Source organism: Marinihelvus fidelis (assembly GCF_008725655.1).
In the GTDB taxonomy this organism is placed as follows: Bacteria; Pseudomonadota; Gammaproteobacteria; order Xanthomonadales; family SZUA-36; genus Marinihelvus; species Marinihelvus fidelis.
The window spans coordinates 288,009-345,679 of record NZ_VYXP01000002.1; the positions used below are offsets into that span (position 1 = coordinate 288,009).

Genomic DNA, 57,671 nt, shown 5'->3' on the forward strand with positions numbered 1-57,671 from the left:
TGGCCACGGCCCTGATCTCGATACCCAGTGGCTCGAGCGAGCCCGGCAGCCGTCTGCGCGCCCACAGCAGCGCCACGCTGGCCGCGAGCAGGCCGGCAATGCCAGTTACGATGTCTGCCACGGCGCCATCGGTCGAAGGCGGCAGGACCAGCGCTGCGCAAAATGCCCCCGCCAGGCCAGCCAGCAATGGCAGGGCAAACAGCTGTGCGGTCATGGCCAGGAAACGGTGCTCCGGGATACACAGCCACACCGGGTCGCCCGCTCTCGCGGTCACCGTGTTAGCCAGGCTGAGTTCAACCGGCTCACAACGTAACAGGCGCCCGAAAAGACCGGCACCGCAGCCCTTTCCGGCATCGCAGGCGGTGCAACCTGACTGCCCACCAACGCGGACGATGGCCCGGTCATCGACCACGGCCACCACCCTGCCCTGCTGTTCGATCATGGCAACTCGGGCAGTTCGGAAAAGGCCTTGCCGATGCGCTTGACGGTCAGCGGCGGCACTTCGCCGATGGCGGTCACCATGCGGCCGTCGACGACTTCCGTCCAGGCGTTGGTGGTGCCCATGCGGCTCAGCCCGCCCGCGTCGGCGCGCTCGCCAGCACCGGATTCGATGTACACGGACACCGCGGCCAGGCCGTCACTGTAGACCCAGTGGGTCAGCTCGCCGCCACCGGCGCCGGGTTCACTGGCCCGTGCCACCAGCTGGTAGCCCGGCGGCAGGCCCATCGGCGCCAGCGGGGTGTCGATGACCGGCCCCGGTTTCGGTGCCGGGGACATGGGGTCACGCTGACCCAGCTCGATGAACTCTTTCTCTGCAGTACCGGATTTCAACTCGGCCACATCAACCTGGTCGCCAGTACGCAACTCGGTAAACACCAGCTTGGCCAGCAGTTTGTGCTTGGGGTTGAACAACACCCAGCGCAGCAACAGGCCGGAGTCTTCATCCAGCCACAGGTCGTAGCCATTGCGGTACTGGTCCTGCGGCACGATGCGCACCTGCTGCCCTACCCGGCCGGCGACACGGTCCTTCTTGCCCAGTTCGAAACGGTAATGCCGCTGCACCTTCCGGAAGGCCTCGACGTCGAACTCGGGGAACACGGAACCTGTGGCCAGTGCGGCCTTCATGCCCGGGTCTTCCTCACCCAGCGCGCAACGCACGCCATTGCCGTCACGGATCACCTCGCGGTGTGGGCCGGAAATCGACACCATGCGCTCGTGCACTTCACCATCGGTGTTGACATGGGTGATCCGCATCGTATCGACGTCTTCGTCGCGGACATAGACAAACGTGCCCTGGTAGCTCATCTCGCGCATGGCGGTGGCCATGCGTTCAAGCCATACCCGGGCCTCGTCACTGGTGTCCGGACCGGCATGCGCGGGCGCTACGGACAGCGCCAGCAGCATGACCAGCAGGAACCTCATGGTCATCAGGGAATTCAGTTCTGCGGGGTCTGCGAATCGACCGCGCCGGTGACCGGCGTGTCGGCGGCGTCTTCACCGGCCGCACCGTCTTCGGCCTGGTCAGCCTGCGCGGTCGACGCGGTGACCATGGGCACGTAGGAGACGAACCCCTGGCGCCCGACCGTGCCGGCGGCCCGGTTATGGCGCAGAAGGTAGCCATTCAGGCGCTGGCGTGCTTCAGCCTGGCCGTTGAACGAGGCCGGCTGCGACTCCGGCATGACGCCGAGCGGGTTGGGGCTGGCAAACGGCTGCGCGGGCTCGGTGGCCGGCGTGGTGCCCGGCGTGACGCCATTGACCGTCAGCAACACGGCCATGACCGCAACCGATGCCGCGATGGCGAACCCGGACGCCGGCTTCAGCCATGTCGGTACGCGCCTGGCCGGGGCCTGTTCGGCAGCCGCCTCGGCCGCCATTTCAGCATCGACCCGGTCCAGGTCGACGGTCAACCGGCACAGGGCCAGTTCGCCGCCCTGGCGCCGCATGCAGTCGCGGATCAGGTGATACCGCTCCCACGTTGTGCTCATTTCCGGATCCGACCCCATCCTGCGGGCGACGAACTTCGCGGTGTCCTGCGACATTTCGCCATCCATCAGGCTGGAAAGGTGTTCCAAGGTGTCCTTGTTCATAAACTGTCTGCCTACCCGTGCCTATTGGGTGATTAAAATCTATTGTGCCCCGGTGCTATTGACCATGAACCAGGGGCTTAAGTTTCTCGTCGATCGCTTCGCGTGCCCGGAAAATGCGTGAACGGACGGTGCCGATCGGGCATTCCATGGTCGTGGCGATCTCGTCATAACTCATGCCTTCGATTTCCCGCAGGATGATCGCGGTCCGCAGATCCTCCGGCAGTTCGGCGATGGCGTCATAGACGGTGCGCTCGATTTCCTCGCGCATCAGCTCGTTTTCGGGTGTACCCCGTTCCTTGAGCCGGCTGTCCATGTCGTACTGTTCCGCGTCGTTGGCGTCGATATCGCTGGCCGGCGGACGGCGGTTGCGCGCCACCAGCCAGTTCTTCGCCGTGTTGATGGCGATACGGTACAGCCAGGTATAGAACGCACTGTCACCACGGAACTTGCCAATGGCGCGGTAAGCCTTGATGAAGGCCTCCTGCGCCACGTCCTGCGCTTCCGCACCATCCGACACGTAACGCGAAACAAGGCTGACGATCCGGTGCTGGTACTTGCGGATCAGCAGGTCGAAGGCGGTCTTGTCGCCCTTCTGCACCCGCTCGACCAGCAGCTGGTCCACCTGGGCCTCGCCAAGCTTCTGCTCGTCGCCATTGTCCTGCTCGCCATCATTGGCGCGCGCCTTGTCGCTCATCTGCACTCCCCCGGAGCGACCCGTATCCCCGGCCCCAAAAGGCCCGGGCGTTGCCGTCCGTACGCTTTGCGAGGATATCATGCGGCTCCCCCACTCGTTATTCGTTGCATTCGCGTTACCTTCCAGGAATCGCTGCTTTGCTCTGACCGGGCGTGTGGCCGCAAGTTCCCGAATCGGGCGACCTCGTTTCCCACCCGGTCGATGCCTGTACGCCCATGTCCGGCAAATGCGATAATGCGCGGCTTTCCGAATTAACGAACACGCTGGGGGTTCAGCATGGATTTTCTCCGCTCTCTGGGTATCAACGACGACAACCCGGGTGCCTGCTTCGGCAACACCGAATATTCTTCCACCACCGACGCCGGGCAGGTTGAAAGCATCAACCCGTCTACCGGCGAAGTGATTGGCCGGGTCTGGTCCGCGTCCGAAGCCGACTACGAAAAGGTCATGGCAAAAGCCGTTGAAGTGGCCGCCGAGTGGCGCACCGTCCCGGCCCCGCAGCGCGGTGAAGCCATCCGCCTTTGCACCGAGGCCCTGCGCCAGCACAAGGATGCCCTGGGCAGCCTGGTCAGCCTGGAGATGGGAAAGATCAAGGCCGAGGGCGACGGCGAAGTGCAGGAGATGATCGATATCGGCGATTTCGCCGTCGGCCAGTCGCGCATGCTCTACGGCAACACCATGCATTCGGAGCGCCCACTGCACCGCATGTACGAGCAGTGGCATCCGCTGGGCGTGGTCGGCGTGATCTCCGCGTTCAACTTTCCGGTGGCCGTATGGGCCTGGAACTCTTTCCTGGCGGCCATCTGCGGCAACGCCACCGTGTGGAAGCCGTCGCCGAAGGGTGCGCTGTGCTGCGTGGCGGTGCAGAACATCTGCAACACGGCGCTTGAGGACGGTGGCTTCCCGCCGATCTTCCTGAGCTTTATCGAGGACGGCAATGCACTGGCCGAACGCTTCGTCGACGACCGCCGCGTCGCCCTGATGTCGTTCACGGGCTCCACCGCGGTGGGCCGCCAGGTGGGTGAGCGCGTTGCCGCGCGCATGGGCAAGAGCCTGCTGGAACTGGGCGGCAACAATGCCCTGATCCTGGACGCCTCGGCCGACCTGAAGATGGCCATCCCCGGCATTGTCTTTGGCGCCGTCGGCACGGCCGGCCAGCGTTGCACCACCACGCGCCGCCTGTTCGTGCACGACTCCATTTTTGACGAAGTGAAGTCCATCCTGGCCGACGCCTATGGCCAGGTGCGCATTGGCAACCCGTTGGACGCGTCCACGCTGATGGGCCCGCTCACCGACGCCGCCAGCGTCGCCCGCTACGAGGCCGCCGTGGCCGCGGCCGTCGAGGCCGGTGGCGAGGTACTGTTCGGTGGCAAGGCCATCGACGGCCCAGGCTTCTTCGTCGAGCCGGCCCTGATCGTGGCGCAGAACGACTGGGACATCGTCCAGGACGAGACCTTCGCGCCGATCCTGTACGTGATTCCGTTCAGCGACCTGGACGACGCCATCGGCATGCAGAATGACGTCAAACAGGGCCTGTCCTCGGCCATCTTCACCAACGACATCCGCAACGCCGAGCGTTTCCTGGCGGCGACGGGTTCGGACTGCGGGATCGCCAACGTCAACATCGGCACCTCCGGCGCCGAGATCGGCGGCGCCTTCGGCGGTGAAAAAGAAACCGGCGGCGGCCGCGAATCCGGCTCCGACGCCTGGAAGGCCTACATGCGCCGGCAGACGAACACCATCAACTGGGGTTCTGAGTTGCCGCTGGCACAGGGGATCAAGTTCGACCTGTAGGCGGTAGGCGTGAGGAGGAAGGCGGAAGGAGTGGAGATGTCGTGTTTGGTGTGATTCGCAAGGCGTTGTTTCAGCTGCCGGCTGAGAAGGCGCATGAACTGGCGCTGGAAGGGCTGGCGAAGAGTCATGCGCTGGGCGCGGCGAAAAGGATGTATCCGCGTGTCGACGCGCCGCTGCGGGTCATGGGGCTGGAGTTCGCCAACGGCGCCGGCCTGGCAGCCGGCATGGACAAGAACGGCGACTATATCGACGCGCTGGGCGACCTGGGTTTCGGCTTTATCGAGGTCGGCACCGTGACGCCGCGGCCGCAGCCGGGCAACCCCAAACCGCGCATCTTCCGCCTTGAAAAGGCCGGGGCGATGATCAATCGCCTCGGCTTCAACAACAAGGGCGTCGATCACCTCGTCGGCCAGGTAACCAAACGAACTTTCGATGGCGTGCTGGGCATCAACATCGGCAAGAATTTCGATACGCCGAACGAGAAGGCGGTCGACGACTACCTGGCCTGCTTCAACGCCGTCTATCCGCACGCCGACTACATCACGGTGAACATCTCCTCGCCCAACACGCGCGGCCTGCGCGACCTGCAGGGCGAAGAGGCGCTGAACCAGCTGCTGCGCACGCTGGCCAACCGCCGCCGTGACCTGGCCGGCGACCATGGCCGGCGCGTGCCGATTGCCGTGAAAGTGGCGCCGGACCTGGACAGCGAGGCCGTCACCGCCATCGCCGCGGCCGTGTCGCGACACCAGATGGACGCGGTGATCGCCACCAACACCACCATCAGCCGTGACGGCGTGCAGGGCCTGAAACACGCCGAGGAAACCGGCGGCCTGTCCGGTCGCCCGCTGCTGGAGTCGTCCACCGCAATCCTGGCCGCGCTGCGGGACGCCCTGCCCCGTGACATCGCGCTGATCGGCGTCGGTGGAATCGCCAGTGGCCGCGACGCCGCCATGAAGATCAGGGCCGGCGCCGACCTGGTGCAGTTCTACACGGGCTTCGTCTACCGCGGCCCCACCCTGGTGGCGGAAGCCGCGCGGGGCGTGAAGGCCGCGCGCGGGAACGCATGAGGCTGAAGCCCTTCAACACCCTGGGCGTCGATGCCCGGGCCGAGCACCTCATCACCCTTTCACGGCCGCAGGACCTGGCTGACACTGAATTCGACCCAGCGCGCGACCTGGTACTCGGCGAAGGCAGCAATGTGCTGCTCGCGGGTGACGTACCCGGCACGGTCATCCTGAACCGGCTTAGCGGGCGAAGAATCCTTGATGACGACGGCGATAGCGTGGTTGTCGAGGCTGCCGGCGGTGAGCGCTGGCACGACCTGGTGCGCTGGACCCTGGACCAGGGCCTAAGTGGGCTGGAAAACCTGTCACTGATCCCCGGCCTGGCCGGTGCGGCCCCGATGCAGAATATCGGCGCCTATGGCGTCGAACTGGCCGACCACCTGGTCAGCCTGGACGCCTGGGACTGGCGTACGGGCTCGATGCGTACGTTCAGCGTCACCGATTGCCGCTTCGGGTACCGTGACAGCCACTTCAAGACCGGCGAGCCCGATCGCTACCTGGTTACGGCCATACGGCTGCGGTTATCCCGGCCGTTCACACCGCGACTGGATTATCCCGGCCTGGCCACCGCGCTGGCCGAAGCCGGCATCGACAAGCCCACGGCCCGGGATGTCAGCGACGCGGTCTCCCGCGTCCGGCAAAGCAAGCTGCCCGACCCCGCCGTTATCGGCAATGCCGGCAGCTTCTTCCGCAACCCGGTCATCGAGGACGGCCTGGCCGACGACCTGCGCGGCCGTTTTGCCGGGCTGCCGGTCTATCCCGCCGCTGACGGCCAGGCCAAGCTGAGCGCCGGCTGGATGATCGAGCATTGCGGCTGGAAAGGCTTCCGCGACGGCGACGCCGGCATCTCGGAGCAGCATGCCCTGGTGCTGGTCAACCACGGCAGCGCCACCGGGCGGCAGCTGGTCGACCTGGCCTGGCGGGTACGCGACAGTGTCGCGGAAACCTTCGGCGTGACCCTTGAAAACGAACCCCGGGTGATCGAATTCCCGGGCCATGAACACTGAAACCGCAAAGACGGAGATTAATGTGCACATCACCAGAACCCCCTTGTTCATTGCCCTCGCCGCCCTGGCGCTGAGCGCCTGCAGCAAAAGCGAAGACGCCACCACCACGACAGCCGCGCCTGTTGAGCCGGCCGCCGTGGAAGCCATAGAGCCTGCGCCTGTCAGTGCCGAAACCACGGCCGATGTCGCCGCGGCTGCGATCAGTGGCGACAGCCTGATGACCAGTATCGGCGCGCTGGCCTCCGATGAATTCGGTGGTCGCGCACCAATGTCCGAGGGCGAACGCCTGACCCTGGATTTCCTCGAAGCCGAGTTCAAGGCGCTGGGGCTGGAGCCGATGTTCGGTGACAGCTACCGCCAGCCAGTGCCGCTGGTCTCCATCGAGGCCGACAGCGACACCGCGCTGACCATCACCGCCGCCGACGGCAACACCACCGTGTACGCCTACGGCGCCGATGCCGTTTTCGGCACCTCGCGCGTGGTCGAGGAAACCGGCCTGGACGCCAGCGAGCTGGTGTGGGCGGGCTACGGCATCGTCGCGCCGGAATACGACTGGAACGACTACGAGGGCCTGGATGTGGCCGGCAAGACCGTCGTGGTGCTGGTCAATGACCCGGGCTACGCCACCGGCAACCCGGACCTGTTCAACGGCAACAAGATGACCTACTACGGCCGCTGGACCTACAAGTATGAAGAGGCTGCGCGCCAGGGTGCGGCGGGCGCAATCATCGTTCACCAGACCGAGCCGGCCTCCTATGGCTGGAACGTGGTCGAGGGCAGCTGGACCGGCCCGCAGTTCCACCTGGCCAGCGCCGACGGCAACGCAGGCAACCTGGCCCTGGAAGGCTGGGTCCGGCATGAAGTCGCGCAGGAAATTTTTACTGCCGCCGGCAAGGACCTGGCCGCGATGACCGCCGCGGCAGCCGAATCGTCCGTGACGCTGGAGCCGCTTGGGGTGACCGCCACCGCACCCATTCGCAACACGCTGGAACATGCCGAATCATTCAATATCGGTGCGGTGATCCCCGGTGCCGAACGCCCCGACGAGATGTTCATCTACATGGGCCACTGGGACCACCTGGGCGTCATGCCGCATGAAGACGGCGCCGAGGGTGATTTCATCTACAACGGCGCCGAAGACAACGCCAGCGGCACCGCGGCGCTGATCGAAGTGGCTCGCGCGTTCAAGGCGCTGCCGACCGCGCCCGAGCGCACTGTCGGTTTCCTGGCCGTCACCGCGGAAGAATCCGGCCTGCTGGGTTCAAAGGCCTACGCCGCCAACCCGGCCTGGCCGATGAACAAGACCGTCGCCGGCATCAACATGGACGTGCTGAATTTCGCCGGCCTGGTGAACGACATCGAGGTGGTCGGTTTCGGCGGCTCGGAGATGGAGGACATCCTGGCCACCGAGGCGAAGCACTACGGGCGCACGCTGACCCCCGAGGCGACGCCGGAGGCCGGTTACTACTACCGCTCCGACCACTTTAACTTCGCCAAGAAGGGTGTGCCGATCCTGTACGCCAAGGGCGGCACGGTGGCCCGTGACGGCGACAGCCAGGCCATTGCCGATTACAAGGCGGCGTACCGCGCCGAGCGTTACCACGGCGTCGCCGACGAAATCATCGATGACTGGGATATCGACGCGGCGGTCGAGGACATGCGGCTGTTCTTCCGCATCGGCCTGAACGTGGCCGACAGCGACCAGTGGCCGGCCTGGAATGAAGGCAACGAGTTCAAGGCCATTCGCGACGCCTCGCTGGCCGAGTAAGCGCCGAATCCTGACGATCACATCGTACCCGCCGGGGCCATCGTGCCCCGGCGGTCATTTCCGGCGAAGCCCGCCGGACACCCCCTACTCGTTGACCACCCCGTGCGGCACATGGCCGGACGCCACGTGCGGCCGCGCCGACTCGATATGGGTGAGCTGGTCATCGAAGAAGATATCCGCGCCGAAAGCAGCCAGGAACGGCCCCTTGGACTTGCCACCCAAAAACAACGCCTCGTCGATACGGATGCCCCATTCACGCAGCGTCAGGATGACGCGCTTGTGCGCCGGCGCCGAGCGTGCCGTGACCAGCGCGGTGCGGATCGGGTTGTCTTCAATGGGGTACGCCGACTGGATCTCGTGCAGCACCTGCAACATGCGTTTGAACGGCCCGCCGTTCAGCGGCCGGCCGGCGGCCTCGCGCTCGCTTTTTGAGAATGCTTCCAGCCCCTCGGCCTGGTAGATGCGCTCGGCCTCGTCGCTGAACACCACGGCGTCACCATCGAAAGCGATACGCAGCTGCCCATTCTGGCGGCCCGAGGCCGCGCCCGGCAAGACCATCGCCGCGGCGAAACCGGCCGCGAGCACATTGCGCACGTCATCGACATGGGTCGACAGGAACAGGTCTGCGCCCAGAGCCTTCATGTAGCGGTCCGGCGGCTCGCCATTCGTGAACACCGCGCGCTCGACGTGCAACCCGTGATGCTCGATGGTGTTGAAGATGCGCAGGCCGGTATCGGCGCTGTTGCGCGAGGCCAGGATGACTTCGACGCCGGGGTGCTCGACGCCATCGTCGTTCAGGGCCAGCAGCTTCTTGACCAGAGGGAACGCCACACCGGGCGAAAGAACCTCGTCCTCGCGGTCGAGCTGGTAGCGCTGGTAGGCCTGCAGGCCCTCTGCCTCGAAGACCTCGTGGCTACGCTCCAGGTCAAACAGCGCGCGCGAGGAGATCGCCACCACCAGGGGCCGCGGGTGCAGGTTTTGTACCTTTTCGTCGTTCATGGCATTACTTTAACCGAGCTGATTCTCAAAAGCTGATAGAGTCGAAATCATGCCCCCCAGTCGCCTCGTGGCAATCTCCATACTGGCCATGCTCGCCTTCGCCGGCAACTCCCTGCTCTGCCGCGTGGCGCTGGCAGGCGGAGCCATCGATGCGGCGACCTTCACGCTGGTCAGGCTGGCTTCGGGGGCGGCATTCCTGGCCGTGCTCGTATTTCCAGGGCGGATACGGGCGGGGCTGGGCGGCGACTGGATATCAGCCGCCACTTTGTTCATCTATGCAGCGGGATTCTCGTTTGCCTATCTCGAACTGGCGGCCGCCATGGGGGCGCTGATCCTTTTCGGGGCTGTGCAGTTAACGATGATCGGTTACGGGCTATGGGTCGGTGAACGGGCCAATGGATACCAGGTAATTGGCGTCCTGCTCGCGGCCGGTGGCCTGGTATGGCTGTTGCTGCCGGGAGCACAGGCGCCTTCATTGCCGGGCGCAATGTTAATGCTGGCCGCCGGTCTCGCCTGGGGCATCTACTCACTGCGCGGACGCGGTGCTCGCAACCCCACCCGGGACACCGCCGGAAACTTCATCCGCGCCACGCTGATCGCGGCCCCTTTGGGCCTGGTCATGATCCGTGATTTCGACGTCGATGCAACCGGCATCGGCTACGCCATCGCATCAGGCGCCCTGGCCTCCGGGCTGGGTTACGCCATCTGGTACATGGCCCTGCCCCACCTGAGAGCCATGTCAGCGGCCATCATGCAACTGTCGGTACCGGTACTGACCGCTGCCGGTGGCGTACTCCTGCTCGGCGAAGCCGTTTCGACCCGCCTGGTCCTGGCCTCAGTGGCGATACTGGGCGGAGTGGCGCTGTTCCTGGTCAGCAAGCGCAAAGCAGCACCGAAGGTACCGTGAGCGCCTAGAGAAACTGCTCGTTCAGGATTCGCTCTTCCAGCGAATGGTCCGGGTCGAACAGCAGGCGCAATGAGGTATCGCGTTCTTCGTGGATATCGACCCGCGCGATATCCCTGACCTCGAAGGCGTCCGCCGTGGCGCTGACGGGCCGCTTCTCCGGGTTCAATACCTCGAAACTCACCTGCGCCGATGCCGGCAGCACGGCGCCACGCCAGCGGCGCGGCCGGAACGGGCTGATGGGCGTCAGCGCCAGCGCCTCGGTGCCCAGCGGCAGGATCGGGCCGCGTACGGAAAAGTTGTAGGCCGTACTGCCGGCCGTGGTCGACAGCAGGATACCGTCGCTGACCAGCTGCTCGACCTTGACGGCGCCATTGACCAGCACACGCAGGTGCGCGGCCTGGTTGGACTGGCGCAGCAGCGAGACCTCGTTGATGGCCAGCGCTTCGTGGATTTCGCCTGTAGTGGTTTCCGCGCGCATCTTCAGCGGGTACAGGGACACTTCCTGGGCCGCGCAGAGCCGCTCGCTTAATCCATCCTTCTCGAACCGGTTCATCAGGAAGCCGACGTTGCCGGTCTTCATGCCGTAGACCGGCAGGTCCGTCTCGATCATCCGGTGCAGGGTGTGCAGCATGAACCCATCGCCACCCAGTGCGACGATGACATCGGCCTCGGCCAGCGGCGCCTGGCCGTAACGTTCGACCAGGGCCTCGACGGCGGGGTCATCCCGCCGCCCGGGGCTGGCGACAAAGTGGATGCTGCGCCGCCCCATCAACTGTCGGCCGTGGTCAGTAGCTGGTCCAGCGAATGCACGGCAACGGAAACGGTGGCGTAATCCATGTCCGGCAGTTTACGCATATCGGCCATCATGTCCACGACCCGGTCGACCGGGCCCGCGTGCGCGGCCTTCCAGTCCGCCAGCGGGTCATCGGCCTTGCCGTGGGTGCGAATGACGATCTCGGCCAGTTCGCGGTGGTGCTCGAAAAGCTCGTCACGCAGGTTTCCACGCGCCTGGGCCTGCCACTGGCTGGTGACCACCAGGCGTTCGACCTGGACACGCAGCCAGCGCAGCGACAGGTCGTCACCCAGCCCCCGGTAGACATCGGCGACCACGCCGACTTCCACGCCAAGGCGTACCGAGGTTTCAACCACGTCAAGGATTGGCGGCAGGAACGGCAGCATGGCGATACGGCGGCTGAAGCGCCTGGCGAACCCTGCTTCGATAAAGCGGGCCTCGTCGGCCTCGAAACGCGCGCGCTCATCGTCGTGCAGCGAGCGCAACAACGCTTTCTGCATGGTTTCGAAGCCTGGCCGCAACCGCTCGATCACGGCCTCGATGTCATCGGCACCGCCCTTGCGATTGGCCACCCAGCGGGTGACCTGGCGCAGCTGCTGCCACATCACCAGCAGGGCATCGAGCTGTACGGTTGCCGCGACCTTGTTGTCGGCCGATTCCACCCGCAGCCAGAAGTCGCGCGCATCCAGCAACTCGCGGGCCACCGTGTACGCGCGCGCCACTTCCGGCGACGAGGCGCCGGTATCGTCGCGCATGCGCAGCACGAACGACACGCCCATGCGATTGACCAGGCTGTTGGTCACCTGGGTGGCGACGATTTCCCGCTTCAGCCGATGGGTCAGCATCAGGTCGCCATACGGCTCGCGCAGCGGCTCGGGGAAGTAGCGCGGCAGTTCGGCCGACAGGAACGGGTCTTCCGGCACATCGGAATCCAGCAACTCCTGGTACAGGCGGATCTTGGCGTAGGAGAGCAGCACCGAGAGCTCCGGCCGCAACAGGCCCTCGCCGCGCTGGCGGCGGTCTGTCAGCTCATCGTCGTCCGGCAGGAACTCCAGGTCCCGGTCGAGCAGGCCCTGGTCCTCGAGTACGCCGATGAAGCGCTGCTTGGCGCCCAGCCGGTCGGCCGAGAGCCGTTCCATCATGGAGATGGCCTGGGTCTGCAGGTAGTTGCTACGCAGTACCAGCTCCGATACCTCGTCGGTCATTGCCGCCAGCAGCGCGTTGCGGTCGTCCAGTGACAGCGTGCCGGCCTCGCGTGCCTGCTCCAGCAGGATCTTGATATTGACCTCGTGGTCAGAACAATCCACACCGGCCGAGTTATCGATGAAATCGGTATTGACCCGGCCACCGGCGCGGGCATACTCGATCCGGCCCAGTTGGGTCAGGCCCAGGTTGCCGCCCTCACCCACCACGCGGCAGCGCAGCTGGTTACCATTCACGCGCAGCGGGTTGTTGGCCAGGTCACCAACGTCCGAATTGCTCTCGCGCGATGACTTCACGTAGGTGCCGATACCGCCGTTCCACAACAGGTCGACGGGCGCTTTCAGCAGCGCGGAAATCAGCTCGTCCGGTGGCAACTCGGTGTCCTCGATGCCCAGCCACTCACGCACCTGGCGGCTGACCGGCACGCTCTTTTCCTGCCGCGAAAACACCCCACCACCCGCGGAAATCAGCGCGGGGTCGTAATCCGTCCAGCCCGATCGCGGCAGCCGGAACAGGCGGCGGCGCTCCTTGTAACCGGCCGCTTCATCCGGCTCCGGATCAATAAAGATATGCAGGTGATTGAAGGCCGCACGCAGGCGGATGTGCTTCGACAGCAGCATGCCGTTGCCGAACACGTCACCGGACATGTCGCCGATGCCGACCACGGTGAACGGCTCGGACTGGATATCGGTGCCCATTTCGCGGAAATGCCGCTTAACGCCTTCCCAGGCGCCCTTCGCGGTGATGCCCATGCCTTTGTGGTCGTAGCCCACCGAGCCGCCGGAGGCGAAGGCGTCACCCAGCCAGAACCCGCGCGATTGCGCGATGCCGTTGGCAATATCGGAAAACGTCGCCGTGCCCTTGTCGGCGGCGACCACCAGGTACGGGTCGTCCGGGTCGCGACGGACGACGTCCTTCGGCGGCACCACGGTCTCGCCGTCCAGGTTGTCGGTGATGTCCAGCAGCGCGTTGATGAACACCTTGTAGCAGGCCGTGCCCTCGGCGATGACCGCGTCTCGACCGCCGTTCTCCGGCAGCCTTCGCGGCACGAAACCGCCCTTGGCACCCACCGGCACGATCATGGTGTTCTTGACGTTCTGCGCCTTCATCAGGCCCAGCACCTCGGTGCGGAAATCCTCCGGGCGGTCGGACCAACGCAGGCCACCGCGGGCAATGGGGCCCATGCGCAGGTGAATGCCCTCCACGCGCGGCGAGAATACCCAGATCTCACGGTACGGCCTTGGCCGTGGCAGTTCCGGCACCTTCGACGAGTCGAACTTGAAGCTGATGTAATCGTGATTCCCGCCGCTCCCGTTCAGCTGGAAGCAGTTGGTCCGCAACGTGGCGCGGATGATGCCGAAAAATGCCTGCAGGATGCGGTCTTCGTCGATGCTGCGCACGGCGTTCAGCGAGCGGCGGAAGGCGCGACGCAGTGATTTTGCCGCCGCCGCACGGTCGCCCGCACCACGCTGGTCGACAACGTCCTGCAGGTACTCGGTCAGCACCGAATCGCCTTCACCTTCGGCCGGCAGCACGCGTTCCAGGTCGCGCGCCAGATGCTTCGCCGCCAGGTCACGGCGGTAGTCACTCTCGTCGTCACGGGCGGGGTCGAAATAGGCCTCGAACAGTTCCACCAGCAGGCGCGCCGGCACCGGGTGCCGCGCCATGGTCGCCGCCATGTAATCGAGCGAAAACGGCATGCCGGTCTGCAGCAGGTACTTGCAGTAGGCGCGCAGCACCTTGACCTGCCGCCAGTGCAGCCGGCAGGCCAGTACCAGGCGGTTGAAACCGTCGCTGGTGCTGACACCACGCCAGACCTGCTCGAAGGCCTCGATAAACGGCTCGCGGACGACATCCAGCGGCAGTTCACCGCGACCCGTCCAGGTCATGTCGTAGTCCTGCACCCAGATGTCGTCGCCGTCGGCGAAGTCGAGCTGGTAGGGGCGCTCATTCAGCACCTTCAGGCCCAGGTTTTCCAGGATCGGCAGCACCTCGGACAGCGGGATGGCGCGGCCACGCTTGAACAGCTTGAAGCGCAGCAGCCCGGCGTCCTTGCGGCGCGGCCGGTACAGGCTCATCTGCAGGTCGTTTTCGTCCTTCAGCGAGGCGATGCGCTCGACATCGTAGCTGGCGACCCAGGGCGACACGTCTTCCACATAAGCTGCCGGGAATGCCTTGCCGTAGGCCTCTGCCCAGGCCAGGCCAGTGTCCTCACCGAACTTCTGCACCAAGGCATCCGCCAGGTGGTCATGCCAGGAGCGCACGGCGTCGACCAGTTTCTGCTCCAGCATGGCCACGTCCGGCTGCGGGTCGGCGCCGGCTTTTGGCCGGATGATGACCTGCAGGCGAGCCAGCGGCGATTCGGAAATACGCACCTCGTAATCCAGCGTCTCGCCCTGGTAGGCGCGCTTCAGGATCTCCTGGATGCGCTCGCGGTTCTCGGTGTTGAAGTGATCGCGCGGGATGAACACCAGCGCCGAGAAAAACCGGCTGAAACGCTCCCGGCGCACCAGCAGGCGCACCCGCTTGCGGTCCTGCAGGTTCAGCACCGCGTGGGCGATGTCGGATATTTCCTCGACGCTGGCCTGCAGCAGGTCGTCGCGCGGCAGGGTTTCGAGGATATGCACCAGTGACTTACGCGCATGCGAGCCCGGGCGCAGGTTGGACTCCTCCAGCACGCGCTCGACCTTCGGGCGCAGTAGCGGCGTGTCCTTCACGCGGCGGAAATAGGCATTGGAAGTGAACAGTCCGATAAAACGCCGCTCACCAACGATACGGCCGCGTTTGTCGAACTGCAGCACGCCGATGTAATCCATGTAACCGCTGCGGTGCACGGTGCTGCGCGCGCGGGTCTTGGTGACGATCAGCGGATGGTCGCGCTCGGTCATGGCGCCGTCCGCCAGCGTCGCCAAGGGCCGGCTGCGGACCATGCGACCGCTCTCGCGCAGCAGGCCCAGGCCGGAGCCCTCCACTACGTTCAGCGTGGAATCGCCCTTACTGCGCTTGACCGTGTAGTCACGTGCGCCCAGGAAGATGAAATGGTCGTCGCGAATCCATTCCAGGAATTCGCGTGACTCGTCCAGCAGACCCTGGTTACAGGCGCCGGCCCAGTTCTCCAGGCTGGAAACCGCCTCGTCGGCCCGGCGGACCATTTCTGGCCAGTCCTCCACCGCGGCGCGGACATGCGCCAGCGCGGTGTCCAGTTTCTGGGCGATCTTTTCCAGGTCCCTGTCGTCGCCCTGGCGGTCAATCTCCATGTGGATGATCGACTCGGGCGCGCCCTTGCCATCGGCGGTGGCATGGAAGCCACGTGCACGGCCGCGCTTGTCGCGGACGATATGCACCACAGGATGTACCATCCGGTGAACGGTGACCCCGAGCTCAGCCAGCACCAGGTTCGCGGTGTCGACGATAAACGGCATGTCATCGTTCACCATTTCGACGATCGTGTGCTTGCTGGTCCAGCCGTCACGCTTCTGTTCGGGGTTGTAGACCCTGACCCGGGCCTCACCCGGCGGCCGGCTGGCAGCAAACTTCATCAGCTGGTCGATGACCGCGGCGGCGGTCGCGGCCGACACCTTGCGCAGCTCTTCACCCGGCACACGGCGCAGGAAGGCCTGCGCGAAGTACTCGGCCTGCGGCGCCCGGCTGGGGCTGGACCGCTCCGCCAGGATGGCCTGGACCTGCTTCAGCAATGCGGCCTTGCGCGCTTCGGCCTGCCCATCGGCGGCCATGCTCTTGAGTTCGCCCATCATGCTCTCCACCGGCACTGCGCCTAGCGCAGCCCGGTCTCCATGCGGCTGATGACCATGCGCTGGATTTCGCTGGTCCCTTCGTAAATCTCGGTAATCTTGGCGTCGCGGAAATAGCGCTCCACCGGCAGTTCTTTGCTGTACCCCATGCCGCCATGGATCTGCACCGCCTGGTGGGCGATGAACATGGCCGTTTCCGAAGCGAACAGCTTGGCCATGCTGGCCTCGGTGGTGTAGCGACCGCCGGACGCCTTCGCGCGCGCCTTGGCGCAGGCCGCGTTAAGCACCAGCAGTCGCGAGGCCTCCAGCCGGGTCTTCATGTCGGCAATCTTCGACTGGATCATCTGGAACTCACCGATGGGGCGGCCAAAGGCCTGGCGCTCCTGCACCCAGCCCACGCAGGCCTCGTACGCCGCAGTGGCAATACCCACCGCCTGCGCAGCGATACCGATGCGGCCGGCGTCGAGCACGCCCAGCGCAATTTTGAAGCCCTCGCCTTCCTCGCCCAGCCGGTTCTCCACCGGGCAGCGATAGTTCTCGAACTCGATCTCGCAGGTGGCCGACGCGCGAATGCCCAGTTTTGGCTCCGTCTTGCCGCGAACGAAACCCTCTGCCTCGGTATCGACAACGAACGCGGTCACACCGCGAGCGCCGGCTTCCGGGTCCGTCAGTGCAAACGCCAGGACATAGCGCGCCACCGGTCCGGAGGTGATCCACGACTTCTTGCCGTTGAGCACGTAGTGACTGCCGTCGTCAGCGAGCACGGCGCGCGAACGCATATTGGCCGCGTCGGAGCCGGATTGTGGCTCGGTCAGCGCGTAGGCGCCAATGGCCTCGCCCGAGGCCACGGGCGTCACGAAAGCCTGCTTCTGCGCCTCGGTGCCGTATTTCAGGATGCCGTGGCAGTACAGCGTGTTGTTGACCGACATGATGGTGCCGTGCGCGGCATCGGCGGCGCTGATCTCCATCATCGCCAGCACGTAGCTGACCGGGTCCATTCCGGCACCGCCGTATTCCTCGGGCACCTCGATTCCCATCAGGCCGAGCTCACCCATCTGGGCGATCGTTTCGGCAGGAAACTGGCCGCTGGCATCAAAATCGGCGGCAATGGGCTGGATGGCGGACGTGGCGAAATCTCGGGCCGCAGATTGGATCATCTGCTGCTCTTCGGTAAGGGTGAAATCCATGTAACACCTTGACTCGTGGGCATGTGAAAAGGTGAGCGGATTATAGTGCTTAAGGTGCGCGACCGCATTGATAGCGGTCACATTGGAGCCCGGCCCCACGGCGCGCATTGACGCTGTGGCCCGTTACCGCTAACCTTAATCTATCTCTGAATCTTGATAGAAAGATATATTCGCCGCCATGGGCACCGAACTGGATCTTGAAAAGGCCTCGCAACACTGCCGTTTGCTGGCGGACAGCACGCGCCTGCGGCTGCTGCTGCTACTCGACCGCGAGGAGCTCAGTGTCGCCGAACTGGCCGCCATTACGCAACTGGCGCAACCACGCGTGTCCACGCACCTGGCCAAGCTCAAGGAAGCCCAACTGGTGGCGGACCGCCGTGATGGCGTGTCGGTGTACTACCGCATGGGCGCCGACCCGCGCGATCCGGCACTGGCCGCGTTGTGGGCAATCCTGCGTGAAGGCACGGATGACCCGCTGGTGCGCATGGACCGCGAGCGCATTCCGCAGGTCCTGGCCGCCCGGACCGGCAACGGCAACTGGGCGGACGCCGTGGCCGGCGACATGGAACGACATTACTCGCCGGGCCGAACCTGGGAAGCCACCGGCCGCGCGTTGACCCGGCTGCTGTCACTGGGGGACGTGCTGGACCTGGCCTCGGGCGACGGCGCGCTGGCCGAACTGCTGGCCGGCCAGGGCGACAGCATCACCTGCCTGGACATCAGTGAGCGTGTGGTCACCGCCGGGCGTGAGCGCCTGGCCGATGTGAGCAACGTGCGCTTCGAACACGGCGACATGCATGACCTGCCCTTCGACGACGCCAGCTTCGATACCGTGCTGCTGACCCATGCGTTGACCTATACCGACCGCGCACCACGGGTTTTCTCAGAAGTCGCCCGGGTACTGCGCGCCGGCGGCCGCCTGCTGGCCATGACCCTGCAGGCCCACGACCACGAAAAAGCCGTTGCCCCCTATGGCCACGTCAACCTGGGATTTTCCACCACGCAGCTGAAAACGCTGTGCCGCGAAGCCGGGCTTGAGCTGGACCAGTGCGACATCGCCGCCGTGGAGAAACGAACACCCCATTTTGAAGTGCTGTCCCTGCTGGCGCACAAACCCCGGAACACCGACTGATGAGCACGACACTCCCCTGGCTCCACCCCGAACGCGCCGAGGCGCTGGTCGCCGCACTGAAACAGCGAATCCTGGTGCTGGACGGCGCCATGGGCACGATGATCCAGACCCTGGGCCTGGAAGAGGACGACTACCGTGGCGAGCGTTTCACCGCCGCCGCCCTGCCCCAGCGTGGCAACAACGACCTGCTGACGCTGAGCGCGCCGCAGCATATCCTGGACATCCACCGCGCCTTCCTGGATGCCGGTGCCGACCTGCTGGAAACCAACACCTTCAACTCGACGTCGATCTCGCAGGCCGATTACGGCATGGAGCCGGAGGTGTACGCCCTGAACCGCGATGGCGCCGCGCTGGCACGGCAGGCCGCCGACGAGTTCACTTCGAAGACCCCGGACAAGCCGCGCTGGGTGATCGGCGTGCTGGGTCCGACCAACCGCACGGCCTCGCTGTCGCCGGACGTGAACCGTCCGGATTTCCGCAATGTCACCTTCGAGGAACTGCGCGTGGCCTACACCGAGGCCGCCGAGGGCCTGGTCGAGGGCGGCGCCGACGTGCTGATGGTGGAAACCATTTTCGACACGCTGAACGCCAAGGCCGCGCTGTTCGCCATCGACGAAGTATTCGAGCGCCTGGGCGCGCGCCTGCCGGTGATGATTTCCGGCACGATTACCGATGCCAGTGGGCGTACGCTGTCCGGCCAGACCGTGGCCGCGTTCTGGAATTCGGTGCGCCATTCGAAGCCATTGTCGGTGGGCCTGAACTGCGCCCTGGGCGCACCGGAACTGCGACCGTGGGCACAGGAGCTCAGCCGCGTGGCCGAGTGCGCCGTCAGCGCCCACCCCAATGCCGGCCTGCCGAATGACCTGGGCGAGTACGACGACACGCCGGAAAACATGGCGGCCATCCTGCGCGAGTTCGCCGAAGCCAACATGCTAAACCTGGTCGGCGGCTGCTGCGGCACCACGCCGGACCATATCCGCGCGATTGCGGAAGCCGTGGCGGATGTGAAGCCCCGAAAAGCGCCGGAGCCGTCACCGTTCTGCCGCCTTTCCGGACTGGAACCGCTGACGCTGACCCCGGACCTGAACTTCGTCAACGTCGGCGAGCGTACCAACGTCACCGGTTCGGCCGCCTTCCGTCGCCTGATCAAGGCCGACGATTACGAGGCCGCCGTCGAGGTCGCGCGCCAGCAGGTTGAAAACGGAGCCCAGGTCATCGACGTCAATGTCGACGAAGGCCTGCTGGACGGCGTCGCCGTCATGACCCGGTTCCTCAACCAGATCGCCTCCGAGCCCGATATCGCCCGCGTGCCCGTGATGGTCGATTCCTCGCGCTGGGACGTGCTGGAGGCGGGCCTGGCCTGCCTGCAGGGCAAGGGCATCGTCAACTCCATCAGCATGAAAGAAGGCGTGGAGCCATTCATCGAACAGGCGAAGACCATCCTGCGCTACGGCGCGGCGGTCATCGTCATGGCGTTTGACGAGGAAGGCCAGGCCGACACCGTGCAGCGCCGCATCGATATCTGCGAGCGGGCCTGGAAAATCCTCACCGAGGAGGTCGGCTTCCCACCCGAAGACATCATCTTCGACCCCAACATTTTCGCCATCGCCACCGGCATGAGCGAGCACGACCGCTACGGCGTCGATTTCATCGAGGCCACGCGTGAGATCAAGCGCCGCTGCCCCGGGGCGATGATTTCCGGGGGCGTCAGCAATATCTCGTTCTCGTTCCGCGGCCAGGACCGCGTGCGCGAGGCCATCCATTCCGTGTTCCTGTACCACGCCATTGCCGCGGGCATGGACATGGGCATCGTCAACGCCGGCCAGCTGGAGGTCTACGATTCCATCGACCCCGCGCTGCGCGAGGCTGTCGAGGACGTGGTGCTCGCGCGCCGCGAAGACGCCGCCGAGCGGCTGCTGGAGATCGCCCAGGACTTCCAGGGCAAGCGCGAGGACGCCGGCGATGCGCTGGCCTGGCGCGAACTGCCCGTGGCCGAGCGCCTGCAGCACGCGCTGGTCAAGGGCATTAACAGCTTCGTCGAGGAAGACACCGAGGAGGCACGGCAGTCCGCCGCGCGCGCCCTGGATGTCATCGAGGGCCCGCTGATGGACGGCATGAACGTGGTTGGCGACCTGTTCGGCGACGGCAAGATGTTCCTGCCCCAGGTGGTCAAGAGCGCGCGAGTGATGAAGCAGGCCGTGGCCGTGCTGATCCCCTACATCGAGGAAGAGAAGAAACGCTCCGCCGAACCCGACCGCCAGGCCCACAAGGTATTGATGGCCACCGTGAAGGGCGACGTCCACGACATCGGCAAGAACATCGTCGGCGTGGTGCTGCGCTGCAACCACTTCGATGTCATCGACCTGGGCGTGATGGTGCCGGCCGAGAAAATCCTCGACACGGCCGTGGCCGAGAACGTCGACGTGATCGGCCTGTCCGGCCTGATCACCCCGTCGCTGGAGGAAATGCGCCTGGTGGCCGCGGAAATGAAACGCCGCGGCATGAGCCTGCCGCTGATGATCGGCGGCGCCACCACCTCGCGCATGCACACCGCGCTGCGCATCGACCCTGAATACGACCACGGTGCCTTCTGGGTGAAAGACGCCTCGCGCGCCGTCGGCGTGGCCCGCAAGCTGGTCGAGCCCGCCAACCGCGACATCTACAGCCGCGAGACCGCGGCCGAGTACGAGACACTTCGACAGCGCCGCGCCGCCGGCAGCAAGCGCCGTCCGCCGGTGTCGCTGAAAAAGGCACGCGCCAACGCGTTCAAGCCCGACTTCCACGCCCACCCGCCGGTCGCCCCGGCGCGGCCCGGCCTGACCGTGTTTGAGGACTACCCGCTGGACGACCTGCTGGACTTCATCGACTGGACGCCGTTCTTCCAGTCCTGGGAACTGGCCGGGCGCTACCCCGCCATCCTCGAAGACAAGGTGGTCGGCGAGACCGCCAGCAGCCTGTTCAACGACGCCCAGGCCATGCTCAAACGCGTGGTCGAGGAGCGCTGGTTCACGGCCCGTGCCGTGGTCGGCATCTACCCCGCCGCCGCCGAGGGCGACGACGTTTTGCTGTACACCGATGACACCCGCTCAGAGGTGCTGGAGCGTTTCAGTTTCCTGCGCCAGCAAAAAGACAAGGCCCAGGGCCAGCCGCATTTCTGCCTGGCCGATTTCATCGCCCCGGAGGACGCCGGCGTGCACGACTGGATGGGCCTGTTCGCAGTGACCGCGGGGCTGGGGATCGAGAAACACGTCAAGGCCTTCGAAGACGCCAACGACGACTATTCGGCCATCCTGCTGAAAGCGTTGGCCGACCGCCTGGCCGAGGCCCTGGCCGAGCGCATGCACCACCGCGTGCGCCGCGAAATCTGGGGCTACGCCGCCAGTGAGTCACTCAACAACGAGGCGCTGATCGACGAGCAGTACCAGGGCATCCGCCCCGCCCCCGGCTACCCGGCCTGCCCCGAGCATAGCGAAAAGCGCAAGCTGTTCGACCTGCTCGACGCCGGCACCAACGCCGGCATGACCCTGACCGACGGCTACGCCATGCTGCCTGCCGCCTCGGTTTCGGGCTACTACTTCGCCCATCCCGACAGCCAGTACTTCGTGGTCGGCAACATCCTCGAAGACCAGGTCATCGACTACGCTGCCAGAAAAGGCGTATCAGCAGACGACGTCAAGCGGCTACTCCCCCACAACCTTGGGTGACGCGTTACGCGTGACGCGTGACGGAAAAACATCGCAGGCTGTGAGGGTTTAGTCACGTAGGGCGGCGTAGCCGCCCGGGTCACGCGTCACGCGTTACGCGTAACCCGTTACCAAACGAGGTCGTCGGGTACCGGGTGGTCGCCGTCCGCGTCATCGGCAGCGGCGGCGAGTTCGGGGACATGATCGGGTGATATGGCCTTCGCCTGCTCGGCGACTTCGGCCTTGACCAGGTGGTAGTTGCCACGCAGGAACACCAGTCCGAGTTCACCGGCATTGAGTGCGGCCAGTTGCTCCGACGTGACCAATACGCTGCGGATGCGATCCTTGTAGAGGAAATTTCGCTTGAGCTCGGCCTTGGGGTCGTTCAGGCGGTTGGCTTCGACCAGCGCCTTGATCTCGCCATTGATTCGACGGCGCTCTCGTTCGATTTCCAGCTTGCGGGCCTTTGACTCGGCGACCGCTTGCTTCTCATCACGCGCCTTCAGCTTCCAGGCCTGGTCGAGCGAGATCTCGCCGCCCTTGCCGCCAGGTTTTGCGGCGGCCGCTTTCCCACCCGCCTTACCGCGGGCATGACGAGACTTTCCGGATGGCTTACGGCGTTTCGGTTTTGGCTTGTCTTCGGCCAGGCCCAGCGCGATCAGCTGGTCTTTCAGGGAATCACTCATCGTGCACTAACAGTCTTGCGTGTTCAGGGGCGTCCGATCGCATAGTAAGTGAAGCCGCGTCCGCGCACCACGTCCGGAGACCAGATATTGCGACCATCGACCAGCACCGGCGCGGCCATGGTTTCGGCCAGGCGGCGGAAGTCGGGCGCCCAGTACTGGCGCCACTCGGTGACCAGCGCCAGGGCCTCGGCTTGCTCGGCAGCCTCGTAAGGGTTCTCGTGCAGCACCAGGCGCGGCTCATCGGGATACAGGCCCGCGACCACGTCCCTTGCCTTCGGGTCATGGGCGTGGATCGTGGCGCCCGCTTCCAGCAGGGCATCGATCACCACCAGCGCCGGCGCCTCGCGCGTGTCATCGGTATTCGGCTTGAAGGCCAGGCCCCACATGGCGATACGCCTGCCGTCCAGGTCGCCGCCAAAGTGTCGTGACAGCAGGTCAAACACCTTGCGCCGCTGGCGATTGTTGACCGACTCCACCGCGTCCAGGATGCGGGTCTCGTAGCCCGCCTCCGAGGCCGTGCGGCAAAGCGCGCGCACATCCTTGGGAAAACAGGAGCCGCCATAACCCGCACCCGGGTAGATAAATGAATAACCGATGCGGGGGTCTGAACCGATGCCCAGCCGGACCTTCTCGATATCGGCGCCGACGTGCTCGGCGACATTGGCAAGTTCGTTCATAGCGCTGATGCGTGTCGCCAGCATCGCGTTGGCCGCGTACTTGGTCAGCTCGCTGGAGCGGAGGTCCATGAACATCAGCTTTTCGTGGTTTCGGTTGAACGGCGCGTAGAGTTCCCGCAACAGGTCTTCAGACGCTTCGTTCTCGACACCGGCAATGATCCGGTCCGGACGCATGAAGTCACTGACCGCCACGCCTTCGGCCAGGAATTCCGGGTTCGAGGCCACGCTGAACGCCACGTCTGCGCCCCGCGCATCCAGGCGTGCCTGCACGGCCTGGCGCACGCGGTCGCAGGTGCCCACCGGCACGGTCGACTTGACTACCACGAGCAGGGGCTGCTCCAGCCGGTCACCGATCGCTTCGGCCACGGCAAGCACGTAGCTCAGGTCAGCCGAGCCATCTTCACCGGGCGGCGTGCCGACCGCGATCAGCAACACCTCGGCGTGGGCAACGGCCTTGTCCATGGATGTCGTGAATTCCAGGCGACCCTGGCGAAGGTTGTCGACCAGCATGGACTCAAGGCCGGGCTCGTAGATCGTGCACTCGCCGCGTGACAGGCGCTCGACCCGGCTGGCGTCGATGTCCATGCAGACCACGTTGTGACCGACCTGCGAAAAGCCGGCACCGCTGACCAGGCCGACATACCCACTACCAATGACTGAAACTCGCATGACTCAATATGTACCTGTAAAACCTACGGAGTCTAATCCGTGATTGTGACACTAAAGTGCCGGACCCCATCGTGCGACCGGGTCCGGCACCTGTGCTGGGCAATAATCAGGCTGGGATCAGCCGTCGATGCTCAGCAGTTCAACTTCGAAAATCAATGCCGAATTCGGCGGAATCGGGCCGCCGCCGGATTCGCCGTAACCCAGTTCCGGAGAAATGTAGAACTCGTACTTGCTGCCCACCGGCATCAACTGGACGCCTTCGCTCCAGCCCGGGATGACCCGGTCCAGCGCGAACGAGATCGGCTCGTTGCGGGAGTAGGAGCTGTCGAACTCGGTGCCGTCCAGCAGCGTGCCGCGGTAATGCACGGTGACCGAATCGGTCGGGCCTGGCCTGGCGCCTTCACCCGGCTCGATGACCTTGTACTGCAGGCCGGACGCGGTGGTGACCACGCCGTCCTTGCCGGCGTTTTCCGCCAGGAAGGCATCGGCTTCGGCCTTGTTCTGCGCACCCAGGGCGTTCTTCTCGGCGGCCATCGCGGCCTGGCGCTGCTGCACGAAAGCCTCGCGCACGGCCTGCGCCTGCTCCGGCGTCATGGCCGGTTCTTCACCGGAGTAAGTGGTGCGAATCGCTTCAAACAGCGAGTTCAGATCGACGTGCGTGCCCTGCTGGCGCAGTGACTCGCCAATGTCCATGCCGATCATGTAGCCCAGCTTCTGGGCGTCGTTTTCCAATTCCGCGGCGTTGGCGCTCATGGCCAGCGTCAGCGTGGCGGCCGCAAGGCCGCGGACCATCGGTCCTTTCATGAGGGATTGCTCCTGAAACGTGTGAATCGCGCATTGTCGGCGCTCTACCGGCCACACGCAACCGTACAAACAAAAAGACTTGCACGTTGCGCGAATGGTGTTATACTTCACTACAACACCTAATGACATGGACGCATCACGATGCGACGCCTTAAGACATTTCGACGCGAAAGAATCCCTAACATGGTGGCCGCTGCCGCCGTGACGCTGCTGGCCACCGCGGCCATTTTTGGCTCAACACCGAACGGCATTGATCAACTGGAAGCGCACGCGCAGGCCCCGTCATCCACCACGGCGGAGCCCGCCGCCGAGAATGTCGGCGACAACAGCGCCCGCGTCAGGCTGCCGCGCGTCAAACTGCTGCCGTTCCGTCGCGGCTGAAGCTGAATGTCCGCACAGTGGAATGACAGCCAGCCGATTTACTGGCAGCTGAAGGAACGCACGGTGGCCATGATCCTGGATGGCACGCTGGCCGAGGGCGACGCCCTGCCCTCGGTTCGCAGTGTCGCCGCCGAGTTCCAGCTCAACCCCATTACCGTCTCAAAGTCGTACCAGGCCCTCGTTGATGAAGGCCTGGTCGAAAAGCGGCGTGGCCTGGGCATGTTCGTATGCACCGGTGCGCGCGCCCAGCTGGTCAAGTCAGAACGCGACAAGTTTGTTCGCGAGGAATGGCCGGCCATGCTGAACCGCATCGAACAACTAGGCCTGGCACTGGACGACCTGCCACGAAACTCAAAAGACAACGGAGAAGAATGACCATGAGCAACGTCATCGAGGCGCGCGGGCTCAGCAAGCGTTATGGCAAGACCTATGCCGTCAGGGACATCGAGCTGTCGGTGCCCGCCGGCCGCATCGTCGGGCTGATCGGCCCCAACGGCGCCGGCAAAACCTCGGCGCTGAAAGCGATCCTGGGGCTGGCCAGTTTCGAGGGCGACCTCCGGGTCCTGGGCCGCAACCCGGCACGCGAGCGCGCGGCGCTGATGGAAGACGTGTGCTTTATCGCCGATGTCGCGGTGCTGCCGCGCTGGGCCTACGTGCACGAACTGCTGGACGTCACCGAGCGCGTGCACCCGCGTTTCTCCCGCGAGAAATGCATGCACTACCTGTCGACCACCAAGATCACTCCCAGGCACCGTGTGAAGCAGTTGTCCAAGGGCATGGTGGTGCAACTGCACCTGGCCATCGTCATGGCCATCGACGCCAAGCTGCTGGTGCTGGACGAGCCTACGCTGGGCCTGGACATCATCTACCGCAAGCAGTTCTACACCAACCTGCTGAACGACTACTTCGATGAGAACCGCAGCATCCTGATCACCACGCACCAGGTGGAAGAAGTCGAACATATCCTCAGCGACCTGATCTTCATCCAGGATGGCCGCATCGCGCTCGACTGCAGCATGGAAGAAGTACAGTCCCGTTACACCGAGGTGATGGTCAAGCCCGACCACGCCGACGCCGCGCGGGCCCTGGGGCCGCTGAACGAGCGCCAGCTGATGGGCCGGCATATCTTCCTGTTCGACAACGCCAATCGCCAGCAACTGGGCGAACTGGGCGAATTGCACACACCCAACGTGGCCGACCTGTTCGTCGCCATCATGGGCGCCGGCGATGAGTACGCCGCCCTGCGCGCCCAGCAGGCCGCCGTGGCCGGGGGTGCCGCATGAACCGCTTCCTGGCCCTGGTTCGCCGCGAATTCTGGGAAAACCGCATCGCCTTCCGGGCAACGCCCATCGCGCTATTCGGCCTGTACATGGCCGGCGCCGCCATGGCGCTGATCACCTTCAGCTACTTCGACAACGAATTCAGCACCATGAAGGAGGCTGCCCGGTTTATCGCCCAGAGTGACGTCGAGATTCGCAGCCAGGCCGTATGGCTGGCCAACTTTGCCGGATCGACGTTCTTTACCTTCGTCATGGGCATCGTCGTGTTTTTCTACCTGCTCGGCTCGCTCTACGACGACCGCAAGGACCGCAGCATCCTGTTCTGGAAGTCGCTGCCGGCCTCGGACACTCTCACGGTCGCCTCCAAGCTGTTCACGGCGATGTTCGTGGTGCCGACGATCTTCTGGATCGCCTTCGTCGTGACAATGGCGGCGCTGTACGCCATTGCCAGCCTGACCTTCATGTTCGCGGGCGAAAACCCGTGGCCGGTGATCCTGGCTGTCGCCAACCCGTTCAAGGCCTGGGGATACGTCCTCGCCTCTTGGTATGCGCACGCCATCTGGGCCCTGCCGATGTACGGCTGGCTGATGCTGGTCTCGGCGTTCTCGCCGCGCCTGCCACTGCTGTTCGCACTGATTCCGCCCGCGGTGATCGCGGTCCTGCAGATCTGGCTCGACTTCCTGCGCACGTTTACGCTGGAAGCCAACCTGGGCGGCATCCTCTGGCAGTGGTGGGTCGACGCCCCCATCATCAACTGCTGCGGCGAGGAAAACGGCAGCGTCGGCGCCTTCCTGGGCATCCCCATCGATGACCGCTTCGATCACGCGCTCACCATTGGCAACATGCTCGATCGCCTGTTCTCGCTGCCCATGCTCGGCGGCCTGTGCGTGGCCGCCGTGTTCCTGGCCGGCGCGCTCTGGCTACGCAGCCGCGCCACGGACAACTGAGTGACGCATTACGCGTAACGCGTCACTCCTTGATGCCACCGCGGGTGAGTTCGAGGGGGTCGAGCAGGCGGTCGAGGTCGTCGTCGGCAAGGTCGGTGTTGTCGCGGGCGACGTCCTTGATCGGCCGGCCTTCCTTGTAGGCCTGCTTGGCGGTGGCCGCGCCCAGTTCGTAGCCGATCACCGGGTTCAGCGCCGTGACCAGGATGGGGTTGCGCTCCAGGGCATCGGCGATACGGTCGGTACGGACCGTGAAGCCGGCGATGGCGGAATCGGCCAGCACCTTCGAGGTGTTGGCCAGCAGTTCCACGCTCTGCATCAGGTTGTAACCCACCATCGGCAGCATCACGTTGAGCTGGAAGTTGCCGGCCTGGCCGCCCACGGTGATGGCGGCGTCGTTGCCGATCACGTGCGCGCAGACCATGCAGGTGGCTTCCGGGATCACCGGGTTGACCTTACCGGGCATGATCGATGAGCCCGGCTGCAGGGCCGGCAGCTCGATGTCGCCGATACCGGCCAGCGGGCCGGAGTTCATCAGCCGCAGGTCGTTGGCGATCTTCATGAAGCTGCAGGCGATGGTCTTCAGCTGGCCGGAAAGTTCAACGGCCGCGTCCTGTGAAGAGATGCCCTCAAAGTAATCATCCGCGGATTCGAAGCTCACGCCGGTGGCGGCGGTCAACGCGGCGGCCACTTTTGGGCCGAACTCCGGGTGGGCATTGATGCCGGTACCCACGGCGGTGCCGCCCTGCGGCAGCTTGCGGGTGCGCACCAGCGCGCTTTCCACGCGCTCGATACCGGAACGGACCTGGGCCGACCAGCCGCCCAGTTCCTGGCCAAAGGTCACCGGCATGGCGTCCATCAGGTGGGTGCGGCCGGTCTTGACCACTTCATCCAGTTCTTCAGCACGCGCGTCGATCACCGAACGCAGGTGTTCCAGCGCGGGCAGCAGGTCTTCAGTCGCCATCAGCGTGGCGCCCACCTGGATGGTGGTGGGGATCACGTCGTTCGAGCTCTGGCCCATGTTGACGTGATCGTTCGGGTGCACGTCGACGCCCGAGCGGCTGGCGACGTGGGCGATGACCTCGTTGGCGTTCATGTTGGAACTGGTGCCGGAGCCGGTCTGGAACACGTCGATGGGGAAATGCTGGTCCAGTTCGCCGGAAGCGACACGATTGGCGGCGGCGATGATGGCCTCCGCGCGGGCGTCATCGAGCAGGCCCAGGTCGCGGTTGACGGCGGCGCAGGCCGCCTTGACCAGGCCCAGGGCGCGGATGAAACCGCGCGGCACCGGCAGGCCGCTGATCGGGAAATTCTGTACCGCGCGCTGGGTCTGCGCACCCCACAGCGCCCATTCGGGCACCTGCAGTTCGCCCATGCTGTCACGCTCGGTGCGCGTCGCCGTGCTGTTCTGATCGCTCATCTGGATAGCTCCGTGTCCTGTTGGCTGGCGCGGCGGCGATCAAGGCCAAAAAACCGCGCCGGGAAACCCGTCATTATAGTCGGATTCCGTGGCCGAATTGGGTACGCGGTGGTGCCGGGCGAGCCGCCGAAGGTGTATCATTCGCCCCTTTGCGAGACCTTCTCCATGGACCTTTCGTCGCTTACCGCCGTCTCTTCCGTCGACGGCCGCTACGCCGCCAAGACCGCCGACCTGCGCCCCATTGCCAGCGAGTACGGGCTGATCCGTTACCGTGTGCTGATCGAGGTGCGCTGGTTCCAGGCCCTGGCCGCCGATGCCAGCTTCACCGCCCTCCCCACGCTGGACGCTGCGGCCAACGCGTTCCTGGACGACCTGCTGGCGGGGTTCAGCGAGGACGACGCCGCGCGCGTGAAGGCCATCGAGGCGACGACCAACCATGACGTCAAAGCGGTCGAGTATTTCCTCAAGGAGCGCTTCGCCGAACGAGACGACCTGGCCGCGGCCAGCGAGTTCCTGCACTTTGCCTGCACTTCCGAGGACATCAACAACCTGGCCTACGCGCTGATGTGCGCCGAGGCCCGAGAAGCGGTGCTGCTGCCGAAGCTGGCCGAAATCGACGCCGCGCTGCTGGCGCTGGCCGGCGACAACGCCGAGCTGCCGATGCTGTCGCGCACCCATGGCCAGACCGCGTCGCCCACCACGCTGGGCAAGGAAATGGCCAACGTGGTGGCGCGCCTGCGTCGCCAGGTGGCGCAGCTGGAAACCCAGCCCGTGCTGGGCAAGATCAACGGCGCCGTCGGCAACTACAACGCTCACCTCAGCGCCTGCCCGGATATCGACTGGCCGGCGTTCTCGAAGGCCTTTGTCGAGTCGCTGGGCCTGGAGTGGAACCCCTACACCACGCAGATCGAGCCGCATGACTGGATGGCGGAGTATTTCCAGGTACTGACCCGCAGCCACACCATCATGGTGGACCTGGCCCGTGATATCTGGTCATACATTTCCATCGGCTACTTCCGCCAGAAGACCGTCGCCGGCGAAGTCGGCTCCTCGACCATGCCGCACAAGGTCAACCCTATCGATTTCGAAAACGCCGAGGGCAACCTGGGCGTCGCCAACGCCCTGCTCGAGCACCTGGCCATGAAGCTGCCGGTCTCGCGCTGGCAGCGTGACCTGACCGACTCCACCGTGCTGCGCACCATCGGCACGGCACTGGGCCACGCCCTGATCGCCTATGCCTCGCTGCTGAAGGGCCTGGGCAAGCTCGAGGTCAACGCGCCGAAGCTGGCCGAGGACCTGGACGCCGCCTGGGAAGTGCTGGCCGAACCCATCCAGACGGTCATGCGCCTGCACGGCGTGGAAAACCCCTACGAGCAGCTGAAAGCGCTGACCCGCGGACGCGCCATCGACGCGGCCTCGCTGGCGGCGTTCGTCGACGGCCTGGACATGCCTGAAGCCGCGCGTGAGCAGCTCAAGGCGCTGACGCCGGGCGACTACACCGGCCTGGCCGCCGCGCTGGCACGGGACCTGGCGAGCGGGCAATGAGCCAGGCGCTGGGCGGCCTCGACCCGGCGACGTTCCTGGCCGGGCACTGGCAGCGCGAACCGCTGCTGGTTCGCGGCGCATTCCCCGGTTTCGAGCCGCCCATCGACGCCAATGACCTGGCCGGGCTGGCCTGTGAGCCGATGGCGGAGTCGCGAATCATCCGCGGCCCGCTGGCCGACGGTGGCTGGACACTCGAGCACGGCCCCTTCGAAGAGGACATCTTCGATGACATCGGCGACCGCGACTGGACGCTGCTGGTCACCGACGTCGAAAAGCACTATCCCCCGCTCGCCGAACTGCTGGCCGCCTTCGACTTCCTGCCCTCGTGGCGGCTCGACGACATCATGGTGTCGTTCGCCGCGACCGGCGGCTCGGTCGGCCCGCACGTTGACCAGTACGACGTGTTCCTGCTGCAGGCCGAGGGGCGCCGGCGCTGGGAGATCGCCCGCGAGTTCGCGCCCGCGCGCCGTGACGACGTGCCCCTGGATATGCTTGCGGGCTTCGAGCCCGAGAACAGCTGGGTCCTGGAGCCCGGCGACATGCTCTACCTGCCACCCGGCGTCGCGCATCACGGCGTGGCCCTGGAGCCCGGCCTGACCTACTCGATCGGCCTGCGCGCGCCCAGCGCCGCCGACCTGCTGGTGGCCACGGGAGAACACCTGGCCGAATCAGCGGACAAGGGCGGCCGCTACACCGACCGGGGCCAGCTGCAGACCGGGTTGCGCAGCGGTGAAATCGATGCCGACGCCCTGCGACGACTGGCCGACACGGCCCGCGATGCACTCGCGTCCGGTGATGAGCTGGACATCGTGCTGGCGCGCTTTATGAGCACTTACCGCCTGGCCCACCAGGCCGCCCCGCCGCCGCAACCGGTGTCCGGCGACGCACTCGCGGCCGCGCTGGCCAGCGGTGCGGCGATCTATCGCAACCCCTGGTCGCGCTTCAACTGGATCGAACGCAATAGGAAAGCCCTGCTATTCGCCAGTGGCGAGCGCTTTGACACGCGCGTTGAGCTGGCAACCGGGCTGTGCCGGGCCACGCCCGAACTGCCCCTGCCACTGCACGCCGAAGATGCGCTGACGGTCCTGGAACTGCTCAACGCCGGCCACCTGGTCCTGGATAGCGGCGAAAGCGACTGAAACCGTTGTTTCGATTGTGATATATCACGATCGATTTTCCTGTTAATCCGTGACCGAACCGTTATAATCGGCCCCCTTGCCCCGGTGTCGGGGCGTGCAGGAAACAACGGAACGGACCAGTGTCATCCACCCTGAAAGCGCTTTACGCCTCCTCGCAGTTCAACGGGGGCAACGCGGCCTGGATCGAGGCCATGTACGAAGATTGGCTGGAAGACCCTTCCAGCGTACCGGCGCAGTGGCGCGAGGTATTCCAGGGCCTGGGCGGCGATGGCAGCGAACGCGGCCACCTGGACATCCAGGAACACTTCAGGCTGCTGGGCCGCATGGGCGGCCAGGCCGTCCCGGTGGCGTCCGAAAGCCAGGACCACAAGCAGGCCGGCGTCATGCGCCTGATCAACGCCCACCGCGTGCGTGGTCACGAGATCGCGAAGATCGACCCACTGGGCCGCCCTCACCACCCGCCGGTTCCCGACCTGGACCTGTCGTTCCACGACCTGAACGACGCCGACCTGGACCGCGAATTCAACACCGGCTGGCTGGCCGCACCCAACCGCATGAAGCTGCGCGATATCGAGGCGCTGCTGAAGAAGGTCTACACGCGCAGCATCGGCGCCGAGTTCATGCACATTGTCGACACCCGCAAGCGCCGCTGGCTGGAAGAACGCCTGGAGGGCTGCGGCGGTGATTTCGGCACCAGCAACGAGGAAAAGGTCCGCCTGCTCGAGATGCTGACCGCGGCCGAGGGGCTGGAGAAATTCCTGCACACCAAGTACGTCGGCCAGAAGCGTTTCTCGCTGGAAGGCGGCGAGAGCCTGATCCCGTTGCTGCACGAGACCATGCTGCACTCCGGCGCCAACGGCGTTGAAGAAATCGTGATCGGCATGGCGCACCGCGGCCGCCTGAACGTGCTGGTCAACATCCTGGGCAAGTCCCCGGCGGACCTGTTCGACGAATTCGAAGGCAAGCACGACGATCACCCCGGCCGTTCCGGTGATGTGAAATACCACCTGGGTTTCGCGTCCGATATCCAGACCCCGGGCGGGCCGGTGCACATGGCGCTGGCGTTCAACCCATCGCACCTGGAAATCGTCGACCCCGTGGTGGTCGGTTCCGCCCGCGCGCGCCAGGTACGCCGCGATGACGAGAGCCACGACCAGGTCATGCCCATCCTGATTCACGGCGACGCCGCGTTCGCCGGCCAGGGCGTGATCATGGAACTGTTCCAGATGTCCGAAACCCGCGGGTTCGCGGTCGGCGGCACCATGCACATCGTCGTCAACAACCAGGTGGGTTTCACCACCAGCAACCCGCGTGATGCGCGCTCGACGCTGTACTGCACGGCGATTGCCAAGATGGTTCACGCGCCGATTTTCCACGTCAATGCCGACGACCCCGAGGCCGTCCACCACGTGATGAAGATCGCCTGCGATTTCCGCACCCGCTTCAAGCGCGACGTGGTCATCGACCTGGTCTGTTATCGCCGCCACGGCCACAACGAGGCCGACGAGCCCTCAGCCACGCAGCCGGTGATGTACGACATCATCCGCGGCCTGAAGACCACCCGCGCCAAGTACGCGGAGAAACTGGAAGGCGAAGGCACCATCGAGAAGGGCCAGGCCCAGGCGATGATGGACGCCTACCGCGAAAAACTCGACCGCGGCGAGCAGGTGGCCGACGTCGACTCGCAGCCGCGGACCAACGAGCACGCCGCCAACTGGCATGACTACGACTCCAGCGAGCCGCCTCCGCCGCCCGACACCGGCGTGCCGGTCAAGCGGGCCAGGGAACTGGCCAACGCGCTGCTGGACATCCCCGCGGATTTCAAGCTGCACCCCCGGGTACAGCGCATCGTCGACGACCGCAGGAAAATGGCCGCCGGCGAACTGCCGATGGACTGGGGTTTTGCCGAAACACTGGCCTACGCCACCCTGATCGACCAGGACAAGAAACTGCGCCTGGTGGGCCAGGATTCCGGCCGCGGCACCTTCTTCCACCGCCACGCCGTGCTGCACAACCAGGCCGACGGCAGCACACTGCTGCCGCTGGCACAGTTGCGCCCGGAATCGGACGTCACGGTCATCGATTCGCTACTGAGCGAGGAAGCGGTGATGGCGTTCGAATACGGCTACGCCACGGCCGCGCCGGAAACGCTGGTGATCTGGGAAGCGCAGTTCGGCGACTTCGCCAACGGCGCCCAGGTGGTCATCGACCAGTTCCTGGCCTCGGGCGAGGCCAAGTGGGGTCGGCTGTGCGGCCTGACGCTGTTCCTGCCGCATGGCTACGAGGGCCAGGGCCCGGAGCATTCCTCCGCGCGCCTGGAGCGTTTCCTGCAGCTGTGCTCGTTCGGCAATATGCAGGTGTGCGTGCCGTCAACTCCGGCGCAGATCTTCCATATGCTACGCCGCCAGATGATGCAGGCCACGCGCAAACCGCTGGTGGTGATGATGCCCAAGAGCCTGCTGCGCAACAAGGCGTCGACGTCGCCCCTGGACCGTGTGGAGAAAGGCGGCTTCCAGCTGGTCATCGATGATCGCCAGGTCACGGACAAGTCGGCCATTGACCGGCTGGTGCTGTGCTCCGGCAAGGTCTACTACGACCTGGACGCCAAGCGCACCGAGACCGAGGCCGGCAACATCGCCCTGGTCCGTATCGAACAGCTGCACCCGTTCCCCGAAACCGACCTGAAGGCGCTGCTGGCCACCTACCCGAACCTGAAGGAAGTGGTGTGGTGCCAGGAAGAGCCCAAGAACCAGGGCGCGTGGTACCAGATTCGCCATCACCTGCAGGTGAGCCTGGGCGAGGGCCACGACCTGTTCTACGTCGGCCGCCGCCGCTCGCCGTCACCGGCCACCGGTTATTTCAAGGTGCACCTGGCCGAGCAGGAAAAGCTGGTTACGAAAGCCCTGACCCTGGGCAAAGGCCACCAATTCTGAGGCGGCGTGATGACAACGCCCCTGAACCCATTGCACTGAACGCCTAATTGAAGACAGAGATTCGCCATGAGCATTGAAATCAAAGTCCCCGTCCTGCCGGAATCCGTGACCGACGCCACCGTTGCGGCCTGGCACAAGAAGCCCGGTGACACCATCCGCCGCGACGAAAACCTGGTGGACCTGGAAACCGACAAGGTGGTGCTGGAAGTGCCCTCCCCCGTGGACGGCGTCCTGAAATCCATCACCTCCGACAGCGGCGAGACCGTGACCAGCGGCGAAGTGCTGGGCGTGGTCGAGGAAGGCGAAGTCGAAGACGCGCCGGCCGCCGAGGAAGCCCCGGCCACCGCCGAGACGGCCGACAAACCAGCCGCGGCGCCCGCCGCTGGTGGTGAGAAACTGTCCCCGGCCACCCGCCGCATCGTCGAGGAAGAAGGCGTGAACCCGTCCGACGTGCCGGCATCGGGCCGCGGCGGCCGCCTGACCAAGGGCGACGTCGTCAACTTCCTGAAGGCCGGCGGCCCCACCGGACCGCGCGCGGAAGAGCGCGTGAAGATGACCCGCCTGCGCTCAACCATCGCCAAACGCCTGAAGGACGCGCAGAACACCGCGGCCATCCTGACCTCGTTCCAGGAAGTGGACCTGAAGGCCGTGCAGGACCTGCGCGCCAAGTACAAGGACACCTTCGCCGAAACTCACGGCACCAAGCTGGGCCTGATGTCCTTCTTCGTAAAGGCGGTCTGCGACGCCCTGGCCAAGTACCCGGTGGTCAACGCCTCGCTGGACGGCGACGAGATCGTCTACCACGGCTTCATGGATATCGGTATCGCGGTGTCCACCGAGCGTGGCCTGATGGTCCCGGTGCTGCGCAACGCCGAGCGCATGAGCCTGGCGCAGATCGAATCCGGCATCCGCGAATACGCCGTGGCGGCGCGCGAAGGCACCATCTCGCTGGACGACCTGCAGGGCGGCACCTTCTCGATCACCAATGGCGGCACCTTCGGCTCGATGCTGTCGACGCCGCTGCTGAACCCGCCGCAGAGCGCGATCCTGGGCATGCACAACATCAAGGAACGCCCGGTGGTGGTGAACGGCGATATCGTCGTCCGCCCGATCATGTTCCTGGCGCTGTCCTACGACCATCGCATCATCGACGGCAAGGACTCCGTGCAGTTCCTGGTGGCCGTGAAGGAAGCGCTGGAAGACCCCGCACGCCTGCTGCTAAACCTGTAAGAACGGGGGTCAGAGTAGAGCCAGAGTCGACTCTGGCTCTACTCTGACCCGACTCTGACCCCACAATTTGGGAGCTCATTATGTCCGACAAGTTTGACGTCATCGTTATCGGCGGCGGCCCCGGCGGCTATGTTGCCGCCATTCGCTGCGCCCAGCTGGGCCTGAAAACGGCCTGCGTGGAAAAATACTCCGACAAGGACGGCAAGCTGGCCCTGGGCGGCACTTGCCTGAATGTCGGTTGCGTGCCTTCGAAGGCCCTGCTGGACACCAGCAAGCACTACCACCACGTGCAGCACGACTACGCCGAGCACGGCATCACCACCGGTGACGTCGCCATCGACGTGCCGAAGATGATCGAGCGCAAGGCCGGCGTGGTGAAGAAGCTCACCGGCGGCGTGGCCATGCTGTTCAAGTCCAACAAGATCGAGTCGTTCCACGGCACCGGCAAGCTGCTGGCCGGCCGCAAGGTCGAGGTCACCCCGGCTGATGGCGGCGACGCGGTCACGCTGGAAGCGAAGAACGTCATCCTGGCCTCCGGCTCCGTGCCCATCGCCATCCCCAACGTCGAGTTCGACGGCGAGCACATCGTCGACAACGTTGGCGCACTGGAATTCGATGAAACCCCGGGCAAGCTGGGCGTAATCGGCGCCGGCGTCATCGGCCTGGAACTGGGTTCGGTGTGGAAGCGCCTGGGCTCAGAGGTGGTGCTGCTCGAAGCCCTGCCTGACTTCCTTGCCGCCGCCGACACCGACATCGCCAAGCAGGCCGCCCGCGCCTTCAAGAAGCAGGGCCTGGACATCCGCCTGGGCACGCTGGTGAAGAAGGCCGAGGTCAAGAAGGGCCAGGTCGAGGTCACCGTTGAAGACAAGGACGGCGAGAGCAAGCTCAGCTTCGACAAGCTGCTGGTGGCCGTCGGCCGCCGCGCCTACACCGACGGCCTGCTGGCCGACGATTCCGGGGTCAAGCTCACCGACCGCGGCCAGATCGAGGTCAACGAGAACTCGCAGACCAGCGCCGAGGGCGTCTGGGCCATCGGTGACTGCGTGCGCGGCCCCATGCTGGCGCACAAGGCGTCGGAAGAAGGCATTGCCGTGGCCGAACTGATTGCCGGCAAGCCCGCGCACATCCACTTCGACACCGTGCCCTGGGTGATCTACACCGACCCGGAAATCGCCTGGGTGGGCAAGACCGAGCAGCAGCTGAAGGACGAAGGCATCGACTACAAGGTCGGCACCTTCCCGTTCGCCGCCACCGGCCGCGCCCTGGCCGCGGGCTCCCCGGACGGCATGGTCAAGATGCTGGCCGACGCCGAGACCGACGAGGTCCTGGGCGTGCACATCATCGGCGCGCAGGCCTCCGAGCTGATCGCCGAGTGCGTGGTAACCATGGAATTTCACGGCGCCAGCGAAGACCTGGCCCGCATCGTCCACGCCCACCCGACGCTGTCGGAAGCGGTGCACGAAGCGGCCCTGCACGTCGACAGGCGGGCGATTCACCGCGCCAACTGAGCCGTTCGTCAACCGGCCTGCCCCGTCCAGGTGGCAGGCCGGCCTGACCCCATTTCCGGTCTGTTAAGATGCCGTCGTTCCCCACGACACAGCATCGATCAATGAGCCACCCGATCCCCGAATCCTTCAAGGCGTTTCGCATCCACAACGATGATGACGGCTACCGCGCCGGCATCGAGACCGTCACGCTGGACGACCTGAGCGAGGGCGACGTCACCATCCAAGGCCACTGGTCCAGCGTCAACTACAAAGACGCGCTGGCCGGCACCGGTAAGGGCAAGATCGCCAACGTTTTCCCCATCACCGGCGGCATTGATGTGTCCGGCGTGGTGGTGGCCAGCCAGAACGGCCGCTTCGCGGTGGGCGACGAGGTGCTGGTCACCGGCTGCCGCCAGTCACAAAAGCGCGACGGCGGTTACAGCGAATACCTCAACGTCGAAAGCGACAGCCTGGTCGCCCTGCCCGACGGGCTCAGCCTGCGCGAGGCCATGGCCATCGGCACGGCCGGCTTCTCCGCCGCGCTGGGCCTGTACCGCATGGAGGCCAACGGCCAGCGCCCGGACATGGGCCCGGTGGTGGTGACCGGCGCGACCGGCGGCGTCGGCAGCTTCGCCGTCGACATTTTCACTGCGGCCGGCTACGAGGTGCACGCCATCACCGGCAAGGTGGACGAATTCGACTACCTGGAATCACTTGGCGCGAAGCAATGCATCTCGCGCCACGACCTGCACTGGGGCCAGAAGCCGCTGGAAACCGCGCGCTGGGCCGGCGCCTTCGACAACGTCGGCGGCGACATGCTAAACGGGCTGACCCGCGTGGTCGGCGAGTACGGCAACATTGTCAGCTGCGGCCTGGCCGGCGGTTTCGGCCTGAACACGACGGTGATGCCGTTCATCCTGCGCGGTGTCAGCCTGCTGGGCGTGTCGTCGGAAAATTGCCCCCAGGATTTGCGTGCTACACTGTGGCAACGGCTGGCATCGGAATGGAAGCCACCGCACCTCGATTCGATCTGTACCCGCGAAATTGCCATGGATGGGCTGATGGACACCTTTGAGTCCATGCTCACCGGACGCTCATTCGGAAGAACCGTAGTAAAGTTAAATTAGCGGAAGTTCTTCCAAACGAATGAAATTCAAGGCATACTGAAATCCCTGCTGCGGGGAATCTAAAAAAAGGCTAAACAATGGCCAAAGTATTGATCGTTGACGACTCCCAGCTGTACCGCTTCAAATTGCGGAACCTGGTGGAAGCGAGAGGACACGAAGCGCTCACGGCCCACGACGGCGAAGAGGCGCTTGCACTGGCTCGTACCGAGCTGCCCGAAGTCATCCTGATGGACATTGTCATGCCCGGCATGAGCGGATACGAGGCCAAGCGCATGCTCGCGCGCGACCCCGCCACCTGCGACATCCCGGTCATCTTCGTCAGCTCCAAGTCTGCCGAGAGTGACAAGGTCTGGGGCATGCGCCTGGGCGCCGCGGGCTACGTGACCAAGCCGGTCGACCCGGCCAAGCTGGATTCCACCATCGACGGCATCGTCGCCGCCTAGCGGTGACGCGTGACGCGTGACGCGTGACAGGCTACTTCTGAAGCGGGAGTCTGTGGTTTAAAAGGCGCAATTTGGCGCGCCGGGGAACCCGACGCCGTAAGAACCCTCTATACTTCTGCATCGCGGCCGTTTTGCCGCACTGATTTTCCATTCCAACGAATTCGCAGGAGCAGTAATTCATGACGATCCAGGTCGGCGACAAGATCCCCGAAGCCATTTTGACCATCATGTCCGACGATGGCCCCAAACCACTGACCACGTCTGACTGGTTCGGCGGCCGCAAGGTGGTCCTGTTCTCGGTACCCGGCGCCTTTACCCCGACCTGCTCCGCACGTCACCTGCCCGGCTTTATCGATCACATCGAAGATATTCGCAGCAAGGGCATCGATGCCATCGGCTGCACGGCGGTCAACGACGTATTCGTCATGGACGCCTGGCGCCGCAACTCGGGCGCCGCGGGCATCGACATGCTCGCCGACGGTAACGCCGAATTCGCCGAGGCCCTGGGCCTGGCCATGGACGCGACTTCCTACGGCATGGGCCAGCGCGGCCAGCGCTTCGCCCTGGTCGCCGAAGACGGCGTGGTAACGGCGCTCTACGTCGAGCAGCCCGGTGAGTTCAAGGTGAGCAGCGCGGAGCACGTGCTCGCAAACCTGTGAGCTCGGTGACGCGTGACGCGTGACGCGAAAGAGCCAGCACTCGGGGCACCCCAAGTAAAAAACCCGCCAATCGGCGGGTTTTTTATTGCAAGGTTTTTTGTCACGCGTCACGCGTCACGCGTCACGCGTCACCAGCGTCGTCGTCTTCTTCGGCCTCGATACGCGCCAGGCCGACGAGCTTCTCATCTTCGCCCAGGCGGATCAGCGTGACGCCCTGGGTGTTGCGGCCCAGTACCGAGATGCCGTCGGTGTGGGTGCGCACCAGCGTGCCGCCGTCGGAAATCAGCATGATGTCGTCGTCGTCGGAGACCTGGATCGCGGAGACCAGCGGGCCGTTGCGCTCCGAGGTCTGGATGCCGATCACGCCCATGCCGCCACGGCCTTTCACCGGGTGGTCGTCAACGGAGGTGCGCTTGCCATAGCCGCGTTCGGTGGCGGTGAGGATATCGCCCTCGCCCAGAACCAGCATCGACTGCACCTGCTCACCACCTTTCAGGCGGATACCGATCACGCCACCGGCCTGGCGGCCCATGGAGCGTACCGCGCTCTCGTTGAAACGGATGCACTTGCCGGATGACGAGAACAGCATGATGTCGCTCTCGCCGTCGGTGATGGCCACGTTGACCAGCTCATCGCCTTCCAGCAGGTTGATGGCCCAGATACCGTTGGCGCGCGGCCGCGAGTAATCCACCAGCGGCGTTTTCTTGACCTTGCCCGAACGGGTGGCGAAGAACACGAACTGGTCCTGGCCGTACTCGCGCACCGGCAGCACGGCGTTGACGCGCTCGTCCTTTTCCAGCGGCAGCAGGTTGACGATGGGCTTGCCGCGCGAGGCGTGGCTGGCCTGCGGCAGTTCGTAGACCTTCAGCCAGTGAATGCGACCGCGCGAGGTGAAGCACAGCATGGTGTCGTGGGTGTTGGCTACGAACAGCTTGTCGATGAAATCCTCTTCCTTCACCTTCGTCGCTTTCTTGCCCTTGCCGCCGCGGCGCTGGGCCTGGTAGCGGTCCAGCGTCTGCGATTTCACGTAGCCGCCGTGGGAGATGGTCACCACCACGTCTTCCTCTGTGATCAGGTCTTCCAGGCTCAGGTCCAGGCGATCCTGCAGGATCAGGCTGCGGCGCTCGTCGCCGTACTCGTCGCGGATGGCTTCGAGTTCCTCGCGGATGACTTCCATCAGCCGCTCGGGGTCGGACAGGATGCGCAGCAATTCGCGCACCGTCTCGAGAATTTCTTCGTATTCCTTGGTCAGCTTCTCCTGCTCCAGCCCGGTCAGGCGGTGCAGGCGCATGTTGAGGATTTCCTGGGCCTGTACCGGCGACAGCTGGTAGCCGTCCTTGTGCAGGCCGTAGAGCGCTTCCAGGTCTTCCGGGCGGGAAACCTCGGCGCCGCCCTGGGACAGCATGCTGGCCACCAGGCCGGCGTCCCAGCGACGCTCCACCAGGCGCTCCTTGGCGTCGGCGGGCGTGGGCGAGGCCTTGATCAGCTCGATCATTTCGTCCAGGTTGGCCAGCGCCACGGTCAGGCCTTCCAGCACGTGGGCGCGGTCGCGCGCCTTGCGCAGGTCGAACATCGTGCGGCGGGTGACCACTTCGCGGCGGTGGCCGATGAAGGCCTGCAGCACTTCCTTGATGTTCAGCAGCTTCGGCTGGCCGCCCACCAGGGCCACCATGTTGATGCCGAACACGTTCTGCATGGCGGTCTGCTGGAACAGGTTGTTCAGCACCACCTCGGGCACTTCGCCGCGGCGCAGTTCGATGACCATGCGCATGCCGTCCTTGTCGGACTCGTCGCGCAGCTCGGTGATGCCCTCGATCTTCTTCTCTTTCACCAGCTCGGCGATTTTCTCGAGCAGGCGGGCCTTGTTTACCTGGTAAGGCAGCTCGGTGACGATAATCGCCTGCTTGCCGCTGCTGGAATCGACTTCCTCGATCTCGGTCTTCGCTCGCACGTAAATGCGGCCGCGACCGGTGTGGTACGCGTCAACGATGCCCTGGGCGCCGTTGATGATGCCGCCGGTGGGGAAATCCGGGCCCGGCAGGTGCACCATGATGTCGTCGATGCTGAGTTCGGGGTTCTCGATCAGCGCGATGGTGGCGCTGATGACTTCGCCCAGGTCGTGCGGCGGGATGTTGGTGGCCATACCCACGGCGATGCCGGCGGAGCCGTTGACCAGCAGCGTCGGCACGCGGGTCGGCATGACCAGCGGCTCTTTCTCGGTCTCGTCGTAGTTGGGGCCGAAATCAACGGTCTCGCGGTCGATGTCCGCCAGGATCTCGTGCGCCAGCTTGGACATGCGCACCTCGGTGTAACGCATGGCCGCCGGGGCGTCGCCATCGACGGAACCGAAGTTACCCTGGCCGTCGACCAGCATGTAGCGCATGGCGAACGGCTGGGCCATGCGGACGATGGTGTCGTACACCGCGGAATCGCCGTGTGGGTGGTACTTACCAATGACGTCACCGACCACGCGGGCCGATTTCTTGTACGGCTTGTTCCAGTCGTTGCCCAGCTCGGACATGGCGAAAAGCACGCGGCGGTGCACCGGTTTCAGCCCGTCGCGGACGTCCGGGAGCGCGCGCCCGACGATCACGCTCATGGCGTAATCGAGATAGGATTGCCGCATCTCGTCTTCGAGATTGACCTGGAGGATTTCCCTGGCGAGTTCTGCCATCGGCGAGTGTTCTCCGAATTGGTTTTATGTGTTTGTATTTATTGGTTTTCGGGTGCGGCGGAAACAGGTTCGCCGGCACCGGATTCAAGCTGTGAATTTTACCATAAATCGGCCTTGCACCGGGCTTTTGCGCCGTCTTTGGGCGCCCGCGCACCACCGCGTTTTGAAGCCGGGCCGCCGGCCGGTATCATGGTCGCCTTTCCCGTTCACCGAAGGCATGACATGAACCACGGATTCAAGACCGTTTTGGCGCTGTTCCTGGGCCTGGCCCTGAGCCTGACCTGGAGCGCCGCCACCCTGGCGCAGGATGAGGCACCGGCCACCGGCAATCCGCAGGTGACCCTGCACACCAGCATGGGCGACATCCGCATGGAACTGTTCCCGGCCGAAGCCCCGGCCTCGGTGGAGAACTTCCTGCGCTACGCCAACGACGGCTTCTACGAGGGCACGATCTTCCACCGCGTCATCAGCCACTTCATGATCCAGGGCGGCGGCTTCACCCCCGACCTGACCCAGAAAGACACCCGCGACCCGATTCCGAACGAGGCGGAGAACGGCCTGAAGAACGAGCGCGGCACCGTCGCCATGGCCCGCACCGGCGACCCGCATTCGGCCACCTCGCAGTTCTACATCAATGTCGAGCACAACCCGTCGCTGGACCACACCGGCTCCGACCACACCCGCGCCTGGGGCTACGCCGTGTTCGGCCGCGTGGTCGAGGGCATGGAGGTGGTCGACGACATCCGCTTCGTCACCACCCAGACCGTGCGCGAAGGCACCCCGCTGCAGATGGGTGATGTGCCGGTCGAGCCGGTGATCATCGAGTCTGTCGAGGTGCATTGAGCCCGCCATGACCACCCTGTTCATCTCCGACCTGCACCTGGACGACAAGCGTCCGGACGCTACCGAGTGCTTCCTGCGCTTCATGCGTGACGAAGCACCGGCGGCCGAAGCGCTGTACATCCTGGGTGACCTGTTCGAGTACTGGCTGGGCGATGACGCGCCCACGCCGGTGGGCCAGGCCACGGCCGGCGCCATCCGCGCGCTGACCGACGCCGGCGTGCCGTGTTTCTTCACCCACGGCAATCGCGACTTCCTGTTGGGCGAGGCCTTCGCCAGCCACGCCGGCCTGCAGTTGCTGGACGAGGAAACCGTGGTCGACCTGTACGGCCGCCCCACTGTGCTGCTGCACGGCGACACGCTGTGCACCGACGACGTCGGCTACCAGCAGGTGCGCGTGATGCTGCGCGACCCGGCCTGGCAGGCGGGCTTCCTGCAGAAAACGCCGCAGGAGCGCATCCAGGTGGCCCTGGAGGCGCGCGAACTGTCGGCCGAGTACAAGCAGGGCGTGGCGATGGACATCATGGATGTGAACGCCGACGCGGTGGCCGCATCATTCGCGCGCAACGGTGTGAGGCACATGATTCACGGGCATACGCATCGGCCGGCGGTGCATGAATTGACGCTTGAAGATGCTTCTGCTGCCGAACGCATCGTGCTGGGGGACTGGTATGAGCAGGGCAGCGTGCTGCGGGTTGATGCGGATGGGGCGGTGTTGGAGACTCGGGCGCTGGGGTGACGCGTGACGGTTACGCGTGACGCGTTTTGCGGCCGGACAGGGTGTTCAGGGGCCAGACCACTTCTCTTGTCTGGTTGGGCTCTCCCCAGACTGCCTCTAACCGTTTCAGGACCATTTCGATGGCGTTTTTGCCGGTGGCCTTTTCGTGGCGTTGCGCGGCGGACCATGTGTTCAGGTAGTGCACCAGGTCGGCCAGTGACCAGCGCAGGCGCATGTCCATGGCCGGCAGCGTCACCGGCGTAAACGGGTGCGCCATGCCGGCATAACCGGATTCCACCAGGGCCCGCTCGGGCGGCCAGTACGGGCCAAGCACATCGCGATAGAGCACCTCGATTTCTGCATCGACGGCCGGGCTGATGCGGCATAACGCATAGCTGACCGCGACAAACAGCCCGCCGGGCCGCAGCACGCGGCCGGCCTCGGCAAAGAATGCCGGGTGGTCGAACCAGTGCAGCGCCTGCCCAACCGTCACCAGGTCGGCCGAATCATCCGGTAATGAACAGTGTTCGGCCGGCTCGACCGCAAAGGTCACGCCGTCCATCGCCGGCGCCGCCGCCACCTGCTCGGCGCTGGCATCGGTGGCATAGACACGCTCGAAATGTCGCGAAAGGCCGGCCGCCAGCTGGCCGTTGCCACAGCCCACGTCCCAGGCCTGCTGCTGGCCCGGGCTGTGCTCCGCCAGTGAATCGAAAAAGTGATCCGGGTAACGCGGCCGGTAGCGCGCGTAATCGCCGGCGTGGCCGGAAAAATGGTCCTTGAAACCGCCTTTGTTCCCGGTTGGCATGACTCAGATGTTCTCCAGCGCCGCCAGCTCGCGCTCGCTGAAGCCCGCGCGCATGCGCGCCGGCACGTTGAACGGCCCCTTCACCCGGCCTGCGAATTTCGTCCGCAGCAGATGCAGGAAGGTGGTCTCCGGGTCCACTCCGGCCTGGCCGCAGCACCAGTCGAACCAGCGGCTGCCGATTTCCACGTGCCGGACCTCTTCTTCCAGGATCACTTCCAGCGCGGCGATGGTGGGATCGTCGCCGGCCTCGCGCAGGCGCTCGATCATGCCGGGCGTGACATCCAGGCCGCGCGCCTCCAGCACCCGCGGCACCAGCGCCATGCGCTCCAGCGGGTCGTCCATGGTGCGCTCGGCCATCTGCCACAGGCCGTTGTGGGCGGGGAAATCTCCGTAGGCGTGGCCCAGCTGCGCCAGCCGTTCGGCCAGCATCGTGAAATGCCGCGCCTCGTCCCAGGCCACCGACAGCCAGTCGATGACAAAACCATCCGGCATATCACGAAAACGCCAGGCCGCGTCCAGCGCCAGGTTGATGGCGTTGAACTCGATATGGGCAATGGCGTGAACCAGCGCCGCGCGTCCGGCATCGCTGCCCAGGCGACGGCGTGGCACTTTCCGCGGGTCGACCAGCTCCGGCCGCCCGGGCCGCCCGGGCGGCGTGCGGTCCGCCGGAACAGACGGCAGGCCGGGGTCGAAACCCGCTGCCTCGACCCGCGCCCAAAGCGCCATCACCGCCGCGCTCTTGGCCGCCGGGTCAACCTCGGCCAGGCAGGCGCGGATGTCGTCGTAGCCGGCAGCTGTGGTCACAGTCTTCATGGGCGCGAAATTATACCGATTTAACACGACCTTAAAGCGCGGCTGGCATCATTGCGCCCGTGCCGAAACACACGCCACAGCAACGCTTCCTGGCCTGGCTGCCCTTCCTGGGGCTGGCCCTGGTGCTGCATGTCGGCTTGCTGCTGTGGCCGGTGATTCGCGAGCAACCCGCCACGCCCACGGAAACGGCCGTGGAAATCACGCTGGTTACACCGCCGGCGCCAGTGGAGCCCCCGCCACCTGAGCCCGAACCGGAACCCGCTCCCGATCCAGAACCCGAACCCGTTCCGGAGCCGGAGGCCATCGCCGCCACGCCGCCGCCGGATCCCGTGCCGGAGCCACGGCCCGACCCCGTGGAGGTTGAAGACCCGCGCCCCCCGTCGGCCACCACCATTATCGACAGCATCGCCGACACCGATCTCGAGCGGGCGGACGAGGGCCCGCGCCCCATCGGCCGCGCCACCGAGAGTGAGCTGGTCGAACGCATGCGCCGGCCACTGCTGGCGATGGTTGAGAACGATTTCGACGGCGTTTACCTGGATGGCTCGAGTGAACTGCTGGATCGCTGGCAGGACGACGACGGCACCTACAACGTGGTCATTCGCGGCAAGGACGGCAAATCGTACTGCGGCCGCCAGTCTCCGGCGGATCCATTCCGGCCGTGGCTGCAGATGCCCATCATGTACCACCCTTGCGCCGGTGGCGGTAAACGCGATTAGTGGCGAATCTGACCATCGCGACGTGTCGCGTTTCACTGCACATCGCCGCAAACCCAGTACTGATGCCATCTTTACAACTGGCACGATTTCTGCATCTGTAACCACAACGCTCACTCATTCAGCAACTGGGAGACAAACGATGGGACGTGGTTCATGCGGCAACGTGCTGGCGGCACTGGCCAGCTTTTTCATTCCGGGACTGGGGCAGCTGCTGCAGGGCCGCTGGCTGTTCGCCGGCTTCCTTTTCGTCATGACCTTCCTGCTGTGGTTCGTGCTGCTGGGCTGGATCACGCACCTGTGGTCGATCATCGACGCGGCGCTGTACACGCCACCACACCGCGACGACTGGCGCCGCGAGCGCTACCCGCGCGACCGCTATTACGCTTAAAACGCCGTCCCCGGCGTCCCCCGCCCCGGCAAGGGGCGATAGAATGGCCGTGAACTCCTCACGGCCATTTCTATGACTGCATCCAGCGCACTGACCATCCGCCCCGCGACCCCCGCGGACACCGCGCAGGTCCTCGACTACATCAAGGGCCTGGCGGACTACGAGAAACTCAGCCACGAGGTGGTCGCCACCGAGGAAGCCATCACCGCGTCGCTGTTCGGCGAACGCCCCGACGCCGCCGTGCTGATGGCCGAGTGGAACGGTGAGCCCGCCGGCTTCGCCCTGTACCACTTCATGTACTCCACCTTCATCGCCCGCAGCGGCATGTACCTGGAAGACCTGTTCGTGAAACCGGAGTACCGCGGTCACGGCATCGGCACCGCCCTGCTGGTGCAACTGGCGAAAGTCGCCGTCGACGACGGCCACTGCCGCCTGGACTGGTCCTGCCTGACCTGGAACGAACCGTCGCTGAACTTCTATCGCGGCATCGGCGCCCGCGAGATGGACGATTGGGTGCGCCTAAGGCTGGACGGCGACGCGCTGGCGGCGCTGGCCAAACGCGGCGCCTGAACCGGCCAACGCCTGCTAGAATCCGCCCGTACGCCACCGGAGAACCAACCACATGAAAGTCCTGCTCTACCCCTTGCTGGCCCAGGTGGCCCTGACCTTCGTGGTCATGTTCCGCATGTACTCGGCGCGCGTGGCCGAGTTCAAGGAAAAACGCATTCACCCGCAGTCGGTGCCCACCCGCGCCGCCTTCCGCGAGAAGATCACCGACTCGGCCAACTCGGCGGACAACTTCAGCAACCTGTTCGAAACGCCGGTGCTGTTCTTCGTCGCCATCATGCTGGCCTACACGATGCTGATCTACGACCCGCTGCTGCTGGTGTTCGCGTGGATGTACGTCGGCTGCCGGGTGGTGCACAGCTTCATCCACTGCACCTACAACACCGTCATGCACCGCTTCTACGCCTTCGCCGCCAGCGCCATCGTGCTGCTGGCGCTGTGGGTGCGCCTGGGCTGGCTGATCATCCAGTGAACGGCGAGGCGGCAGGCGTGAAGTTCGAGGGCGGCTGCCACTGCGGCGCGGTGCACTTCGAGGTGGCCGCGCCGTCGAAATGGTGCGCCCACTGCCACTGCGAGAGCTGCCGCCGCTACCACGGCGCTGGCTACGTCACCTGGGCGGGCTTCGACGTGCGCGGCTTCCGCGTCACCCGCGGCGAGGACGCGCTGCGCTGGTACGAATCCTCCCGGGACGCCGAGCGCGGTTTCTGCGGCCTGTGCGGTTCCAGCATGCTGTTCCGCTCCGAGCGTTCGCCCGGCGAGATGCACATCGCGCTGGGCAGCCTGGACGGCGCCATCGACCGCGCGCCGCAGGCGCACGTGTTCTTCGACACCCACGTCGACTGGGTCGCCATCGACCGCGAACTGCCCATCCACCGTCCCAACGACTGAGCGCCGCCATGCTGGAACTGAAACCCAATTGCGAATGCTGCGGCGACACCCTGCCGCCGGAAGCCACGAACGCGATGATCTGCAGCTTCGAGTGCACCTTCTGCACCGACTGCGTCGAGAACGAACTGATGGGCACCTGCCCGAACTGTGGTGGTGGTTTCGAGCGCCGGCCGATTCGCCCCGAACACCTGCTTGAAGAGTATCCGCCCGCCGATCCGGACTAAGCCGGCAACGACCAGTCTATCGACTCCAGCCCACGCTGTTCCAGCCAGGCGTTCGCCTTCGAAAAGTGCTTGCAGCCCAGGAAGCCCCGGTGCGCCGACAGCGGTGAGGGGTGCGGGGCCTTGAGCACGCAGTGGCGGTGGGTGTCGATGACGGCGCCTTTTTTTTGGGCATAGCTGCCCCAGAGCAGGAAGACCAGGCCGTCGCGTTCGTCGTTCAGGTGTTTGACGATGGCGTCGGTGAAGCGCTCCCAGCCCTTGCCCTGGTGGGCGCCGGCGCTGGCCTGTTCCACCGTTAGCACGGCGTTCAGTAGCAGCACGCCGCGCTCGGCCCAGGCCTGCAGGCAGCCGTGGTTGGGTGGGGCGATGCCCAGGTCGTCGTGGATTTCACGGAAGATATTTTGCAGCGACGGTGGTGTGCGCACGCCGGGTTGTACCGAGAAGCACAGGCCGTGGGCCTGGCCGGGGCCGTGGTAGGGGTCCTGGCCCAGCATCACCACTTTCACCTGGTCGAACGGGGTAGTGTCGAGGGCGTTGAAGATCTGTTTGCCGGGCGGGTAGATGGTTTTGCCGGCGCGGCTGCGCTCACTCAGGAAGGCGCGCAGGTTTTTCATGTAGTCGGCTTCGAATTCGGGGGCCAGACGCTGTTTCCAGGACGGTTCCAGGCGTATTCTGTCGGTGTCGCTCAAGGGGCTGGGTTCCGGTGTTTGGCTTGATTTTCGGCGGTTCAGCCCAAGTTAGCAGATGTGTATGCCCGCGCCAAAGCGGGTCGGCTTTTTCGCGGAGAATTCATGGCTATTAAAACGGATGTCGTTATTGTCGGCGCGGGCCCCTGCGGCCTGTTCCAGGTTTTCGAGCTCGGGTTGCTGGATATCCACGCCCACGTGGTGGATGCCCTGCCCCAGCCCGGCGGGCAATGCGCGGAGCTGTATCCCGACAAGCCCATCTACGACATCCCGGCCTACCCCATCATCGGCGCGCAGGAGTTGGTCGATAACCTGATGGAACAGATCGCGCCGTTCAAGCCGGAGTTTCACCTGGCGCAGATGGTCGAGAAGCTGGAGCGCCGCGAGGACGGCCGCTTCACGCTGGTGACCACCGCCGGCACCGAGTTCGACACCGCCACCGTCATCCTGGCCGCCGGCCTGGGTGCGTTCCAGCCGCGTCGCCTGAAGGCGCCGGGCGCGGAGGCCTTCGAGGGCGAGTCCATCCACTACTCGATCAAGGACCCGGCGCGCTTCGAGGGCAAGAACCTGGTCATCCTGGGCGGCGGCGATTCGGCCATGGACTGGGTCATCGAACTGCACGACCGCGTCGAGTCGCTGACGCTGGTGCACCGCCGGCCGGAGTACCGCGCCGCGCCTGCTTCCGTGGCGAAAATGAAAGCGCTGGCAGAGGCCGGCAAGTTGCGCGAGATTCACGGCATGGTGCGCGAAGTACGCGCCGAGAACGGCCGCCTGGCCGGGCTGACCGTGGCCGAGGGCGCCCACGACGGCGAGCTGATCGAGATCGACGCCGACGAGGTCTGCGTGTTCTACGGCCTGTCACCCAACCTGGGTCCGATCGCCGAGTGGGGCCTGGACATCGACAAGCGCCAGGTGGCCGTCGATACCGAGAAATTCCAGACCTCCGAGCCCGGCATCTTCGCCGTCGGCGACATCAATTCCTACCCCGGCAAGAAGAAACTGATCCTGTCCGGCTTCCACGAAGCCGCGCTGGCCGCCTTCGCGGTGCAAAAGCACATCGACCCGGACAAGCGCGTGTTCCTGCAGTACACCACCACCAGCCCGGTGATGCATGAGCGGCTCGGGGTTAAGGCTGAGAAGTGAGTGAGTGGTGAGTGGTGAGTAGTGAGTGGTGAGTGGTGAGAAAACCCTCCCGGCCGGAGGNAGGTGGTTTTTACTACTCACCACTCACCACTCACTACTCACCCGCCGCCAAACATAAAAAAGGCCGCCCCGATTCCGGAGCGGCCTTTTTCGTAAGCTGAATCGCTTTCAGCAGCGATCAGGGCTTGGTGAACTTCAGCGTCATCCGATCAGATTCACCAATGGCCTCGTACTTGGCCTTGTCCTCGTCACCCAGCGCCAGGCCCGGGGGCAGCGTCCAGACGCCCTTGGGATGGTCCTTGGTGTCCTTCGGGTTGGCGTTGACTTCTGACACAGCCACAAATTCCAGGCCGGCACTGGCGGCCAGTTCCTTGACGTATTCCTCAGAAACGTAGCCATTCTTGGCGGTTTCCGCCGGGTCCGTGCCGTCGTCGGCGCGGTGTTGGACCACACCCAGGGTGCCGCCCGGCTTCAGTACGCGGGCAAACTCGTCGAACATGCCCTGGGCTTCGCCGCCGCCGACCCAGCCATGGGTGTTGCGGAAGGTCAGGATGGTGTCGTAGCTATTGTCCTCACCCAGCGAGCCGGTTTCCGGGGAAGAGAAGTAGACCACTTCCACCTGGTCGTAGACCTCGGGGTCGTTGGCGAACTTCTCGGCCAGCTGCTTGGGCAGGCTGTAGCGGTAGCCCGGCTGGTCCGGGACTTCCGGGTCCCAGTTGGCGATGACGAAGGTGCCGTTGTCGCGGATGGCCGGGGCCAGGACCTCGGTGTACCAGCCGCCGCCGGGCCAGATTTCCAGCACGGTGTCGCCGTCTTCGAAGCCGAAGAACTCCAGCGTCTCGACCGGGTGGCGGTAGTCGTTACGGGCGATGTTGGCCTCGGAACGATGGTCGCCGGTGGAGGCCGCGGCCACGCGCTCGGCGAAGGTGTCCTGGGCCAGTGCGGCCGGCGCAACGGCCAGCGCGGCCAGCAGCGGGATCACTCGTTTCATGCTCAAACTCCTTTCCTTTGGTTTGGATGGATCGTGAAAGCGGACCGGCACTATACCGCACCGGCGGGGTTTTCCTCCGCACCCTGCCCGTCGCCGGGGACGGCGCCGCGCAGGCGGTCGACGATTTTCGACACGTGCTGCGGCGAGCGCGTGTTCTTCGCGAACAACAGGTACAGGGCCGGCACGGCGAACAACGTCAGCAACGCGGAAATGGTCACTCCGAACACGATGACGACACCGATGGGCTCACGCGCCTCGGAGCCGGCGCCGGTGGCCAGCAACAGTGGCAGCGCGCCGAAGGTGGTACAGGCGCTGGTCATCAGGATTGGGCGCAGGCGCACGGCGGAGGCGTCCAGCACGGCCTTACGGATATCCTCGCCGCGGTCGCGCAGCTGGTTGGCGAACTCGACGATCAGCACGCCGTTCTTGGCCGACAGGCCGATCAGCAGGATCGCGCCGATCTGGCTGAACACGTTGATGCTGCCGCCCATGAACCACAGCCCGACCAGGGCGCCGCTCAGCGCCAGCGGCACCGTCACCAGGATAATCATCGGGTTGACAAAGCTCTCGAACTGCGCGGAAAGCACCAGGAAGACGATCACCAGTGCCAGGCCGAAGGTGATGTACAGCGAGAAGCCCGATTCCAGGAAATCCTCGCTTTCACCGTCCCAGCTGATACGCGCGCTGGCCGGCAGGGTCTCGTCGGCCACGGCGTTCAGGGCGTCGATGGCCTCGCCCAGCTTCACACCGGGCGCGAGGTCGGCGCTCAGCTTGATCGAGCGCATGCGGTCGAAGCGGTTCAGTTGCCCGGGCCCGGCCACCTCGTCGATGCTGACCAGGTTGGACAGCGGCACCAGGTCGCCGGTGAGCGCGGAGCGTACGTACAGGTTGGTCAGGTCCTCGGTGCTGGCGCGGTCGGAATCCTGGCCCTGCAATACCACGTTGTACTCGCGGCCGCGGTCGACATAGGTCGTGACGATGCGCGATCCCAGCATGGTCTCGAGCGTGCGGCCGACGGCCGACAGCGACACGCCCAGCGTGCCGGCGCGGTCACGGTCGACGCTGATGTTCATCTGCGGCTTGCGCTCCTGGAAGTCGCTGTCGGGGTCGAGCAGTTCCGGCATCTCTTCCATGCGCGCCAGCATCGCGTCGCGCCATTCCTTCAGGGCCTCGTAGTCCGGCCCGCCCAGCACCATCTCAATCGGCGTGCCGCCACCACCCACGCCCAGCGCGCGCGAGGTGCGGCCGAAGGCGCGGGCGCCGGGAATATTGGCCAGCCCGGCGTTGATGCGCGCGGCGACGGCGATGTCGCCATCATCGCGTTCATCCCAGTCTTTCAGAAGCACGATCACGCGCGAGGTGCTGACATCGGCGCTACCCCAGCCGCCCGGCACACGGGTCAGGTAACGGGCTACGGGCTTGTCCGGCCCCTCGCCCATCTCGGCCGCGACCACGGCCTCCATGTCGCGGGTCAGCCGGTCGGTGTAGTGCAGCGTGGAGCCTTCCGGCGCGCGCATGAACACCCAGAATGCACCGCGGTCCTCGTTGGGCGCGTACTCGGCCGGCAGGGCGCGCAGCAGGGCGACGGCGCCGATGGAAACCAGCAAAGCCGCCAGCGCCACCCACCCGGGCCGCTTCAGTGTCTTCGACAGCACGGAACGGTACAGCGCGGTCAGGCCATTGAAGAACTGGTCCACCTTCAGCGCCAGGCCCTTCTTGAGCTTGCGGCCGCTGAGTATTTTCGAGCACAGCATGGGCGTGAGTGTCAGCGCGACGATGCTGGAGAACATCACGGCAGCGGCCAGCGTGATGCCGAATTCGCGGAACAGGCGGCCGATATCACCCTCGATGAACGACAGCGGCACGAACACCGCGATCAGCACCAGCGTGGTGGCGATCACGGCGAAGCCGATCTCTTTCGAGCCGTCCAGCGCCGCCAGCAGCGGCTTCTCGCCCTCTTCGACGCGCCGGTAGATGTTCTCTAGCACGACGATGGCGTCGTCGACCACCAGGCCAATGGCCAGCACCAGGCCCAGCAGGGTCAGGATGTTGATGGTGTAACCCATCGCGCCCATGACGATGAACGTGGCCACCACCGAGACCGGTACCACCACGGCCGGGATGAGCATGACCCGGAACGAACCCAGGAACACGAAGATCACCACCAGCACCAGCGCCAGGGCAATACCCAGCGCCTTGTAGACCTCGTCCATCGAGGCTTCGATGAAGGTACTTCGATCGTAGTTGACCGACACCGTCATGCCTTCGGGCAGGTCTTTCTGCACGTTTTCCAGTTCGGCGCGCACGGCTTTCGACACCAGCACGCTGTTGGCCTTGGAGAGCTGTTCGATGGCCAGCGAAACCGCCGGCTCGCCATTGGAGCGCGCGGCGCTGCGTTCGTTCTCGGCGCCGACGCGGACATCGGCCACCTCGGCCAGGCGCACTAGCTGGCCGTCGGCACCGCGGCCGATGACCAGCGCGCGGAAATCATCCGCACTGGCGAAGCCGGTATCGGTGCGCAGCGTGAACTCGCGCGATTCAGACTCGAGTCGCCCGGCGGGTAGTTCGACGTTCTCGGCGCGCAGCGCGGACTCGATATCGCTGACGGTCAGCGCCCGTGCGGCCAGCGCCTCGCGGTCGAGCCAGATGCGCATGGCGTAGCGCCGCGCGCCACTGATGCGTACGCGCGCCACGCCGGCAACCGTGGAGAACCGGTCGACCATGTAGCGGTCGGCGAAATCGGTGATCTCCATGCCGTTCATGCGGTCCGACTGCAGGTTCAGGAACATGATCGACTGCGACGAGGAATCGGCCTTGGCGATTTCCGGCGGGTCGGCCTCGGTGGGCAGCTGGTCGACCACGCGCGAGACGCGGTCGCGGACATCATTGGCCGCGGCGTCGATGTCCCGTTCCATGTTGAATTCCAGGCGGATGTCGGCGCGCTCGTCGGCGCTGCTGGAGGTGAGCTTCTCGACCCCCTCGATGCCGGCGACGGCGTCTTCGATCACCTGCGTGACCTTGGTCTCGACCACCTCGGCGGAGGCGCCGCGGTAGGTGACTTCCACCGACACCACCGGGCGGTCGACATCCGGGTACTGGCGCACCGGCAGGCGCATCATCGCCGCCAGGCCCAGGATTACCAGCAGCAGCGAAATGACAGTGGCGAAGACCGGGCGGCGGACCGACAGGTCGGAAAGGATCACGGCGCGCGCCCCAGCACTTCAACGGGCTCGCCGGCCCGGGCTTTCTGGGTGCCCTCGGTGATCACGCGGTCACCGGCGGACAGCCCGGCCAGGATCTCCACCTGCCCCGGGCGGCGGCGGCCGGTGCGGACTTCACGCAGTTCGGCGATATCGCCCTCGCCCACCAACCAGACAAACTGCTTGGACTGGTCGGGCACGATGGCCTGCTCGGGGATCACCAGCGACTGGATGTCCTGCTTCAGCAGCGTCACGGTCAGGAACATGCCGGCGCGCAGGCGCGCATCCTGGTTGTCGATCAGCGCGCGCACGGTGACGGTACGGCTGACCGGGTCGACGCGCGAGTCGACCGAGCTGACCACGCCGGTGAAGGCGTCATCGGGATAGGCGGCGCTGCGGGCGGTGACTTCCAGCCCAGGGTCCAGGCGCGCCAGGAACACTTCCGGGACATCGAAATCGAGCTTGATCACCGAGGTGTCATCCAGCGTGGTGATCACCGTATCCGGGCCCACCAGGCTGCCGACACTGACCCTGCGCAGGCCCAGGCGGCCGGCGAACGGCGCCTCGACCACGGTGTGCGCCAGCCGCGCCTTGGCGGCGGCCACCGAGGCCCGGTTGGCCTCCAGCTGCGCCTCGAGCTCCTGCAACTGCGACTGCGACACGGCCTGGGTCTTGTACAGCTCCGCCAGGCGCTGGTACTGGGTCTCCGTTTCCACGAAGGCGGCCTTGGCGCCCGCGACCTCGGCCAGCGGTTCGACGTTCTCCAGCTCGGCCAGCATGGTGCCGGCCTCCACGTACTGCCCTTCCATAAAGTGGATACCGGTGAGGATGGCGGAAATCACAGGGCGGATGCTGACGGCCTCGTTGGCCGAGGCATTGCCCAGGGCCTCGACGGCCAGCGGAAACGGCTCGATGGCGGCCTCGCTAACGACCACGGCCGGCGGTCCGTCGCCAAACTGGGCCAGTACCGGCGCCGACACGCACAAGGTCAGCGCCAGCAGAATTGTCTTTGTCTTCATCATCCCATTTTACCTTTTGCCCGTTGACCTGTTGTTGTTCTTGCCGGAACGTCCTGCCCGGCGTGTTTCGTGTTTTTCATGAATCGCTGAGCGCGGGCGCGAGTACGGCCCAGACGTTGTCCAGCAGTATCGGCTGCGCCTGTTCGTTGGGGTGGATACCGTCGGCCTGCATCATGCCCTTGGTGAGCGCGACGCCTTCCATGAAAAACGGCACCAACAGTGCCCGGTGCTGCTCGGCGAGGTCGGTATAGATGGCCTCGAAGGCCTGCGTATAGCCGGAACCATAGTTGGGCGGCAGGACTATACCGGTCAGCATGACCTGTGCCCCGGCATCGGTGCTGGCGCGCACCATGGCCTCGAGATTGGCACGGGTGGTGGCCAGCGGCAGGCCGCGCAGGCCGTCATTGCCACCCAGTTCGATGATCACCCAGGCCGGCTGGTGCCGCTCCAGCAGGCGCGGCAGGCGCGTGCGGCCGCCCTGGGTGGTGTCGCCGGTGACACTGGCGTTGACCACGTCGAAATCGTGGCCATGGTCCTGCAACCGTTGTTCGAGCAGGCGCGGCCAGGCCGCATCCAGCGGCATGTTGTAGCCGGCGCTCAGGCTGTCCCCGATCACCAGCAGGACGGGCCGCTCCTGCCCCAAAACCGGGCCGGCAACCATTGAAATCAGCAACACGAGCACACAGGCTGGGAACCTGGACGCAAAAACGTGTACAAAAGCCCTCATGAACACTCCTCTGGCAAATACCGCGCCGGCACTCAGCGCCGAACAACTGGTGAAACGCGTCGACGGCCCTGGTGGCGCGCTGACGATCCTCGATCACGTCAGCTTCGATGTCGCCACCGGCGACACCGTGGCCATTGTCGGCGTCTCCGGCGCCGGCAAGTCCACCTTGCTGGGACTCCTCGCGGGCCTGGATGTTCCCAGCGAAGGCCGTGTTTTACTCGAAAATCACGATTTATCCGTTCTCGACGAGGATGGCCGCGCCGCGGTGCGCGCCGACCACGTGGGTTTCGTGTTCCAGTCCTTCCACCTGGTGCCGTCACTGACCGCGCTGGAAAACGTCATGTTGCCGCTGGAACTGGCCGGCCGTGACGACGCCCGCGCGCTGGCGGAAGACACGCTCGCCAGCGTCGGCCTGGCCGAGCGGGCGGGCCATTATCCACGACAGATGTCCGGTGGCGAGAAGCAACGTGTAGCCATCGCACGCGCCTTCGTCATCGAGCCACGCGTGCTGTTCGCCGATGAGCCCACCGGCAACCTGGACCAGGCCACCGGCGAGCACATCATCGAGCTGCTGTTCGAACTCAACCGCGCGCGCGGCGCGACCCTGGTGCTGGTCACCCACGACCTGGAACTCGCGCGCCGCTGCGACCGCGTGCTGCACATGGCGGCCGGCCGCATCGAGCGCGAGGAACATCCCGCCACGGCCGGCGCCGCGTGAGTCGTTCTGTCGGCGCGTGGCGTCTGGCCACGCGACTGCTGGGCCGGGACTGGCGATCGGGTGAACTGCTGGTGCTGGCGGCCGCGCTGGTGACCGCCGTCACCGCCATGACGGCCGTCGGCTTCCTCACCGACCGCGTCAGCCAGGCCGTGGCCCAGCGCGCCGCCGAGTCGCTGGCCGCCGACCTGCGCCTGCGTGCCGGCGCGCCGCTGCCGGAATCGCACCGGCAACTGGCCGCCGACCATGGTCTGCGGACGGCCGAACTGGTGTCCATGCCCAGCGTGGTGTTCGCCGGCGAATCCAGCGCCCTGGCCGCGCTGACGGCGGCCGGCGAAGGCTACCCGCTGCGCGGCCGCCTGGAAACTGCCGAACGCCAGGGTGAGGATGCCACACCCGCCAACGGCCTGCCCGGTCCTGGCGAAGCCTGGGCCGCGCCCGGCCTGCTGGCGCGCCTTGGCGTGGATACCGGCACCACGGTCGAGATTGGCGAGGCCACGTTTACCCTCACCCGGGTGCTGAGCCGGCGCCCCGATGAAGGCTTCAACTTCGTCGACCTGGCGCCCACGCTGCTGATCAACGTGTCGGACCTCGACAACACCGGGCTGATCCGTCCGGGCAGCCGGGTGACCTGGCGACAGCTGTTTGCCGGCGACCGGGCCCGGGTCGCGCGATTCAAAGCCGAGCTGGAGCCCCTGCTGGACCCGGCCGAGCGCCTTCGCGATATCGAGGACGCCGGCCCGCAGGTCCAGGCCGCCATGCAGCGCTCCGGCCGCTTCCTGAACCTGGCCTCGCTGGTCAGCGTGCTGCTGGCCGCCATTGCCGTGGCCATGTCGGCGCGGCGCTATGCCCTGCGCCACCGCGATCGCGTCGCGCTGATGAAATGCCTGGGCGCACGCCAGGCCTTCGTCGACCGAGTCAACCGTGTACAGGTGCTGCTACTGGCCCTGGCCGGGGGTGCGCTGGGCATCGTGCTGGGCTTTGTTGCCCAGCAGGTGCTGGCCTGGCTGCTGCGGGACTTCATTGGCGAGTCCCTACCCATGCCCGGCCTGTCGCCGGTCTG

50 protein-coding genes (2 of these 50 cut by a window edge) are annotated in these 57,671 nt (G+C 65.4%); 30 read left to right on the top strand and 20 right to left on the bottom strand.

Annotated elements, in window-relative coordinates; genetic code table 11:
- The 4 genes in view from F3N42_RS02685 to rpoE are tightly spaced (at most 55 nt apart) and all read right to left on the bottom strand, a layout consistent with a single transcriptional unit that may run on beyond the window.
- Positions 1-442, bottom strand: the 5' portion of a protein-coding gene (locus F3N42_RS02685; protein WP_150862835.1) for a SoxR reducing system RseC family protein. It extends 38 nt beyond the left edge of the window; the window shows 442 of its 480 coding nt (coding positions 1-442); its start codon is at positions 440-442; the stop codon falls past the left edge of the window.
- Positions 439-1,422: a MucB/RseB C-terminal domain-containing protein gene (locus F3N42_RS02690; protein ID WP_191621198.1), complete on the bottom strand. Its 984-nt coding sequence runs from the start codon at positions 1,420-1,422 to the stop codon at positions 439-441. Before F3N42_RS02690 ends, F3N42_RS02685 begins: the two co-directional genes overlap by 4 nt.
- Positions 1,423-1,436: 14 nt before the next feature.
- Positions 1,437-2,087: a sigma-E factor negative regulatory protein gene (locus F3N42_RS02695; RefSeq protein ID WP_150862837.1), complete on the bottom strand. Its 651-nt coding sequence runs from the start codon at positions 2,085-2,087 to the stop codon at positions 1,437-1,439.
- A 55-nt stretch (positions 2,088-2,142) separates the two neighbouring features.
- Positions 2,143-2,781: an RNA polymerase sigma factor RpoE gene (rpoE, locus tag F3N42_RS02700; protein ID WP_150862838.1), complete on the bottom strand. Its 639-nt coding sequence runs from the start codon at positions 2,779-2,781 to the stop codon at positions 2,143-2,145.
- Positions 2,782-3,057: 276 nt separating this feature from the next.
- On the opposite strand from rpoE, the gene amaB reads away from it, so the two are divergent.
- From amaB to F3N42_RS02720, 4 genes are read left to right on the top strand one after another with little or no spacing between them, the layout of a single operon-like run.
- Positions 3,058-4,575: an L-piperidine-6-carboxylate dehydrogenase gene (amaB, locus tag F3N42_RS02705; RefSeq protein WP_150862839.1), complete on the top strand. Its 1,518-nt coding sequence runs from the start codon at positions 3,058-3,060 to the stop codon at positions 4,573-4,575.
- A 41-nt stretch (positions 4,576-4,616) separates the two neighbouring features.
- Positions 4,617-5,642, top strand: coding sequence for a quinone-dependent dihydroorotate dehydrogenase (locus tag F3N42_RS02710; protein ID WP_150862840.1), 1,026 nt, complete (start codon positions 4,617-4,619; stop codon positions 5,640-5,642).
- Positions 5,639-6,646 carry a UDP-N-acetylmuramate dehydrogenase gene (murB, locus tag F3N42_RS02715; protein WP_150862841.1) on the top strand — a complete coding sequence of 336 codons (1,008 nt, stop codon included), beginning with the start codon at positions 5,639-5,641 and terminating at the stop codon, positions 6,644-6,646. Before F3N42_RS02710 ends, murB begins: the two co-directional genes overlap by 4 nt.
- Positions 6,647-6,668: 22 nt before the next feature.
- Positions 6,669-8,414 (top strand): M28 family metallopeptidase, encoded by a 1,746-nt coding sequence (locus tag F3N42_RS02720; protein WP_224784648.1) that lies wholly within the window; start codon positions 6,669-6,671, stop codon positions 8,412-8,414.
- Positions 8,415-8,498: 84 nt separating this feature from the next.
- Here the strand turns inward: F3N42_RS02720 and F3N42_RS02725 are convergent, their stop codons facing one another.
- On the bottom strand, positions 8,499-9,413 hold the full coding sequence (locus F3N42_RS02725; protein WP_150862842.1) for a 5'-nucleotidase: 915 nt from the start codon (positions 9,411-9,413) through the stop codon (positions 8,499-8,501).
- Positions 9,414-9,462: 49 nt separating this feature from the next.
- On the opposite strand from F3N42_RS02725, the gene F3N42_RS02730 reads away from it, so the two are divergent.
- A complete protein-coding gene (locus F3N42_RS02730; RefSeq protein WP_150862843.1) occupies positions 9,463-10,320 on the top strand; it encodes a DMT family transporter in 858 nt (285 codons plus the stop codon).
- A gap of 4 nt (positions 10,321-10,324) precedes the next feature.
- Here the strand turns inward: F3N42_RS02730 and F3N42_RS02735 are convergent, their stop codons facing one another.
- The 3 genes from F3N42_RS02735 to F3N42_RS02745 are packed head-to-tail and all read right to left on the bottom strand — an operon-like array spanning position 10,325 to position 17,255.
- The gene (locus tag F3N42_RS02735) at positions 10,325-11,089 is read right to left on the bottom strand and encodes an NAD kinase (protein ID WP_150862844.1); all 765 of its coding nucleotides are present in this window, start codon (positions 11,087-11,089) and stop codon (positions 10,325-10,327) included.
- Positions 11,089-16,068 carry an NAD-glutamate dehydrogenase gene (locus F3N42_RS02740; RefSeq protein WP_191621199.1) on the bottom strand — a complete coding sequence of 1,660 codons (4,980 nt, stop codon included), beginning with the start codon at positions 16,066-16,068 and terminating at the stop codon, positions 11,089-11,091. The genes F3N42_RS02735 and F3N42_RS02740 overlap by 1 nt, the downstream gene beginning before the upstream one ends.
- A 23-nt stretch (positions 16,069-16,091) precedes the next feature.
- Positions 16,092-17,255, bottom strand: a complete 1,164-nt coding sequence (locus F3N42_RS02745; protein ID WP_150862846.1) for an acyl-CoA dehydrogenase family protein — start codon at positions 17,253-17,255, stop codon at positions 16,092-16,094.
- Between the two features lie 178 nt (positions 17,256-17,433).
- Between F3N42_RS02745 and F3N42_RS02750 the strand changes: the two genes are divergently transcribed.
- Positions 17,434-18,387: an ArsR/SmtB family transcription factor gene (locus tag F3N42_RS02750; RefSeq protein WP_224784649.1), complete on the top strand. Its 954-nt coding sequence runs from the start codon at positions 17,434-17,436 to the stop codon at positions 18,385-18,387.
- Positions 18,387-22,091, top strand: a complete 3,705-nt coding sequence (metH, locus tag F3N42_RS02755; protein ID WP_150862847.1) for a methionine synthase — start codon at positions 18,387-18,389, stop codon at positions 22,089-22,091. The genes F3N42_RS02750 and metH overlap by 1 nt, the downstream gene beginning before the upstream one ends.
- A gap of 107 nt (positions 22,092-22,198) precedes the next feature.
- On the opposite strand, the gene F3N42_RS02760 is transcribed toward metH, so the two are convergent.
- From F3N42_RS02760 to F3N42_RS02770, 3 genes are all read right to left on the bottom strand, one after another.
- Positions 22,199-22,756, bottom strand: coding sequence for a DUF2058 family protein (locus F3N42_RS02760; protein WP_150862848.1), 558 nt, complete (start codon positions 22,754-22,756; stop codon positions 22,199-22,201).
- 23 nt (positions 22,757-22,779) lie between these two features.
- The gene (locus F3N42_RS02765; RefSeq protein ID WP_150862849.1) at positions 22,780-24,102 is read right to left on the bottom strand and encodes a UDP-glucose dehydrogenase family protein; all 1,323 of its coding nucleotides are present in this window, start codon (positions 24,100-24,102) and stop codon (positions 22,780-22,782) included.
- A 117-nt stretch (positions 24,103-24,219) separates the two neighbouring features.
- Complete coding sequence (locus tag F3N42_RS02770; protein ID WP_150862850.1) at positions 24,220-24,906, bottom strand: FKBP-type peptidyl-prolyl cis-trans isomerase; 687 nt, start codon at positions 24,904-24,906, stop codon at positions 24,220-24,222.
- Positions 24,907-25,089: 183 nt separating this feature from the next.
- Here F3N42_RS02770 and F3N42_RS02775 point away from each other — a divergent pair, with 183 nt between their 5' ends.
- The 4 genes from F3N42_RS02775 to F3N42_RS02790 are packed head-to-tail and all read left to right on the top strand — an operon-like array spanning position 25,090 to position 27,514.
- Complete coding sequence (locus tag F3N42_RS02775) at positions 25,090-25,287, top strand: hypothetical protein (protein WP_150862851.1); 198 nt, start codon at positions 25,090-25,092, stop codon at positions 25,285-25,287.
- A 6-nt stretch (positions 25,288-25,293) separates the two neighbouring features.
- On the top strand, positions 25,294-25,662 hold the full coding sequence (locus tag F3N42_RS02780; protein WP_150862852.1) for a GntR family transcriptional regulator: 369 nt from the start codon (positions 25,294-25,296) through the stop codon (positions 25,660-25,662).
- 2 nt (positions 25,663-25,664) lie between these two features.
- Positions 25,665-26,570: an ABC transporter ATP-binding protein gene (locus F3N42_RS02785; RefSeq protein WP_150862853.1), complete on the top strand. Its 906-nt coding sequence runs from the start codon at positions 25,665-25,667 to the stop codon at positions 26,568-26,570.
- Positions 26,567-27,514, top strand: coding sequence for a hypothetical protein (locus F3N42_RS02790; protein WP_150862854.1), 948 nt, complete (start codon positions 26,567-26,569; stop codon positions 27,512-27,514). The genes F3N42_RS02785 and F3N42_RS02790 overlap by 4 nt, the downstream gene beginning before the upstream one ends.
- A 22-nt stretch (positions 27,515-27,536) precedes the next feature.
- Here the strand turns inward: F3N42_RS02790 and F3N42_RS02795 are convergent, their stop codons facing one another.
- Entirely contained in the window at positions 27,537-28,931 is a 1,395-nt protein-coding gene (locus tag F3N42_RS02795; protein WP_150862855.1) for a class II fumarate hydratase, read from the bottom strand.
- Positions 28,932-29,096: 165 nt separating this feature from the next.
- Here F3N42_RS02795 and purB point away from each other — a divergent pair, with 165 nt between their 5' ends.
- From purB to F3N42_RS02835, 8 genes are all read left to right on the top strand, one after another.
- On the top strand, positions 29,097-30,476 hold the full coding sequence (gene purB, locus F3N42_RS02800; RefSeq protein WP_150862856.1) for an adenylosuccinate lyase: 1,380 nt from the start codon (positions 29,097-29,099) through the stop codon (positions 30,474-30,476).
- On the top strand, positions 30,473-31,615 hold the full coding sequence (locus tag F3N42_RS02805) for a JmjC domain-containing protein (protein ID WP_150862857.1): 1,143 nt from the start codon (positions 30,473-30,475) through the stop codon (positions 31,613-31,615). Before purB ends, F3N42_RS02805 begins: the two co-directional genes overlap by 4 nt.
- A gap of 119 nt (positions 31,616-31,734) precedes the next feature.
- Positions 31,735-34,548 carry a 2-oxoglutarate dehydrogenase E1 component gene (locus F3N42_RS02810; RefSeq protein WP_150862858.1) on the top strand — a complete coding sequence of 938 codons (2,814 nt, stop codon included), beginning with the start codon at positions 31,735-31,737 and terminating at the stop codon, positions 34,546-34,548.
- A 66-nt stretch (positions 34,549-34,614) separates the two neighbouring features.
- On the top strand, positions 34,615-35,778 hold the full coding sequence (odhB, locus tag F3N42_RS02815; RefSeq protein ID WP_150862859.1) for a 2-oxoglutarate dehydrogenase complex dihydrolipoyllysine-residue succinyltransferase: 1,164 nt from the start codon (positions 34,615-34,617) through the stop codon (positions 35,776-35,778).
- Positions 35,779-35,858: 80 nt separating this feature from the next.
- The gene (gene lpdA, locus F3N42_RS02820) at positions 35,859-37,286 is read left to right on the top strand and encodes a dihydrolipoyl dehydrogenase (RefSeq protein ID WP_150862860.1); all 1,428 of its coding nucleotides are present in this window, start codon (positions 35,859-35,861) and stop codon (positions 37,284-37,286) included.
- Between the two features lie 101 nt (positions 37,287-37,387).
- Positions 37,388-38,392, top strand: coding sequence for an oxidoreductase (locus F3N42_RS02825; RefSeq protein ID WP_224784650.1), 1,005 nt, complete (start codon positions 37,388-37,390; stop codon positions 38,390-38,392).
- 77 nt (positions 38,393-38,469) lie between these two features.
- Positions 38,470-38,835: a response regulator gene (locus F3N42_RS02830; protein WP_150862862.1), complete on the top strand. Its 366-nt coding sequence runs from the start codon at positions 38,470-38,472 to the stop codon at positions 38,833-38,835.
- 179 nt (positions 38,836-39,014) lie between these two features.
- Entirely contained in the window at positions 39,015-39,494 is a 480-nt protein-coding gene (locus tag F3N42_RS02835; protein WP_150862863.1) for a peroxiredoxin, read from the top strand.
- A gap of 121 nt (positions 39,495-39,615) precedes the next feature.
- On the opposite strand, the gene gyrA is transcribed toward F3N42_RS02835, so the two are convergent.
- Positions 39,616-42,168 carry a DNA gyrase subunit A gene (gene gyrA / locus F3N42_RS02840; protein ID WP_150862864.1) on the bottom strand — a complete coding sequence of 851 codons (2,553 nt, stop codon included), beginning with the start codon at positions 42,166-42,168 and terminating at the stop codon, positions 39,616-39,618.
- 222 nt (positions 42,169-42,390) lie between these two features.
- Between gyrA and F3N42_RS02845 the strand changes: the two genes are divergently transcribed.
- Together F3N42_RS02845 and F3N42_RS02850 are read left to right on the top strand one after the other, a co-directional pair.
- Positions 42,391-43,011, top strand: a complete 621-nt coding sequence (locus F3N42_RS02845) for a peptidylprolyl isomerase (protein ID WP_150862865.1) — start codon at positions 42,391-42,393, stop codon at positions 43,009-43,011.
- A 7-nt stretch (positions 43,012-43,018) separates the two neighbouring features.
- Entirely contained in the window at positions 43,019-43,747 is a 729-nt protein-coding gene (locus F3N42_RS02850; protein WP_150862866.1) for a UDP-2,3-diacylglucosamine diphosphatase, read from the top strand.
- 10 nt (positions 43,748-43,757) lie between these two features.
- Here F3N42_RS02850 and F3N42_RS02855 read toward each other — a convergent pair whose 3' ends face one another.
- Together F3N42_RS02855 and F3N42_RS02860 are read right to left on the bottom strand one after the other, a co-directional pair.
- A complete protein-coding gene (locus F3N42_RS02855; protein WP_150862867.1) occupies positions 43,758-44,531 on the bottom strand; it encodes a class I SAM-dependent methyltransferase in 774 nt (257 codons plus the stop codon).
- 3 nt (positions 44,532-44,534) lie between these two features.
- A complete protein-coding gene (locus F3N42_RS02860) occupies positions 44,535-45,344 on the bottom strand; it encodes a ferritin-like domain-containing protein (RefSeq protein ID WP_150862868.1) in 810 nt (269 codons plus the stop codon).
- Positions 45,345-45,403: 59 nt separating this feature from the next.
- On the opposite strand from F3N42_RS02860, the gene F3N42_RS02865 reads away from it, so the two are divergent.
- The 6 genes from F3N42_RS02865 to F3N42_RS02890 all read left to right on the top strand — a co-directional run bounded on the left by F3N42_RS02865 (position 45,404) and on the right by F3N42_RS02890 (position 48,130).
- The gene (locus F3N42_RS02865; RefSeq protein WP_150862869.1) at positions 45,404-46,063 is read left to right on the top strand and encodes a hypothetical protein; all 660 of its coding nucleotides are present in this window, start codon (positions 45,404-45,406) and stop codon (positions 46,061-46,063) included.
- 139 nt (positions 46,064-46,202) lie between these two features.
- Positions 46,203-46,451 carry a hypothetical protein gene (locus F3N42_RS02870; RefSeq protein WP_150862870.1) on the top strand — a complete coding sequence of 83 codons (249 nt, stop codon included), beginning with the start codon at positions 46,203-46,205 and terminating at the stop codon, positions 46,449-46,451.
- 72 nt (positions 46,452-46,523) lie between these two features.
- On the top strand, positions 46,524-47,021 hold the full coding sequence (locus F3N42_RS02875) for a GNAT family N-acetyltransferase (protein WP_150862871.1): 498 nt from the start codon (positions 46,524-46,526) through the stop codon (positions 47,019-47,021).
- Between the two features lie 52 nt (positions 47,022-47,073).
- The gene (locus tag F3N42_RS02880; protein ID WP_150862872.1) at positions 47,074-47,490 is read left to right on the top strand and encodes an MAPEG family protein; all 417 of its coding nucleotides are present in this window, start codon (positions 47,074-47,076) and stop codon (positions 47,488-47,490) included.
- Positions 47,487-47,906 carry a GFA family protein gene (locus F3N42_RS02885; protein ID WP_224784651.1) on the top strand — a complete coding sequence of 140 codons (420 nt, stop codon included), beginning with the start codon at positions 47,487-47,489 and terminating at the stop codon, positions 47,904-47,906. Before F3N42_RS02880 ends, F3N42_RS02885 begins: the two co-directional genes overlap by 4 nt.
- 8 nt (positions 47,907-47,914) lie before the next feature.
- Positions 47,915-48,130 carry a DUF1272 domain-containing protein gene (locus F3N42_RS02890; protein WP_150862874.1) on the top strand — a complete coding sequence of 72 codons (216 nt, stop codon included), beginning with the start codon at positions 47,915-47,917 and terminating at the stop codon, positions 48,128-48,130.
- On the opposite strand, the gene ung is transcribed toward F3N42_RS02890, so the two are convergent.
- Positions 48,127-48,816 (bottom strand): uracil-DNA glycosylase, encoded by a 690-nt coding sequence (gene ung / locus F3N42_RS02895; RefSeq protein WP_150862875.1) that lies wholly within the window; start codon positions 48,814-48,816, stop codon positions 48,127-48,129. The two genes, F3N42_RS02890 and ung, sit on opposite strands and share 4 nt — an antisense overlap.
- A 102-nt stretch (positions 48,817-48,918) precedes the next feature.
- Here ung and F3N42_RS02900 point away from each other — a divergent pair, with 102 nt between their 5' ends.
- Positions 48,919-49,956, top strand: a complete 1,038-nt coding sequence (locus tag F3N42_RS02900) for an NAD(P)/FAD-dependent oxidoreductase (protein ID WP_150862876.1) — start codon at positions 48,919-48,921, stop codon at positions 49,954-49,956.
- 178 nt (positions 49,957-50,134) lie between these two features.
- Here F3N42_RS02900 and F3N42_RS02905 read toward each other — a convergent pair whose 3' ends face one another.
- From F3N42_RS02905 to F3N42_RS02920, 4 genes are all read right to left on the bottom strand, one after another.
- A complete protein-coding gene (locus F3N42_RS02905; RefSeq protein WP_150862877.1) occupies positions 50,135-50,947 on the bottom strand; it encodes a class I SAM-dependent methyltransferase in 813 nt (270 codons plus the stop codon).
- A gap of 50 nt (positions 50,948-50,997) precedes the next feature.
- Positions 50,998-54,150 carry an efflux RND transporter permease subunit gene (locus tag F3N42_RS02910; RefSeq protein WP_150862878.1) on the bottom strand — a complete coding sequence of 1,051 codons (3,153 nt, stop codon included), beginning with the start codon at positions 54,148-54,150 and terminating at the stop codon, positions 50,998-51,000.
- Entirely contained in the window at positions 54,147-55,166 is a 1,020-nt protein-coding gene (locus F3N42_RS02915; RefSeq protein WP_191621200.1) for an efflux RND transporter periplasmic adaptor subunit, read from the bottom strand. The genes F3N42_RS02910 and F3N42_RS02915 overlap by 4 nt, the downstream gene beginning before the upstream one ends.
- A gap of 76 nt (positions 55,167-55,242) precedes the next feature.
- Entirely contained in the window at positions 55,243-55,842 is a 600-nt protein-coding gene (locus F3N42_RS02920) for an arylesterase (RefSeq protein ID WP_224784652.1), read from the bottom strand.
- 49 nt (positions 55,843-55,891) lie between these two features.
- Between F3N42_RS02920 and F3N42_RS02925 the strand changes: the two genes are divergently transcribed.
- A complete protein-coding gene (locus F3N42_RS02925; protein ID WP_150862880.1) occupies positions 55,892-56,611 on the top strand; it encodes an ABC transporter ATP-binding protein in 720 nt (239 codons plus the stop codon).
- Positions 56,608-57,671, top strand: partial view of an ABC transporter permease gene (locus F3N42_RS02930; RefSeq protein WP_150862881.1) — the 5' portion only. The gene runs 1,435 nt beyond the window's last position; only the first 1,064 of its 2,499 coding nucleotides appear in the window; the start codon lies at positions 56,608-56,610; its stop codon lies beyond the right edge, outside the window. Before F3N42_RS02925 ends, F3N42_RS02930 begins: the two co-directional genes overlap by 4 nt.

Coding starts and splice junctions, on each gene's coding strand:
- metH (WP_150862847.1), top strand. CDS start 18,387: ATGAGCACGACACTCCCCTGGCTCCACCCCGAACGCGCCGAGGCGCTG.
- F3N42_RS02735 (WP_150862844.1), bottom strand. CDS start 11,089: ATGGGGCGGCGCAGCATCCACTTTGTCGCCAGCCCCGGGCGGCGGGAT.
- F3N42_RS02770 (WP_150862850.1), bottom strand. CDS start 24,906: ATGAAAGGACCGATGGTCCGCGGCCTTGCGGCCGCCACGCTGACGCTG.
- amaB (WP_150862839.1), top strand. CDS start 3,058: ATGGATTTTCTCCGCTCTCTGGGTATCAACGACGACAACCCGGGTGCC.
- odhB (WP_150862859.1), top strand. CDS start 34,615: ATGAGCATTGAAATCAAAGTCCCCGTCCTGCCGGAATCCGTGACCGAC.
- F3N42_RS02745 (WP_150862846.1), bottom strand. CDS start 17,255: ATGGATTTCACCCTTACCGAAGAGCAGCAGATGATCCAATCTGCGGCC.
- F3N42_RS02805 (WP_150862857.1), top strand. CDS start 30,473: ATGAGCCAGGCGCTGGGCGGCCTCGACCCGGCGACGTTCCTGGCCGGG.
- F3N42_RS02905 (WP_150862877.1), bottom strand. CDS start 50,947: ATGAAACGAGTGATCCCGCTGCTGGCCGCGCTGGCCGTTGCGCCGGCC.
- F3N42_RS02890 (WP_150862874.1), top strand. CDS start 47,915: ATGCTGGAACTGAAACCCAATTGCGAATGCTGCGGCGACACCCTGCCG.
- F3N42_RS02880 (WP_150862872.1), top strand. CDS start 47,074: ATGAAAGTCCTGCTCTACCCCTTGCTGGCCCAGGTGGCCCTGACCTTC.
- F3N42_RS02760 (WP_150862848.1), bottom strand. CDS start 22,756: ATGAGTGATTCCCTGAAAGACCAGCTGATCGCGCTGGGCCTGGCCGAA.
- F3N42_RS02780 (WP_150862852.1), top strand. CDS start 25,294: ATGTCCGCACAGTGGAATGACAGCCAGCCGATTTACTGGCAGCTGAAG.
- F3N42_RS02830 (WP_150862862.1), top strand. CDS start 38,470: ATGGCCAAAGTATTGATCGTTGACGACTCCCAGCTGTACCGCTTCAAA.
- murB (WP_150862841.1), top strand. CDS start 5,639: ATGAGGCTGAAGCCCTTCAACACCCTGGGCGTCGATGCCCGGGCCGAG.
- F3N42_RS02855 (WP_150862867.1), bottom strand. CDS start 44,531: ATGCCAACCGGGAACAAAGGCGGTTTCAAGGACCATTTTTCCGGCCAC.
- F3N42_RS02690 (WP_191621198.1), bottom strand. CDS start 1,422: ATGAGGTTCCTGCTGGTCATGCTGCTGGCGCTGTCCGTAGCGCCCGCG.
- F3N42_RS02860 (WP_150862868.1), bottom strand. CDS start 45,344: ATGAAGACTGTGACCACAGCTGCCGGCTACGACGACATCCGCGCCTGC.
- F3N42_RS02845 (WP_150862865.1), top strand. CDS start 42,391: ATGAACCACGGATTCAAGACCGTTTTGGCGCTGTTCCTGGGCCTGGCC.
- gyrA (WP_150862864.1), bottom strand. CDS start 42,168: ATGGCAGAACTCGCCAGGGAAATCCTCCAGGTCAATCTCGAAGACGAG.
- F3N42_RS02835 (WP_150862863.1), top strand. CDS start 39,015: ATGACGATCCAGGTCGGCGACAAGATCCCCGAAGCCATTTTGACCATC.
- F3N42_RS02740 (WP_191621199.1), bottom strand. CDS start 16,068: ATGGGCGAACTCAAGAGCATGGCCGCCGATGGGCAGGCCGAAGCGCGC.
- F3N42_RS02900 (WP_150862876.1), top strand. CDS start 48,919: ATGGCTATTAAAACGGATGTCGTTATTGTCGGCGCGGGCCCCTGCGGC.
- F3N42_RS02925 (WP_150862880.1), top strand. CDS start 55,892: ATGAACACTCCTCTGGCAAATACCGCGCCGGCACTCAGCGCCGAACAA.
- F3N42_RS02850 (WP_150862866.1), top strand. CDS start 43,019: ATGACCACCCTGTTCATCTCCGACCTGCACCTGGACGACAAGCGTCCG.
- F3N42_RS02795 (WP_150862855.1), bottom strand. CDS start 28,931: ATGAGCGATCAGAACAGCACGGCGACGCGCACCGAGCGTGACAGCATG.
- F3N42_RS02870 (WP_150862870.1), top strand. CDS start 46,203: ATGGGACGTGGTTCATGCGGCAACGTGCTGGCGGCACTGGCCAGCTTT.
- F3N42_RS02775 (WP_150862851.1), top strand. CDS start 25,090: ATGGTGGCCGCTGCCGCCGTGACGCTGCTGGCCACCGCGGCCATTTTT.
- F3N42_RS02695 (WP_150862837.1), bottom strand. CDS start 2,087: ATGAACAAGGACACCTTGGAACACCTTTCCAGCCTGATGGATGGCGAA.
- F3N42_RS02915 (WP_191621200.1), bottom strand. CDS start 55,166: ATGAAGACAAAGACAATTCTGCTGGCGCTGACCTTGTGCGTGTCGGCG.
- F3N42_RS02875 (WP_150862871.1), top strand. CDS start 46,524: ATGACTGCATCCAGCGCACTGACCATCCGCCCCGCGACCCCCGCGGAC.
- F3N42_RS02765 (WP_150862849.1), bottom strand. CDS start 24,102: ATGCGAGTTTCAGTCATTGGTAGTGGGTATGTCGGCCTGGTCAGCGGT.
- rpoE (WP_150862838.1), bottom strand. CDS start 2,781: ATGAGCGACAAGGCGCGCGCCAATGATGGCGAGCAGGACAATGGCGAC.
- F3N42_RS02725 (WP_150862842.1), bottom strand. CDS start 9,413: ATGAACGACGAAAAGGTACAAAACCTGCACCCGCGGCCCCTGGTGGTG.
- purB (WP_150862856.1), top strand. CDS start 29,097: ATGGACCTTTCGTCGCTTACCGCCGTCTCTTCCGTCGACGGCCGCTAC.
- F3N42_RS02730 (WP_150862843.1), top strand. CDS start 9,463: ATGCCCCCCAGTCGCCTCGTGGCAATCTCCATACTGGCCATGCTCGCC.
- lpdA (WP_150862860.1), top strand. CDS start 35,859: ATGTCCGACAAGTTTGACGTCATCGTTATCGGCGGCGGCCCCGGCGGC.
- F3N42_RS02790 (WP_150862854.1), top strand. CDS start 26,567: ATGAACCGCTTCCTGGCCCTGGTTCGCCGCGAATTCTGGGAAAACCGC.
- F3N42_RS02750 (WP_224784649.1), top strand. CDS start 17,434: ATGGGCACCGAACTGGATCTTGAAAAGGCCTCGCAACACTGCCGTTTG.
- F3N42_RS02785 (WP_150862853.1), top strand. CDS start 25,665: ATGAGCAACGTCATCGAGGCGCGCGGGCTCAGCAAGCGTTATGGCAAG.
- F3N42_RS02825 (WP_224784650.1), top strand. CDS start 37,388: ATGAGCCACCCGATCCCCGAATCCTTCAAGGCGTTTCGCATCCACAAC.